The 57,671-nt window shown below is 43.3% G+C and carries 42 protein-coding genes, 1 tRNA gene and 1 pseudogene (1 of these 44 running past the window's edge); 18 read left to right on the top strand and 26 right to left on the bottom strand.

The genetic code is table 11. The annotated features are described in order from the left end of the window. A protein-coding gene (locus tag IPZ60_RS12025; RefSeq protein WP_194198017.1) for a proline--tRNA ligase crosses the window boundary here: on the top strand, positions 1–948 show its 3' portion. The gene continues 771 nt to the left of window position 1, outside the view; 948 of the gene's 1,719 nt are visible here — the last part of the coding sequence; the start codon falls outside the window, past its left edge; it ends in the stop codon at positions 946–948. An 86-nt stretch (positions 949–1,034) separates the two neighbouring features. Here IPZ60_RS12025 and IPZ60_RS12020 read toward each other — a convergent pair whose 3' ends face one another. The 5 genes from IPZ60_RS12020 to IPZ60_RS12000 form a co-directional block, all read right to left on the bottom strand. Beyond that, positions 1,035–1,436, bottom strand: coding sequence for a lysozyme inhibitor LprI family protein (locus tag IPZ60_RS12020; protein ID WP_194198016.1), 402 nt, complete (start codon positions 1,434–1,436; stop codon positions 1,035–1,037). A gap of 76 nt (positions 1,437–1,512) precedes the next feature. Next, positions 1,513–2,397 (bottom strand): NADPH-dependent 7-cyano-7-deazaguanine reductase QueF, encoded by an 885-nt coding sequence (queF, locus tag IPZ60_RS12015; protein WP_194198015.1) that lies wholly within the window; start codon positions 2,395–2,397, stop codon positions 1,513–1,515. A 253-nt stretch (positions 2,398–2,650) separates the two neighbouring features. Further along, entirely contained in the window at positions 2,651–3,424 is a 774-nt protein-coding gene (locus IPZ60_RS12010) for an ABC transporter permease (RefSeq protein ID WP_194198088.1), read from the bottom strand. 29 nt (positions 3,425–3,453) lie between these two features. Next, entirely contained in the window at positions 3,454–4,416 is a 963-nt protein-coding gene (locus IPZ60_RS12005) for an ABC transporter ATP-binding protein (RefSeq protein WP_194198014.1), read from the bottom strand. Between the two features lie 232 nt (positions 4,417–4,648). Beyond that, a complete protein-coding gene (locus tag IPZ60_RS12000; RefSeq protein ID WP_194198013.1) occupies positions 4,649–5,314 on the bottom strand; it encodes a cytochrome c5 family protein in 666 nt (221 codons plus the stop codon). 413 nt (positions 5,315–5,727) lie between these two features. On the opposite strand from IPZ60_RS12000, the gene IPZ60_RS11995 reads away from it, so the two are divergent. Next, positions 5,728–5,804, top strand: a tRNA-Arg gene (locus tag IPZ60_RS11995). 135 nt (positions 5,805–5,939) lie between these two features. Here IPZ60_RS11995 and IPZ60_RS11990 read toward each other — a convergent pair. After that, the gene (locus tag IPZ60_RS11990; RefSeq protein ID WP_194198012.1) at positions 5,940–6,308 is read right to left on the bottom strand and encodes a hypothetical protein; all 369 of its coding nucleotides are present in this window, start codon (positions 6,306–6,308) and stop codon (positions 5,940–5,942) included. A gap of 35 nt (positions 6,309–6,343) precedes the next feature. On the opposite strand from IPZ60_RS11990, the gene IPZ60_RS11985 reads away from it, so the two are divergent. Further along, a complete protein-coding gene (locus tag IPZ60_RS11985) occupies positions 6,344–7,144 on the top strand; it encodes an NAD-dependent deacylase (RefSeq protein ID WP_194198011.1) in 801 nt (266 codons plus the stop codon). A gap of 160 nt (positions 7,145–7,304) precedes the next feature. Here the strand turns inward: IPZ60_RS11985 and IPZ60_RS11980 are convergent, their stop codons facing one another. The 4 genes from IPZ60_RS11980 to IPZ60_RS11965 all read right to left on the bottom strand — a co-directional run bounded on the left by IPZ60_RS11980 (position 7,305) and on the right by IPZ60_RS11965 (position 11,158). Continuing rightward, a complete protein-coding gene (locus IPZ60_RS11980; RefSeq protein ID WP_194198010.1) occupies positions 7,305–8,303 on the bottom strand; it encodes an adenosine deaminase in 999 nt (332 codons plus the stop codon). A 192-nt stretch (positions 8,304–8,495) separates the two neighbouring features. Further along, positions 8,496–9,020, bottom strand: a complete 525-nt coding sequence (locus IPZ60_RS11975; RefSeq protein ID WP_194198009.1) for a TPM domain-containing protein — start codon at positions 9,018–9,020, stop codon at positions 8,496–8,498. Between the two features lie 92 nt (positions 9,021–9,112). Beyond that, the gene (locus tag IPZ60_RS11970) at positions 9,113–10,276 is read right to left on the bottom strand and encodes a YgcG family protein (RefSeq protein WP_194198008.1); all 1,164 of its coding nucleotides are present in this window, start codon (positions 10,274–10,276) and stop codon (positions 9,113–9,115) included. Between the two features lie 249 nt (positions 10,277–10,525). After that, entirely contained in the window at positions 10,526–11,158 is a 633-nt protein-coding gene (locus IPZ60_RS11965; protein WP_194198007.1) for a LemA family protein, read from the bottom strand. Between the two features lie 1,075 nt (positions 11,159–12,233). Here IPZ60_RS11965 and IPZ60_RS11960 point away from each other — a divergent pair. Next, complete coding sequence (locus tag IPZ60_RS11960; protein ID WP_194198006.1) at positions 12,234–13,793, top strand: sodium:alanine symporter family protein; 1,560 nt, start codon at positions 12,234–12,236, stop codon at positions 13,791–13,793. A 508-nt stretch (positions 13,794–14,301) separates the two neighbouring features. Here the strand turns inward: IPZ60_RS11960 and IPZ60_RS11955 are convergent. The 3 genes from IPZ60_RS11955 to IPZ60_RS11945 all read right to left on the bottom strand — a co-directional run bounded on the left by IPZ60_RS11955 (position 14,302) and on the right by IPZ60_RS11945 (position 15,906). Further along, a complete protein-coding gene (locus IPZ60_RS11955) occupies positions 14,302–14,925 on the bottom strand; it encodes a fasciclin domain-containing protein (RefSeq protein ID WP_194198005.1) in 624 nt (207 codons plus the stop codon). 183 nt (positions 14,926–15,108) lie between these two features. Further along, complete coding sequence (locus IPZ60_RS14370) at positions 15,109–15,177, bottom strand: fasciclin domain-containing protein (RefSeq protein ID WP_369074417.1); 69 nt, start codon at positions 15,175–15,177, stop codon at positions 15,109–15,111. Positions 15,178–15,345: 168 nt separating this feature from the next. Then, on the bottom strand, positions 15,346–15,906 hold the full coding sequence (locus tag IPZ60_RS11945) for a fasciclin domain-containing protein (protein ID WP_194198004.1): 561 nt from the start codon (positions 15,904–15,906) through the stop codon (positions 15,346–15,348). 670 nt (positions 15,907–16,576) lie between these two features. Between IPZ60_RS11945 and metH the strand changes: the two genes are divergently transcribed. Continuing rightward, positions 16,577–20,371 carry a methionine synthase gene (gene metH, locus IPZ60_RS11940; RefSeq protein ID WP_194198003.1) on the top strand — a complete coding sequence of 1,265 codons (3,795 nt, stop codon included), beginning with the start codon at positions 16,577–16,579 and terminating at the stop codon, positions 20,369–20,371. 109 nt (positions 20,372–20,480) lie between these two features. On the opposite strand, the gene IPZ60_RS11935 is transcribed toward metH, so the two are convergent. The 8 genes from IPZ60_RS11935 to IPZ60_RS11900 form a co-directional block, all read right to left on the bottom strand. Beyond that, positions 20,481–22,058: an HNH endonuclease signature motif containing protein gene (locus IPZ60_RS11935; RefSeq protein WP_194198002.1), complete on the bottom strand. Its 1,578-nt coding sequence runs from the start codon at positions 22,056–22,058 to the stop codon at positions 20,481–20,483. Positions 22,059–22,085: 27 nt separating this feature from the next. Continuing rightward, positions 22,086–22,241 (bottom strand): DUF2256 domain-containing protein, encoded by a 156-nt coding sequence (locus tag IPZ60_RS11930; protein ID WP_194198001.1) that lies wholly within the window; start codon positions 22,239–22,241, stop codon positions 22,086–22,088. 44 nt (positions 22,242–22,285) lie between these two features. Further along, a complete protein-coding gene (locus IPZ60_RS11925) occupies positions 22,286–22,456 on the bottom strand; it encodes a DUF2256 domain-containing protein (protein ID WP_010196547.1) in 171 nt (56 codons plus the stop codon). A 299-nt stretch (positions 22,457–22,755) separates the two neighbouring features. After that, positions 22,756–28,914: a DNA repair ATPase gene (locus tag IPZ60_RS11920; protein ID WP_194198000.1), complete on the bottom strand. Its 6,159-nt coding sequence runs from the start codon at positions 28,912–28,914 to the stop codon at positions 22,756–22,758. A gap of 285 nt (positions 28,915–29,199) precedes the next feature. Further along, a complete protein-coding gene (locus IPZ60_RS11915) occupies positions 29,200–31,275 on the bottom strand; it encodes a flotillin family protein (protein ID WP_194197999.1) in 2,076 nt (691 codons plus the stop codon). A 472-nt stretch (positions 31,276–31,747) separates the two neighbouring features. Beyond that, positions 31,748–32,398: a DUF1449 domain-containing protein gene (locus IPZ60_RS11910; protein ID WP_194197998.1), complete on the bottom strand. Its 651-nt coding sequence runs from the start codon at positions 32,396–32,398 to the stop codon at positions 31,748–31,750. Positions 32,399–32,596: 198 nt separating this feature from the next. Further along, positions 32,597–33,589, bottom strand: coding sequence for a PD40 domain-containing protein (locus IPZ60_RS11905; RefSeq protein WP_194197997.1), 993 nt, complete (start codon positions 33,587–33,589; stop codon positions 32,597–32,599). A 257-nt stretch (positions 33,590–33,846) separates the two neighbouring features. Then, positions 33,847–34,332: an META domain-containing protein gene (locus IPZ60_RS11900; RefSeq protein WP_194197996.1), complete on the bottom strand. Its 486-nt coding sequence runs from the start codon at positions 34,330–34,332 to the stop codon at positions 33,847–33,849. A gap of 457 nt (positions 34,333–34,789) precedes the next feature. On the opposite strand from IPZ60_RS11900, the gene map reads away from it, so the two are divergent. Further along, positions 34,790–35,581, top strand: coding sequence for a type I methionyl aminopeptidase (map, locus tag IPZ60_RS11895; protein WP_370463039.1), 792 nt, complete (start codon positions 34,790–34,792; stop codon positions 35,579–35,581). A 309-nt stretch (positions 35,582–35,890) separates the two neighbouring features. Then, positions 35,891–38,635: a [protein-PII] uridylyltransferase gene (glnD, locus tag IPZ60_RS11890; protein ID WP_194197994.1), complete on the top strand. Its 2,745-nt coding sequence runs from the start codon at positions 35,891–35,893 to the stop codon at positions 38,633–38,635. Positions 38,636–38,749: 114 nt separating this feature from the next. Here the strand turns inward: glnD and IPZ60_RS11885 are convergent, their stop codons facing one another. After that, positions 38,750–39,421, bottom strand: coding sequence for a hypothetical protein (locus IPZ60_RS11885; protein WP_194197993.1), 672 nt, complete (start codon positions 39,419–39,421; stop codon positions 38,750–38,752). Positions 39,422–39,679: 258 nt separating this feature from the next. Between IPZ60_RS11885 and dapC the strand changes: the two genes are divergently transcribed. From dapC to IPZ60_RS11845, 8 genes are all read left to right on the top strand, one after another. Next, complete coding sequence (gene dapC / locus IPZ60_RS11880; protein ID WP_194197992.1) at positions 39,680–40,915, top strand: succinyldiaminopimelate transaminase; 1,236 nt, start codon at positions 39,680–39,682, stop codon at positions 40,913–40,915. 207 nt (positions 40,916–41,122) lie between these two features. Continuing rightward, positions 41,123–43,063, top strand: coding sequence for a DUF294 nucleotidyltransferase-like domain-containing protein (locus tag IPZ60_RS11875; RefSeq protein ID WP_194197991.1), 1,941 nt, complete (start codon positions 41,123–41,125; stop codon positions 43,061–43,063). A gap of 16 nt (positions 43,064–43,079) precedes the next feature. Next, on the top strand, positions 43,080–43,685 hold the full coding sequence (locus IPZ60_RS11870; protein WP_194197990.1) for a 3'-5' exonuclease: 606 nt from the start codon (positions 43,080–43,082) through the stop codon (positions 43,683–43,685). Between the two features lie 108 nt (positions 43,686–43,793). Further along, entirely contained in the window at positions 43,794–45,809 is a 2,016-nt protein-coding gene (locus IPZ60_RS11865) for a D-alanyl-D-alanine carboxypeptidase/D-alanyl-D-alanine-endopeptidase (protein WP_194197989.1), read from the top strand. Positions 45,810–45,895: 86 nt separating this feature from the next. Then, positions 45,896–46,411, top strand: a complete 516-nt coding sequence (locus tag IPZ60_RS11860; protein ID WP_194197988.1) for an ABZJ_00895 family protein — start codon at positions 45,896–45,898, stop codon at positions 46,409–46,411. A 138-nt stretch (positions 46,412–46,549) separates the two neighbouring features. Beyond that, complete coding sequence (locus tag IPZ60_RS11855) at positions 46,550–47,098, top strand: DUF421 domain-containing protein (RefSeq protein ID WP_194197987.1); 549 nt, start codon at positions 46,550–46,552, stop codon at positions 47,096–47,098. A gap of 159 nt (positions 47,099–47,257) precedes the next feature. Further along, positions 47,258–47,746 (top strand): 23S rRNA (pseudouridine(1915)-N(3))-methyltransferase RlmH, encoded by a 489-nt coding sequence (rlmH, locus tag IPZ60_RS11850; protein ID WP_194197986.1) that lies wholly within the window; start codon positions 47,258–47,260, stop codon positions 47,744–47,746. A gap of 105 nt (positions 47,747–47,851) precedes the next feature. Next, positions 47,852–48,754: a class III extradiol ring-cleavage dioxygenase gene (locus tag IPZ60_RS11845; protein ID WP_194197985.1), complete on the top strand. Its 903-nt coding sequence runs from the start codon at positions 47,852–47,854 to the stop codon at positions 48,752–48,754. A 30-nt stretch (positions 48,755–48,784) separates the two neighbouring features. Here the strand turns inward: IPZ60_RS11845 and IPZ60_RS11840 are convergent, their stop codons facing one another. Beyond that, on the bottom strand, positions 48,785–50,278 hold the full coding sequence (locus IPZ60_RS11840; protein WP_194197984.1) for an amidase: 1,494 nt from the start codon (positions 50,276–50,278) through the stop codon (positions 48,785–48,787). A gap of 314 nt (positions 50,279–50,592) precedes the next feature. Beyond that, positions 50,593–54,015, bottom strand: a complete 3,423-nt coding sequence (locus IPZ60_RS14330; RefSeq protein WP_194197983.1) for a DNA translocase FtsK — start codon at positions 54,013–54,015, stop codon at positions 50,593–50,595. A 605-nt stretch (positions 54,016–54,620) separates the two neighbouring features. Here IPZ60_RS14330 and trxB point away from each other — a divergent pair. From trxB to IPZ60_RS11820, 3 genes are read left to right on the top strand one after another with little or no spacing between them, the layout of a single operon-like run. After that, positions 54,621–55,643, top strand: coding sequence for a thioredoxin-disulfide reductase (gene trxB / locus IPZ60_RS11830; RefSeq protein WP_194197982.1), 1,023 nt, complete (start codon positions 54,621–54,623; stop codon positions 55,641–55,643). Beyond that, positions 55,644–56,450, top strand: a complete 807-nt coding sequence (aat, locus tag IPZ60_RS11825) for a leucyl/phenylalanyl-tRNA--protein transferase (RefSeq protein ID WP_194197981.1) — start codon at positions 55,644–55,646, stop codon at positions 56,448–56,450. It begins immediately after the preceding gene. Between the two features lie 51 nt (positions 56,451–56,501). Further along, positions 56,502–56,891: a MerR family transcriptional regulator gene (locus tag IPZ60_RS11820; RefSeq protein ID WP_194197980.1), complete on the top strand. Its 390-nt coding sequence runs from the start codon at positions 56,502–56,504 to the stop codon at positions 56,889–56,891. A 66-nt stretch (positions 56,892–56,957) separates the two neighbouring features. Here IPZ60_RS11820 and rimI read toward each other — a convergent pair whose 3' ends face one another. Further along, complete coding sequence (rimI, locus tag IPZ60_RS11815; protein WP_194197979.1) at positions 56,958–57,428, bottom strand: ribosomal protein S18-alanine N-acetyltransferase; 471 nt, start codon at positions 57,426–57,428, stop codon at positions 56,958–56,960. A 157-nt stretch (positions 57,429–57,585) separates the two neighbouring features. Continuing rightward, positions 57,586–57,671: pseudogene (locus IPZ60_RS11810) on the bottom strand (elongation factor Tu); the annotation flags it as partial.

The raw sequence follows: 57,671 nt of genomic DNA, 5'->3' as shown, positions 1-57,671 counted from the left end.
GATATGACCAGCTGTAAAATGGTAGCTGAGCATCTAGATGTGCCGTTAGAGAATACAGTCAAAACCCTAATCGTCCACGGTCATACCGAAGACGATGAGCCACAACTGATTGCTATCGTGTTGCGCGGTGATCATCAGCTCAATACCATCAAAGCTGAAAAAATTGAAGAGGCCAATGTGCCACTGACATTAGCTTCTGATGAAGAGCTAAAAGCAGCTGGTTTGCACAAAGGCTATATCGGTGTTGACCTAGATATGCCTGTCTTTGTCGATCGTTCAGCTGCTACGTTGTCAGACTTTGTGTGCGGTGCTAATGAAGTCAATAAGCATACTATCGGTATGAACTGGGCTCGTGATGCTCGTATCACACGTATCGTCGATGTACGTAATGTACAAGAAGGCGATCCATCTCCTGATGGTAAGGGCACGCTGAAAATCAAACGTGGTATCGAAGTCGGTCACATCTTCCAGTTGGGTGATAAATACTCGCAAGCCATGAATTGCCGCGTTTCTGGTGAAGATGGCAAACCCGTCACGCTAATGATGGGTTGCTACGGTATCGGTGTGAGCCGTATCATCGCTGCTGCCATTGAGCAGAACAACGATGAAAACGGTATCATGTGGCCGAAGACGCCAACGGTTAATGATTCAATCGCTCCTTTTGAAGTCGCTATCATACCGATGAAGTCAAAAGAAGAGACCGTCATGCAGACTGCTACAGCACTGTATGAAGAGTTAAAAGCTCAAGGCATTAACGTGTTGCTAGATGATCGTAACGAGCGTCCAGGCGTTAAGTTTGCTGATCTAGAATTGATTGGTATTCCACATCGTATCGTGGTTTCAGACCGTAACTTGGCTGAAGGTAAGTACGAATACGTCAATCGCCGTGAAGCAGAAAAGCAAATGCTAAGCCGTGAAGAAGTCATGGCAAAAGTAAGCGGTAAATAGTTTTAATCTTAAAAACTATGCCATAAAAAGCGCCTATTTCATTTAATGAGATAGGCGCTTTTTCGCGTGTGATTTAGCTAAAAAAACTACTTAATATTATATCTTTTAGCAATCACCTTGCTACGCTTCTGTGTCTCGTTAGCGGTACAAACATCAGAATTAATCATGGCATATACCACGGTATTGTTCATGGGGCCATCATGCTCAAAGTCACACTGCTTGCTGCGGGCTTTTAGCCAGGTAATCTGCTCTTTATCAAGCTGCTGCTTTTGGGTAGGTGATAAGGTGCGATACGCAGTCATGTATATTTTGTTAAGCCTATTTTTTTCAACTTGGACCGCATCCTTACCACAGTCATAAGCCACTTCCATATAGGCATCTTCACAAGTGTACTCACTTTCGGCGGATGCCGCTTGTGCTGATAACATCGTAGACAGAGATAGCACAGCTACGCCCACTACCGTTACAACATGAGTTATCAATTTCATACTGGTATCCTTACCTTAGATGAATAAAGTTGATTAATTATAGGACGTAATCGCAACTCATAACATCGATATTTATTTACTGACGAATTAAACGGCTTGGCTGTGGTAGTAGATTTATATCACTGACACGGCAAGGATTGATATCGATACCGCCTCGGCGCGTGTACCATGCGCGAACCAACAATGTGCTTGGCTCGTAATACCGACTCAAATCAGCAAATATCTGCTCGACACATTGCTCATGGAAGCCATTATGCTGACGGAAGCTTAAAATATAGCGCAATATATTAGCTGTATTAACGGGCTTATCCGTCGTAATCGATACTGCCAGTGTTCCCCAGTCTGGCTGATTGGTCACCGGACAGTTACTACGCAGCAAATTAGAATAAAAAGTATAAGGCTGAGTGCTGTCACTTATCATGCTCTCGCCACTCGTTTCTGCTTCATTATCACTCAGCAGTGATGCATCAGGATGCTCACATAACGCCACTTTCTCATCGCTATTTGCCAAGGCATCATCAATACAGACGCCTTCAGGCTGTGCAATCAATAACCCTGACTGCTCATTGCCTTGCTCATCATCTAAACCAAATAGCTCAACGTTTACTTCTGCTTGTACGCAGGCTGATAAATCTTTGGCAATCAGCGCTTGCACCTCTGCCCAGCTAGCAAATTCGGTAAAATTGATACTGTTTAAATACAGCTTAAGCGATTTTGATTCTACGATAAACGGTGAGCTGGCAGGAATCGCAAAGCGCGCGATGGCTACTTGTGAAATACCTTGCGTATTCAACCAAGACATCTCAAATGCCTGCCACCAATCAACGCCAACCGTTAACTTATCATCTTGCCAGCCAATTACATCGCGTCCCATACTACGGGCGATAGGATATAGCGTCTCTGGGCTATATTCAGTTGGATAGTCCGTGGTTTGCTCACCTAAAATACCGTGGATACTCATAAATTACCTTCTAAGCTATAGAATACGTTCGAATCATAAAGGGGTTATTTTACAGTAATAATACGCTGGTCGATAATGAATTTGGCTTAAGCAAATATCAGCACTCAACTGACCAGATTTTTTGTTAAAGCCACTGTCTCAAAAGACTGTCTTAGGTTACAGACCACCTCAACCTTTAAAAAGGTGCCATAAAAAAGCCCAACAATGTCAGGCTTTGATAGTAAAACGGTTTATTTATTTATAACAATTTTGACTACAAACGTACACGTGAGCCATTACTGAGTAAGCGATAGGCGATAGTATAGAATATTGCACAAAAAACAAAAATAGCGGCCATCGAGTACCAAACATTGACATCAGAATAGCCAAGGATACCGTAACGGAATGAGTTGACCATATAAACAATAGGGTTTAATAATGAGATATTTTGCCAAAATGGTGATAAGTTTTCCATCGAATAAAATACACCACCAAGATAGGTAAGCGGCGTCAATACAAAGCTTGGAATGATAGAAATATCATCAAATGAGCGAGCAAAAACGGCATTGATAAAGCCGCCAAGCGAAAATAAGATAGACGTGCCTAGTACCGTAAATATGGTCACAAATAAATGCTCAATGCCCAAGTCGGTAAAAAACAGTGCGACTATCGAAACGATGACACCAATGGCCAGTCCACGGAAAATACCGCCACTGATATACCCCATCAAAATCGCATGTTTGGATACAGGCGAAACCAATAGTTCCTCGATACTAGAAGTGAATTTAGCACTAAAGAAGCTCGACACCACGTTGGAGTAACTGTTGGTAATAATCGACATCATAATCAAACCAGGCACGATGAACTGCATGTACGGCACCCCGCCCATCTCACCCACACGTGAGCCGATCATTTTACCAAAGATGACAAAATAAAGACTCATGGTGATGACTGGTGGCAGTAATGTCTGTGGCCAAATGCGCAAAATCCGGCGAACTTCTTTTAACAATATAGTGCGAAATGCAATCCACTTTTTGCTCAATGACATGGTTTTATTAGGATCTATCATTTCTTGACTCATAATCCCGCCTCCTTCATGCTGTCTGCACTTTGAATATTTTTATCTACTAAGCGCATAAACAACTCTTCTAATCGATTGGCTTTGTTACGCATGCTTCCCACAGTGATGCCCTGCTCCGATAACTGGGCAAAGACATTATTCATCGACTCACCTTCTGTCAAGGTTACTTCGAGTGTCTGATCATCCGGCTGGGTTATCCCTGTCACACCTGTCAAAACCAGTTGCCTAGTAACTGGCACTTCCAAATCAAAAACGAATGTTTCCACCGATAGCTGTGCCAACAAATCTTTCATTTCCGTGTTAATACGAATCTCACCATGATCCAAGATAGCGATACGCTTACACAGCTGCTCTGCTTCTTCAAGATAGTGAGTGGTCAGAATGATAGTGGTCTTTTCTTCGATATTAATCTGTTGCATAAACTCCCACATAGAGCGGCGCAGCTCAATATCGACCCCAGCCGTTGGCTCATCCAAAATCAATAATTTTGGCTTATGAATCAATGCGCGGGCAATCATCAAACGGCGTTTCATACCACCCGATAGCTCACGCGATTTACTATCACGCTTATCCCATAGACCCAGCGCTGTTAGTAGTCGTTTCGCACGAGGCTTCGCTTCTTTGGCAGGAATACCAAAGTAACCTGCCTGTGTAATCAAAATATCTTCGACTTTTTCGAACATATTAAAATTAAACTCTTGCGGTACGATACCGAGGTACTGTTTCGCGACAGAAGGGTTTTCCAACAAGTCAGTGCCAAAGATATGCACACTGCCTGTAGTCGGCTTAAACAGCGAACTAATGATACCAATCATGGTTGATTTACCTGCACCATTGGGACCCAATAATGCAAAAAAACCACCTTGTGGCACAGTTAAATCGACTCCTTTTAGAGCCGAAAACCCATTATCATAAGTTTTGGATAAGTTTTTTATCGTAAGTGCTGGTACTTCTGACATGAAGACCTCTTTGTTTGTTATAAATGTATGTAAAAATATTTTGAAATGATGAATAGTTAGAATAGATGCTGTAAAGTCATAAAATGAGGCTGCTGCTGACGAATTTCAACTACATTGCAGCTGAAGTTTCATATTGATAATATTTATGATGAAAAAAGCGCCTATCCCATTGAATGAGATAGGCGCTTTATAGATATCTATCGTAAAAGCTTGGCAAAACACTTGGGACAGATTAGCTTGCTGCTTCAACCATATAATCTACGGCATTTTGAACTTCTTCATCAGGGATATCCGCGCCACCTTTGGCAGGCATTGCGTTGAAACCATTGATAGCATGGGTATATAGCGTATCTGTACCTTTTGCTATGCGTGGTCCCCAAGCGCCGGCATCAGCAAAGACAGGAGAGCCTAGCAAGCCCGCTGCATGACAAGTATGACATACAGCATTGTATACAGCTTTACCATCGCGAGGTCCATCACCAGGAGCTGGGCCAGCAACACGTGCCGTAACATCACATACTTCATCATCTTCAAAGCAGACGGTAGCAACAGGATGAATACGAGCAATCAGGTTAGGATATAGCGCAATCAGTTTTTGTACTTGTGGCGTATCTTGTGGAATCGGCTCTTCAACAGCAGCAGGTGCTGCAGCGGCTGTTTCTTCAGCACCTTCACCATCTACAGGTGCGGCTTCATCAGCAGGAGCTGCGCCATCTGTTGCATCTGCAGCGGCTTGTGCATCATCACCTGACTGCTCAGGCGCGTTTTCTACCACTTCCTGTGTGTCTGCTACAGCAGAGACAGTTGCAGGCGTTTCTACAACACTTTCAGCTTGGCTCACCGCGATACTAGCGATTCCTAGAATGGCAGCTGCCGATAACATAACTACTTTTCTCATTCGTCACGTTCTCTTATTACGTATACAAAGGCCTGCACAGCTCAGACATTCTGCCTATCCTCCTTTGACAACCTTTGGTTATCAATAGCAAACAGCCATCCCGCGTGCCAGCACACTTGTAATCGGTGATTATAAATATGAATTCTCCATGACATTATAAGGGAAAAGACAGGTAAATTGCCATGCCTGTTTAATGACTATCTTGTTTTTTCTTAAAAAACATCAATCGCTACCGTCATTTATTGGCTTTATGGTTTTTATTTGTTAGACTAAGCGGTCTTTATTTTTCGACACTTATTCGATACTTAAGAATACAGCTGATTATTCATACCATTCATTGATATGTCTTGTTGGTTAGCGCAGCATTCATCCATTAAGTGCCCTTGAATAGAGTCGTTGGTTCAGCATATTATGCGCTCGTAGCTCAGTTGGATAGAGTATCGGTCTCCGAAGCCGAGGGTCGTGGGTTCGATTCCCGCCGAGCGCACCAATCATTATTTTCCAACATTGCTCCGCCCTTCCTTAGTACTACCCCAAATTGCCCATACTCGTCAAAATTACACTTCAAAATGTTTGCGGCTTTTCTGTGCTCGTATACTTACGAACCCCTCACTTATCGCAAAAATTACTCTGCGTCTTGCAAGTTAGCAGTCAACTGAGCGCGACTAGGTACACGGTGGTAGTTAATCACAGGGACATCTCCCAAACGACGTTGACCAACGTCTATTTTTTTATCAATGGTAATCATCGCAATTTTTTTGTCTTGCTTGCTGAGCAATAAATGATTCGCTTTACGGTTTACTCGATAATCAGGGAAATACTGCTTCAATAGTGCTGAGGTTTTTTGTAGGCTATCATTAATAGGTTTATTCGCCTTTGCACTCGGTTTATGGCTGTGTTTTTCGCCCGCTTTAGCACCACGCGCCTTTGCCAACAGCCATAAGACTGCGATAACGGCAAACAGTATGACAAGCCACCAAATTCCATCTATCATAAGAAAAAATATCCATCATTAGCAAGGGTTGGCTCATGTTAGCAGAATTATCACCAGCGTTAATAGTAGAAGTAGCACTTGCCACCAAGTTATTGAAGTCGAAACAGCGTATTTGCATTTTGACAGGGGCAGGTATTTCTGCAGAAAGCGGTATCCCAACGTTTCGAGACAAACAAACAGGGTTGTGGGAGAACTATGGCGTAGAAGACTTAGCCACGCCAGATGCGTTCCTTCGCGATCCAAAGCTAGTATGGTCATGGTATCAATGGCGCCGGCAAGTGGTCGCCGATAAAAAGCCAAATCCAGCACACGACGCCTTAGCACAGTGGCAGTATCATGCTCAGTCTTCCGATCAACAAGTGACACTTATCACCCAAAATGTCGATGACTTGCACGAACAGGCTGGTAGCACAGTTACCCATTTACATGGCAATCTGTGGTGCAATCGTTGTAGTCAGTGTGAGATGCCCTACCCAAACCAGGTAAGAAACTCGTATAGTAGCGAGAACTCTCTTAGTTTCGATGAAACGCTAATAACCTGCGAGCATTGCGATGGATATATCAGACCAGACATCGTATGGTTTGGTGAAGCATTACCTGTAGAAGAATGGCAGACAGCTGAAAATGCTGTAACGAACTGCGAGGTATTTATAAGTATTGGCACATCAAGCCTCGTCTATCCTGCTGCAGGACTATCGCAGTTAGCCAAACAAAATGGTGCCAAAGTTATCGAGATAAACCCAGACCCGACACCAAATACACTCGTTGATATTACGTTAGCAGAAAAAGCAGGGATCATCCTACCAATATTAATACAAGGGATTACTGCGCTGTAGCCACAATGGTATAACTGATACTGACATTAGATATAAAATACAATTCAGTATTATTTCTCTTGATTGCTTCGTTGACGGCGCTCCAATGCCACAATAAAAAAGGCTTAACGATTCATAAAAACCGTTAAGCCTTAGATACTAGAACCTAATCATAGTTGATTTACTGTAGTGCCAGATCAACTTTCGCTAGATATTCCGCTTTTAACTCATCATCTATAAAAGAAGACCTAAACGAATTCTTTACTAAAGTAACGATGTCGTCTTCTGTTAACGGTAGGTTTTCACAGATATTTATAAAGTTCTGATTGATATAGCCTTTGAAATATGCTGGATCATCAGAATTGACACTGATATTCAGACCGTAATCTAGCAGCTCTTTTATATTGTGTTCTTTATAATTCCCGAAGACTTTTAGTTCGATATTAGAGTTCGGGCAAACGGTCAGCGGCATTTGCTCATCTTTAAGCCTTTGCATGAGTTCTGGGCTTTTTATAGACTGCACGCCATGATCGATTCTATTGATATTCAATAGATCTAATGCTTCATAAATGTAGGAAAAATCTGCCTCTTCACCAGCATGTGCGACCAACTTAAATCCTGCTTCTTCTGCCGTTTTAAAGACACCTTTGAACTTCGAAGGAGGATTGCCTAACTCTGAAGAGTCAAGACCAACGCCAATAATATCGTCTTTGAACGCTATCGCTTCTTCTAGCGTCTTAAAGGCTTCTTCTTGTGATAAATGTCTTAAAAAACACATGATGATGCAAGAAGTAATGCCATACTTTTCTTTGGCATCAGCAAGCGCTTCTTTGATACCGGTGATTACCGCTTCAAAAGGCACGCCTCTTTCGGTATGGGTTTGTGGATCAAAGAATATCTCTGTGTGAATGACATTGTCTTCAACACACTTCAGAATGTATTCCCATGTTAAATCATAGAAGTCATCTTTGGTGATAAGGACGTTTGCACCTGCATAGTAAATATCTAAAAACGTTTGCAGATTAGTAAAGTTATAGGCGTTACGCACGTCTTCTATGTCTTTATACGGAATCTCTATCTGGTTTTTTTTTGCCAATCTAAACATCAGCTCAGGCTCTAATGAGCCTTCGATATGTAAGTGAAGTTCGGCTTTCGGTAGTTTCTGTATTAAATCAATCATAGTGTTCCAGTAGTGACTTTTCATATTAGGATGTTATCGAGAAAGGCTTTTATAAATGCGGTATTTGTATATATGCTTAAGTTATATCTCAATCGCTCTCTTTCTAGAAACGCTATTATATTTCAATTGAGGGTGAAACCATAGAGAAGCGATAGAATCTAAAACAACAGCTATTAGATACGATGATAAACATTACTTTAAAAACACCACAGTATCAGACAATTCGTTACCCGCTGGATCATGCTCAAGATGATAATACTGGCGCATTACTTGCCCCACTTCATCCAATAATTCAGCCAGACTTTCTTCTGTTTTTTGATTGACAATGCCTGACACGGCTTTGTCGCACATCGCGCGCCAGACAGTTGGACTGACGTGAGCACTGATACCACGATCCGCAACGATCTCTAGCTGATGCTCGCAAACATTGACGTAGATTAAAACACCTGTATTTTCTTCAGTATCCCAAACGCGATATTCACTAAACAAATCAATCGCACGTGCCCGGCAGCCAACGTGATAAGCGTCTTGAATAGGCAGATTGTTTTCTACAATCAAAAACACCTCACCACGATGCCCACGCTCTGCTTGTGTTACCTTTTCTGTGAGACGAGCTTTGGCCTCTTCTGTCAGCCACTTACTATGCAAGAGAGGGACAAACAAAACTTGACGCCACCAGCGAGCAAAACTGGGATTTGAAGTGTTGTTTTCTGCCATTATATTATTTCCTCAAGTACGTCATTGCTAATGGAGATTTAGTATCTATTTTTATCAAGAGCTCTAGTTTTATCAAGAGTTCTAGCCAGCGTCTACCATGATCCGCCAGCACCACCGCCGCCAAATCCACCACCGCCGCCGCCAAAGCCGCCGCCACCGAAACCACCACTGCCAAAGCCGCCACCGCTACCTCCAGGTAAGAAGATCATTCCGCCTCTGCGTCTACGTTTACCACCGCCTTTACCGCCTCCACCACCACTAGCAAATATCAAAAACAGCCATATAAATATCGTCATAATAGATGTCATAATGAAGCTGCCACCCAAGGCTAATGATCCCACAAAAAAACCACCAGCGGTTATAGTAGAACCAAACACGCGCCCAAAGATACTGGTAATAACACCACCAAATACCAATGCCATAATAAATAAGAAAGTAGGTGATGGTAGCTCATTTGAGCCTTGTTGAGCAGTGCGCTCTGCAGCTTGCTCATCAGCACGAGCCAACACATCAGGATCAGCAGTCAAGCGTGCCTTTAATGCCCCGACACCTGCCAGTATCCCAGCACCATAATCGTTTTGCTTAAACAACGGCGTGATATCTTCACGAATAATTCGGCTGACCGCAGCGTCTGGTAACACACCTTCTAATCCGTAACCTGTCAAAATATACATGTCACGGTCATTAACAGCGACTACCATCAGTAAGCCATCATCGATATCTTCATTACCTAGCTGCCACTTTTCAGCCACTTCTAATGCATAATCAAATATTGGCACACCATTCGTGGTAGGCACGATCACCACTGCGGCTTGGGCAAAACCTTGCTGATAAATGCTTCTAAGCTGTGCCTCTAATCGCTGTTTTTCTTGCGGGTTTAAGATATTAGCTTGGTCAACCACGGGCGAGTTCAGTATCAGCTTATCAGCATCGACACTCTCTGCACTTGACTGTATTGGTGCTTGAGCGGTTGGCTGCGAGCTTGATGTCGCTTCATCGTTAGCCGCATTAGGATTAATCGCCTCGTTGCCAAGGACGGCATCATTGATAGCGTCATTACCCAACACGGCATCGTTGATGGCTTCATTGGACTCACCTGCTTTAGCAAGTGCCACCAAGTCTTCGACACTACGATCTTGCAAGCTCGACGTGCTATTGGCCGCAGCAACTTCGTTAGGCGCAGCGTGTAGCATAGGCGCACCACTAACGCTGAGTGTGAGCAGTAATACTGATAAGATTGCTTTTGAATGATTCATCTAATCTATACCACCTCAAGTGACATCTGTACTATAGTCAATTCTATATAAATTGGATATGGCGTCAGGCTCGCTCAGTCTACCATCGGTAGTACTTCCACTCGCCTGCTTTGTATCCAAGCTACCTTTGACTAACTATAAATTGATAGGTATTCATACTTATCAATACCTTTAAAATAAATCTGGCTGACTACTCTAAACGTATAGAGCAGCTAATACTGCTCTATCAACAGCTTCATTCAATGCGCTTTATTGAGTACTCGCTGCATCGTCATCACCAAAATCAACAGTCGGCGCCGTTGAAATAGATTCTTCGTTCGCCACGCTAAAATTTGGCTTGGTATCCATACCAAATACTTTGGCGGTGATATTGGTTGGGAACTGGCGCACCGTCGTATTATACGATTGTACTTCTTGAATATAACGGTTACGAGCGACCGTAATGCGATTTTCAGTGCCTTCTAACTGCGCCTGTAAATCTTGGAATAGCGCATCTGATTTTAGCTCAGGATAGCGCTCAGACACAGCCATTAGACGTGATAGCGCACCAGTCATCTGCTCTTGCGCAGCTGCATAACGCTCCATCGCTTCTGGATCATTGAGCACTTCTGGCGTTACCGTAATGCCACCGGCACGTGAGCGAGCTTCTGCCACCTGAGTGAATACCTCTTGCTCTTGCTCAGCATACTGCTGAACCACTTTGACCAAGTTTGGCACCAAGTCAGAGCGGCGTTGGTATTGGTTGACCACTTCTGACCATGATGCCGTCACTTGCTCATCTTTCGCCTGCAGGTTGTTATAGCCACAACCGCTTAGACCAACGGTAGAAGTCGCTAATACGGCTGCCAACATAATGGGTTTTACAATGGATTGACGCTTCATCGTTGTTTCTCCTAATAATGATAAATAACAAAATACTTAGTAACACATTTTTTAATAATTTTTGGGTACCGATTTTGAATGCTTATGCAGCTTTATGTTACTGATATCACTTTATAAAGATTGATAGAGGTATCGCTAGCGTATCAGTCATCATACCTTTACTTATATCTCTCTATTTATGTATCTCTATTTATAAGTGTCATATGATCGTCTATAAAGTATTCTAACAATGATGATGCTATCACAGCACTTTTACAATTCATGATTACCAAAAAACAACCGCCACCTGCTTTCGCCCATTTGCTTTTATTACTGACTATCAAACGATAGTACATCGCAAACACCATTGGAAAGCCAACTATTCTATGAGTTGAACCTCATCTAGCTATAAGCCTTTTTGGGCTATTAGAGAGCCTACTAACCTATAAATCAATCTATATATCCTTGTATCTGAATCTAAGATTTACAAAATGGCGATATATGTGATGTTTTATACTTGACCCTCACTGTATTCAACGCATCAAATATACATATATATGCTTATATAAAAAGAAAATTCTAGTAATTGGTACAAAAATATGGCAAATTGCAGTTACGTAGCCGTACGGTTTGAATACATTTGGTAGTGGACTTATAGTATGATTAGTATTAGTGAATTTCTGATTTCTATATAAATATCAGTTAACTACTAGCTAGATAGTTATAGTAAGTATTTATAAATAGTCACTCGCTAAACTTAATCAGCCATGCCAATAGTGTAGTCAATCGGAACGGCTCATAGCAAATTGAATACTGTCACTACAATAAGTATTTAATTATATAACTGCCTGTTTTATCCGTTGATACTAATATTGTCAATAGCAAGCACTATATAAACGGTCAATATTGCTATTAATATACGCGGATAAACACAGAAAACTACAGTCCATTCTTAGTGGCTAAGCACGTATGAGACTCAAGTAATATACATGAGTCGATGTAGCTAATTTAACTGCTTAACTTAAATAAGTAAGTTAACCAGTTAGCTTACTCCTAGCATACAGAGCCACTTTGAGACAGTACTAGGAATATGAATATGGAAGGTTTAGTTAACTTAGTAAACGGAATTATCTGGAGCCCTGCGCTGATCTATCTGTGCTTAGGCGCGGGTCTATTTTATTCCATCTTAACGCGTTTTGTGCAAGTCCGCCTATTCGGTGAAATGATCAGGTTACTGTTTAAGGGGAAACCTGATAATGATGGTATCTCGTCATTTCAGGCACTAGCCGTTTCTCTAGCCGGTCGTGTAGGTATGGGTAACATTGCTGGTGTTGCTGCTGCCATTGGTTTTGGTGGTCCAGGTGCCGTATTCTGGATGTGGGTTGTGGCCTTCTTAGGTGCTTCAACCGCTTATGTTGAATCTACCTTGGGTCAGATTTATAAAGAGCGTGACGTCGTAACGGGTGAATACCGCGGTGGCCCTGCTTACTACTTCGAGCGTGCGCTTGGTCAAAAGTGGTATGGTATTTTATTCGCCATTGCTTCTATCGTTTCTTGTGGTATCTTCTTACCTGGTGTACAGGCGAACGGCGTTATCAACGCTGTGGCTCAGGTCGCCGGTGAAGGTTCAGTCATGAACTTCATGGGTATCGAAACTGGTACGACTCGTATTATCGCTCTTGGTATTATCTTAGTGGTATTAGGATTCATCATCTTTGGTGGTATCAAACGTATTGCGACCTTTACTGAATACGCTGTACCATTTATGGCAGTTGGTTATATTATTTTAGCCCTGCTTATCATGTTCTCTAACTTCAGCATGATCCCTCACGTATTTGGTTCAATCGTTGGTGATGCATTTACTGCTCAAGCAGGCTTTGGTGCTGCTATCGGTTGGGGTGTGAAACGCGGTATTTACTCAAACGAAGCTGGTCAGGGCACAGGTCCTCACGCTGCCGCAGCTGCTGCAGTTGACCATCCCGCACAGCAGGGTTTGGTACAAGCATTCTCAGTTTATGTTGATACCTTACTTGTTTGTTCTGCGACTGCCTTCATGATTTTGTCTACAGGCATGTACAACATTCAAGGCACACTACCTGATGGCCAGTTCTTGGTTCAAAACGTAGCAGCGACTACTGAAATCAATGCGCCTGCATTTACCCAAATGGCGATGGAATCAGTTTACGGTACTTTTGGTAATACGTTCATTGCCATTGCTGTATTCTTCTTTGCCTTTACGACTATCTTGGCGTACTACTACATCGCCGAAGTCAATATCTCGTACCTTACCCGCTCTATGGGCAAAGGCGCTAGTAAAGCTGGTCAGTTCGTTGTTAAGCTTATCATCATGTTTATGGTTGCTTATGGCGCACTAAACAGCTCTGGATATATCTGGGGACTTGGCGACGTTGGTGTTGGCCTGATGGCTTGGTTGAACATCGTTGGTATCATCGTGATCTTCTTTGTCGCACGCCCTGCTATCGATATCCTACGAGATTACGAAGCACAGCTCAAAGCTGGTGGCGGTACTACTGCCAAACGATTCGTGTTTGATCCTAAGAAATTTGGTATCAAGAATGCGACTTATTGGGAAGAGCGTCATGCAGAAGAGCAACAAAGATTGGCTGCAAATCCACTTAACAAAGAAGCTAAGTAATACGTTTACTAAAACTCTCTAAAGTAGTGGTTCTTTAAGCCTCTAAAAAAAGCCCAAGACAAGTGTCTTGGGCTTTTTTATTTGTGCAGTCTCAATGAATAAATATAAAACCAGCACTGCTAAAATATAGATACAACAGAGTTAATCATAAGACGCGTACCTACTCTCTTATGTACTTATACAGATGTGGTGTACCTCTAACTCTACGCACTCATGAGACATCCACTCTACTACCCTAGCCGCAAGTCTTAATGCGTAAAGAATATTGTCAAAATAGTGATATCAAAAAGTGCTAACGTTGATCTCGCTGAAAAGTTCGATATCTATGCCCTTGTAATCAGCTATCTAGACTCACGGTTGCGTTGAATCAGCTATCAATTTCATACGATAGACTTATACCAATGCTACGATGAACTGATGATAGACAACCTTTAAGCACAAAAAAGCCCAGCTAAAAGCTAGGCCTTTTCGATATCATTGATAAAGTATAAACGAACAGATTGAAAGCTTACTCAGGCATTAATACTGCATCGATAGTGTGTACTACACCATTCGTTGCCATGATGTCTGTACCAGTGATATTAGCAGTGTTACCAGTAGCATCAGTGATGACGTTATCTTCACTAATAGAAATAGTTGCACCATTGGCTGTTTCGATATCAGTACCATAAGGAATATCAGCAGCCAATACTTCTGACGCTAGCACATGGTAAGGAAGTACTTTTTTGAGCAAATCAGTGTTGGCCAATAGCTCTTCTTTAGTTACGCCTAGCTTCTCTAATACAGGAGCAAACGCATCATCAGTTGGTGCAAATACTGTATGCTTGGTTTCTTCCATTAGCATAGTATCAAGACCAGCTGCTTGTAGTGCCGCGGTTAGAATCGTTAGGTTTTCGTTGCCTGCTGCGATTTCAGCGATGGTTTGTGTAGCCATCGTGTCTTCCATGCCATCAGTTTCAGCCATAGGATCGGTTTCACCCATTGCATCAGTTTCAGCCATTGGCTCTGCTACAACTTCTTCAGTAGTCGCTTCTGGTTCTACTGGATCAGTAGTGGCTTCTTTGTCAGCACAAGCAGCGAGTGACATGGCAGCGGTAACAACAGCGATAGATAATAGGTTCTTCTTCAACATAGGTATTTCCTTATCAATGAATGTTCAATTAAGTTATTTGATGAACAAATAAGTTCTCTCAGTTAATGAATATAACAGTTAACAACTTATTTATTGCAAGCGATACCAATTGGTTGGAGTCGATCACATCAAATCTGCTATACCAATAACTACGATTCTAACTGATTAATTTTGAATTAATGCTTACTTAGGTAGCAACACTGTATCAATCACGTGTACGACACCATTATTAACTTGTATATCGCCCACTATGATATTAAAGATACGGATGACTTTAATAAAACGAATGCTTTTAATAAGATGGACGCTTGTAATAAAACAGCCATCTTATGACAGATAAAAGCTGGTATTCATACCAGCTTCATCATATATAGGTATACGGTTATCACATCTTAACTAAAGCTATTTTATAGTCGTACTTTATTTAGGTAATAACACTTTATCGATTACGTGTACAACACCATTGGTAGCAGCAATATCAGTTTTTAGGATGTTAGCTGTACGGCCGTTTTCGTCTTGCAGCTGACCTTTCGCTGTCACCATTAGCGTGTCTTTGCTAAGCATGGCGATGTTGCCTGGCTTCACATCTGCTGCATATACTGGCGCCGCACCATTAATTACATGGTAGCCCAAGATTTTGGTTAGCAATGGCTTGTTGGCAAACAGTTGCGCTTTGGTCATGCCTGTTTCTTGCAACACTTGTGCAAACGCTTCATTGGTTGGTGCAAATATCGTAAAGTTGGCGTTAGGATTAGATAGTGGTTCTGCAATACCAGCTGCTTGTACGGCTTCAACTAGCAATGAGAAGTCAGCATTGCTCTGTGCGACTTGTACCACGTTCATATCTGACATTGCTTGACTGCTAGTAGGCGTTTGCGTCGCTGCATTTGTGCTGTCACTTGGCGTCATGTTATTACATGCACTTAAGCCTGCAACTGAAAGTGCTAATGTACCGATTGCAGCAATTTTAGTAAGTTTCATAATTGTATCCTTGACGGTTAAGTAGTAGTAATTGAATATTTTTAGACGATGATAGTCTTGTCTCATTAACTAACTTGTATTTCGTAGGCGATCATTACATCGATATAAATATTCATATCTGATAAAAGCGATGAACACTCATTAGTAAGTATTGCTTACGAAATCCCAGTTCTTCTGAAATCAAATTAACATCTCAAAAAAGTTTATCAAGATACCTTTACCCTGTTTTTGTAGCGGCGCTGTAAACTCTGTCTTACTTTTAAGAGTAATGTCTGATTTTTGAGAGTAATGTCTAACTTTAATTTACAAAAGCAAAGCTTTATGTAATCGATAAGCGAATAGATATTCATTTGTGCCTATCTGTTTTATGCAATAAACTCTAATATTCGTATCGAATAAACAGACAATATAGTCCATCCTCTATAAAATATTTACAGCGTTAACCTCTCTTGGAGTATCACCTATACCTCTACACTCGGTTGCCTCGTATCTCTTTTAAACTGAATCAACTATATGTTGATGATATTGCCAAAGAGGAATAAGTACTATCCCTCGTGCTGTGTAATTTTCATGCTAAAATAATGCGACTTTTTCGACGCCTTTTATATACATTTATACCCTATTTGTTATTCCCTCCTTTTATAATATTGACGATATAAGCAGCGCTCCTATGACCCAAACAATGACTTCAAACACTGATGCCACTTCTATCTCATCACAATCTGCTGATGACTTTATACTGACGCCACCTGCCGTGTTTCCATACAAAAAGCAGCAGCTAACAGCACGTGCCCGTATCACTGAGCAAATGGCCTCAAGAATTTTGATGTTAGACGGGGCGATGGGTACGCAGATTCAAACCTATAAATTAGAAGAAGCGGATTATCGTGGTGAGCGTTTTGCGGATATAGACCAAGACGTACGCGGTAACAATGACTTGCTAGTGCTATCACAACCACAAATGATTGTAGAGATTCATCACGATCATTTGGCGGCTGGTGCCGATATCATCGAGACCAACAGCTTCAATGGTACGCGCTTGTCAATGGCTGACTATGACATGCAGTATCTGGTGCCCGAATTAAATAAAGAAGCGGCTAGACTGGCGCGCGAAGCTGCCGATGCCTTTACTGCAAAAACCCCAGATAAGCCACGTTTCGTTGCGGGTGTGGTTGGCCCTACCTCACGTACTTGCTCGCTATCACCTGATGTCAATGATCCTGCGTTTCGTAACATTACCTTTGATGAGCTGGTACTTAACTACCGTGAAGCGACATTGGCCTTAATTGAAGGCGGTGTCGATCTTATATTGATTGAGACAATCTTTGATACGCTCAATGCCAAAGCAGCAATCTTTGCCATTACTGGCGTGTTTGATGATATTGGTTTTGAATTACCGATTATGATTTCGGGTACGATTACTGATGCCTCAGGTCGTACCTTATCAGGGCAAACGGCTGAAGCGTTTTACAACTCAATTCGCCATGCCAAACCGTTATCGGTTGGCTTCAACTGTGCGCTTGGTGCTGATGCGCTACGCCCACATATTCAAACGCTATCTAATATTGCCAATACCTATGTGTCAGCGCATCCAAACGCGGGCTTGCCCAACGAGTTTGGTGAATATGACGAAACCGCTGATGAAACCACTGCGCTGCTAGAAGGCTTTGCAAAAGCTGGTATCTTAAATATCGTGGGCGGCTGTTGTGGTACGACACCAGAACACATTCGCCAAATCGCGAACATGGTAAAAAACTATGCACCGCGCGTGATTCCTGAAATCGCCCCTGCCTGCCGTTTATCAGGGTTAGAGCCATTTACCATCAATGCTGACAGCTTGTTTGTCAATGTCGGTGAGCGTACCAACGTGACAGGCTCTAAAAAGTTTTTGCGCTTGATCAAGACGGAAGCCTACACCGAAGCGCTCGATGTCGCTCGCGATCAGGTTGAGGGCGGCGCGCAAATCGTCGATATCAACATGGATGAGGGCATGCTCGACTCCAAGCAGGCGATGATTCACTTCGTCAACTTGGTATCAGGCGAGCCGGATATCAGCCGTGTACCGCTCATGATTGACTCCTCTAAATGGGACATCATCGAAGAAGGCCTAAAACGCACGCAGGGCAAATCTGTCGTCAACTCTATCTCGTTAAAAGAAGGTCATGCTGAATTCGTCGAGCGTGCCAAACTGTGTATGCGCTATGGCGCCGCCGTTATCGTCATGGCATTTGATGAAGATGGTCAGGCCGACACTTATGAGCGTAAAATCCAGATTTGTCAGCGCAGCTATGATGTATTGGTTAATGAAGTTGGCTTCCCTTCTGAAGATATTATATTTGACCCGAATATCTTTGCCGTTGCCACTGGTATCACTGAGCACAATAACTACGGTGCTGATTTCATCAATGCCACTAAGTGGATTACGGATAACTTGCCAAACGCCATGGTATCGGGTGGTGTGTCTAACGTGTCGTTTAGTTTCCGTGGCAACCCTATCCGTGAAGCCATCAACTCTGTTTTCTTATTTCATGCGATTACCAATGGCCTGACCATGGGTATCGTCAACCCAGCCATGCTTGAGTTATACGATGATATTCCAAAGGAAGCCCGTGACGCGATCGAAGATGTCATGCTCAACCGCAATCAGGGCGAAACAGGTCAGGACGCAACTGAACGCCTGATGACAGCTGCCGAAAACTATCAAGACGGTGGCAAGAAAAAAGAAAGCACAGTTGATATGAGCTGGCGTGAAGGCACCGTCGAAGCGCGTATTGCTCACGCACTGGTAAAAGGTATTACCACCTTTATCGAAGCCGATACCAAAGAAGCGTGGGAGAAATATCCCAAACCACTAGAAGTCATCGAAGGTCCACTCATGGACGGCATGAATATCGTCGGTGATTTATTCGGTGCTGGTAAAATGTTCCTACCGCAAGTCGTGAAATCTGCCCGCGTGATGAAGCAATCTGTTGCGTGGCTAAACCCATACATCGAAGCCGAAAAAGTCGAAGGCGAAGTCAAAGGTAAAATCCTGATGGCAACTGTCAAAGGCGACGTGCATGATATCGGTAAAAACATCGTCGGCGTGGTTCTTGGCTGTAATGGCTACGACATCGTCGATTTGGGTGTGATGGTCCCTTGTGAAAAAATCCTCGATACCGCCATTGCAGAAAAAGTCGATATCATCGGATTGTCTGGTTTGATTACCCCGAGCCTCGATGAAATGGTCTATGTCGCCAAGCAAATGCAAGAGCGCGGCATGACGCTACCATTGATGATTGGCGGTGCCACCACCTCTAAAGCGCATACCGCCGTCAAGGTTGAGCCGCAGTATCAAAACGATGGTGTCATCTACGTCACTGATGCCTCACGCTCAGTCGGTGTGGTCACCAAGCTGCTATCAAAAGAGCATCGTCAAGCGCTGATCGATGAGACACGTGAAGAGTACGTCAAAGTACGTGAGCGTCTGGCCAAGCGTCAGCCAAAAGCAGCCAAGATCTCTTATGCGAACTCGGTCAAGATTGGCTTTCAGTACGATTGGGAAAACTATGTGCCACCAGTGCCTAATAAGTTAGGCCAAGTGATATTGGATGATTACCCTATCACCAACCTACTGCCATATATCGATTGGACGCCGTTCTTTATCTCTTGGGGACTGGTCGGTAAGTATCCGAAAATATTGCAAGACGATGTGGTCGGCGAAGCCGCTCGTGATTTATTTGAAAATGCCAATGAGCTGATGCAAAAGATGATCGATGAGAAGTCACTCGTGGCCAAAGGGGTGTTTAAGCTTATGCCTGCGCGCCGTACTGGTGCTGATACGGTCACAGTCTATGACGATGCACCTACTGATGGCGGCAAACCAACCTATCAGTTTGAACACTTACGTCAGCAAAGCGACAAAGCCAGTGGCAAGCCAAACTTTAGCTTGGCTGACTTTATCTCAACATCAGAGACGCATACCGATCACTTGGGCGGCTTTACCGTCTCAATCGTCGGTACAGAAACACTCGCTGAAAAGTACAAAGCAGCAGGCGATGACTATAACGCCATCATGGTACAGGCACTGTCTGACCGTTTAGCTGAAGCATTCGCTGAACATCTACATGAGCTCATCCGTAAAGAATACTGGGGTTACCAACCGACTGAGTCACTCACCAATGATGAGATGATTAAAGAAAAATACGTCGGTATCCGCCCTGCACCTGGCTACCCTGCCTGCCCTGAGCACACCGAAAAAGGCAAATTGTTTGATTGGCTCGGTACAGTAGATGCTATCGGTACGACTTTGACCGAAAGCTATGCGATGTGGCCTGCGTCATCGGTCAGCGGATTCTATTACTCACATCCTGATAGCGAGTACTTCAATGTCGGAAAAATCAGCCGTGATCAGTTAGAGAGTTATGCTGAGCGTAAAGGCTGGGATATGAAAACAGCTGAGAAGTGGTTAAATCCGAATTTGTAGCGGTAAGAAAATATAATAATATAATAAAAAGGTATTCCCAATATTGAGAATACCTTTTTATCTTTTCATGCCTATAAACTGTTGTAAAAACTGCGTAACACAACAAATATCACTCGATCAAAAACTCGATCCTAGTTTCACTATTATCATTAGGAACAAGCTCAATCATAAAAGAATCAGTATGAGCAATTCTATGAGCTTCTGCATTAAATTTGATAAACTTTATCTTACGATTTGGCAACTTGAACGTGTTATCGAAAACTTTCAGATATTCTGCATCATGACTTGTATATTCAAGCTCGAGACTTGGGTTATCTACCAACACCTTAACTTCCTCTACACTTACACCACTTAATTGCAATGTTGGGTTCGACTTAATATCCTTTTTTAGATGAACCTTATTTTCAAAAATGGTTTCGTAAACTTCAAGTGTTTGTTCATAATCTTTCTCTGAGATTAAAGTATCTAAACAGATGAAAGCTTCATAGTTTAAATAATCACAAATTTTATAAGACTTATAAATATAATTTAATAACCACTTAATCTGTTTAATATCATCATTGTCTGAAGCATTATTTATTTTAGCTTTAGCAAGAAAAGTATGGGTTTCGGAAGTAAACAAACCAATACTAGCGTTCTCGTTGTCGCAAATCTCATTAATTAGGGTGTGTAAATCTTCTAATTTTTCTAGTGACCTTATATTCTTACCATTCCAGTCATCAAAACAAAAACTCATATTAACATTTTGAACAGTATCATCAATGAGTTGATCGGATATAGCCATGACAATAAATTTAATATTAAAATAATTTTCTAGGCCTCCTATAAAACTTACCGTTTTTAACCCATGAGTAAGATAGCCATGAATTTTTACAACAGTTTTATTTGTATCTGAGTCCTGATATGGGGTTTTTATATATGCATCAACTTTATTTATTCTTTTAATTGACGCTTTTTTGAAATCAATACCAGTGTCGTTTAGCAACTTATTTATAAGATTAGAGTCGCTTGAAAAATCTATATCTCCATCAATCTCGCAATCTAAACCGTGCAAAATTAAGTCTTTATATCTTCTTATATTACTCTCATTTAAAAAGTCTTTAATGCTAATCGTTGGCACATAAGAATCATCCTTCGGTTCTACGCTAAATACTGTTGCTGTATCATCGAACTTGGTCGATAATTTCAACCTGTTATCCAAAACTCCTAAGGTTTGAACAACACTCCCATGAACATTGCTTAAAGCATTACTTATCGATCTTAAGGGCATGACACTCAATAATGACTGTTGAGATTCCTTGATATCTTCATCTGTTCTATATTTCAAGCCAAGATTCTTGCTAGCATATTCTTCAGCCTCAGCTTTCCAACGTTCAAGAATTTCAACAGAATATTTTTTAGGCTCTCGGTCAATCATTCTATGGCAGTTTTTGCATAACCAAATACCATTATCTATCGACTTTCTTTCATCATGACTCATGTCATCATCGAATCTGGCTCCCCCAGCTCCAGAACTTGCTGCCCTAATATGTGCTGCCTCCCCTATAATAGTTCTATTATCAATAGTCTCTAAATTTGCAGCGACAGTATTTTTTCTGCACTGTGGATTTGAGCAAAGGTTAGCTACCCTATCTCTTAATTTCATGATGGTTAATTTTGTAAAATCGTTTTCTTTAGCTCTAGACATTATATGATCCAAAACTTCCAGTAAAAGTTACTGAGTTTTATTCTCAGAGTTTTTCCCCCGCCGACACTTCTCAGAACAATAAATCACCTGTTCCCAATCCTTCTCCCACTTTTTGCGCCAAGTAAACGGACGCTGGCAGACTGGACAGATTTTTTGTGGTAGATTTACCTTTTTATGTGCCATCTTCTGCTCCCTTTTCCCGTACACCTCTAACTGAATACTAACGCCTATTTATCTTCTTTTTGATGATCCAGCCCTTCATACTTTTTAACGCGGCGGCATTGGTCGGAGCAATAGACCATGCTCTCCCAGTTTTTATCAAGCTTCTTAGTCCAGCTAAACTCGCGCTCACAGACAGGGCAGAGTTTTTTGCGGACGTTCTTCTTTTTATGCGCCATAATTCTCTCATTGGTTTGTTTAATCTATAGTCGATTCACTACCATCGGATACGGTATTAGGCTTGATTGACCTACTATTTGTAGCAACTTTATTCGCCGTCATCGTACCTAAAGTAGCTGTTGCCGACTATATTACCACTGTCTCTTACTCATCAGTCCTATTTATAGTGCTATTCATAAGTGCAAGTCATCAGCATTGCTCATAAGCCTTAATAATTAAGCATTAACGCTTAATCGTTAGCCATCAATCATAGCTGTTAACCAGTAGTGACTAATCATCAGCTATTAATCAGTAGTTATTAATCATAATCATCAAAGATTTTATTAAGTCTGTTGAGGCTATTAACGATGAGCTTGCCAGATTGATCGGTACTGGTATCAATCGCCAGCTTCTCATCCATCCGCATCGTCAGCGGTGCAAGCGCCTCTTTTAATGCGTTTGCCATAAGTGCGGTCTGCTGAGTGATGTCAGGCGCATCGCTATCTACGGTTTGATGCTCTTCATTTTTAATCAGGCTCTCAGTCAGACTACTAGACAAGCTATTCGCCATTTTCTGTGCTAGCTCTTCAACGGCATTGACCAGCTGCACCATCAGTGCTTTTTGTACGTCTTGGTTTTCCTTAAGATACTCGCCTTCTGCCTTTTCAGCATTGTGATCATGCTTATATATTTGCATCAGCTGATTCAGACTTTTCTCAAAGCCATTATCGATACTATCGCTGACGACTTTGGCATTACTGAGCACGCTATCGGCAAGGATTTTCTGTGCTTCTAACTGAGCGTTTAATTGGGCATCGAGTTGCGCTTGTTGTCCTGCCTCTCGTAAGCGAGCGATTTGTTCAGGATCATTTTTCGTTAAGTATGTCTCAAACTGGCTACTAATGGCATTGAAGCCACTGGCCAAATCGACCAACTGAGCGACGATACGTGCGCCTGTATCACCATCTTCTCCGCCCATGGCTTTGTTACGCAAGAAGTCGGCTTTGATTTGCGCCCAACGCTCCATTTCTGCTTCGGACAAGACACCACGCATCTCGCCAAGCTTGAGCAGATTGCTCTCTGCACCTTGAGTCAGTAGCTGTGACTCGCCCAGATAGTGATCATCTATCAGCTGATTTAGCTCGCTTTCATTCATGACCGCCGACAGTTTTTCGGTCATCTTATTCATATTACGATAACTACCTTGCAGCTTAAATATCGGCTCAACGCGGTACTTGTCATCTTGCGAGGCAGAAGCAATATACGCTTGGTTGACGTCTAGAATAACCTCTTGAACCCTAAACATATGACGCAAAATCGCGACAATCTCATTAATCTCTGAGGTGCTATACGGATACGTCAAATCACCGCTTTGGGCTTGGGCAAGGTTGGCATTGTCCGCTTTTGCCATTTTGATGAGACGATGGACATCCGCTAGGTCACGGTTGGCTAGTGGCGCAAGAACGGTGTTAGAAGTAAGCGAGTTTTCGATATAACTGAGCGCAAACACTTCTTCCATGCCGCTCATGATATCGCCTAAGTTGTAGATATCGGCACGGTTGGCAAGCATGTCTGGTACTTTGAATGCCTCGCCGCTTTCGGTGTATGGGTTACCTGCCATGACCACGCAGAACTTTTTGCCACGCATGTCATAAGTCTTAGTCTTACCTTGCCAGACGCCATCGATACGGCGTGTGCCATCACCCAATGAGATAAACTTCTGCAAAAATTCCGCATGCGTATGCTGAATATCATCGAGATAGAGCATGACATTATTGCCCATCTCAAAGGCTAAGTTGATTTTATTCAGCTCTTCTCGTGCAGTGGCATTGGGCGCTTTTTCGGGATCTAAAGACGTCACATCATGACCGAGTGATGGACAGTTAATCTTCATAAAGATAAGGCCGAGACGGTTTGCCACGTACTCCATCAAGGTGGTTTTACCATACCCTGGTGGCGATATCATCATGAGAATACCCATCAAATCGGTACGCTTATCTTCACCGACCGTACCCATCTGTTTGGCAAGATTGTCACCGATAAGTGGCAGATAGCTCTCATTAATCAGACGGTTACGCACGAATGAAGACAATGGACGCGGCATAAATTCGTCCAGTCGCAACGTCTCTTTTGAGTCATGCAATATCTCTGAGCGCATGGCCAGATAACGTCTATAGGCAGGGATAACTTGGGTATCATGATGATGCAAACGATTTAAGAAATCATCGACGGCAAAGGTTAAGGTCTGCTGATGGATACGTATATGCTCACCCAGCAAATTATTGACTTGTATCTCAAGCGATACCTTACCCGTGCTACGCTCAAAGCTCTGTACTTGATTAAGCGGATTATTAATACTGGTCAATGATGTAGTCGATGAAACTGGCGACGAGGTGATTGAAGAAAATGACAAGGCCGATGGCGTGGTACTTGCGCCTTGATTGCCTACTCCTTTAGCACTTAGCCCTTTATTAAAAGCCCCTTTATTAAAAGTAGCACCTGAATCAATCAATCGTTGCACCAAAGCTTCACGCTGAGCATCATTTAATTGGGTAAGCAAGACGGCAATGGCTTCTGGCACATAATGACGGCCGCTCTCTAGCTGTTGCTTGCGTAGCGCTTCTTTTTCTTTACTCTCAGCAAGCTGCTCTTCACTGAGTGCCTCACCTGCTTCATTGGTGCCATCAGTCGCTACGTTAACCGACTCTGTCCCACCATAAGTCTTATCAAGTAGTGCATGAAACCATGTGGCTAGTAGCTCATAGGCTGATTTGGGTTGGAATCCAAGCTTACTGATAGAAGACTGTAGTTGATCAAAACTGGCGGTATTTTGCGTGCTACCTGACGCGCTATTCAATGTTTGGCTTAGTTGATCACACAACTGCTGCGCTTGTTGACTGGTTTGCCATTTTATTGTGTTATGTGCGCCTGCATTCGATTCAGCCGACTGCCCCATGACGCTCACCAAATATTCACAAGCAAGCTGAACGTAGCTTGGTTTGAAGATGTTAGCGCCTTTATCAACGCTACCCTCTTTATCAACGCTAGCACTGTCATCATTATGAGCGGCGACGAAGTGACGCATCACTTGGCTCATGTCCTCGACCAATAGAGACTTCGCAGTATCGCTGCCCAATGCACGGCGCAATTGCTCGGCGGTCGCGGCTCTATCTGTCCAGTTATTTGCGCGTGTCAGCACTGATTCATTCAGCCATTTGTCATAACCAAATTGACGTAAACTGTCTAAACCAAGCGCTTGCACGATCTTTAACTGCCAATAGAATAATTGCGCCAATGCTCGTACTTGCGGGGTATAAATCAGTAGCCCTGCCTCACGCAATGTCGGCAGTATTTGCATCAATAATAGCGTGGCATCATGGTCATGAATGCCTTTGTCATAACCAAGCTGATAGCGAGGGGTGGCGTAAGCTTTGACCAGTTTGGACAATGGGCTGTCATTATCAATATCGCCATTAACATCTAGGGTAATGACAGTCGCCTCGTATGCTTGATATAGGCGCGCTTCAGTCAAACGCTCCTGGCTGTTTTTGGCACTTTCGATAATGCTATAGGCCAAGTACTCGGCGCGGTACACCTTGTCAGACTCGGAGGCGATATTCATATCCCAATACGGGCGCAAGGCGTTTAGCTCAGCATCATTAAGCACTTCATAATAATCTGTACCCGTTAGATGCAAATTCAGCACGCGCTTGCCATCTGACTGCTGACGACTCAATAAGGTCAAATCTAATGGCTGAGTATTAACCGAAAAACGGTGCTTACCCAGTTTGATGATTTGACCACCATCTTCAAACAAGTCCGACTTGTCTTTTAGACTCTTATAGCTCTCGATTTGAATGGCTTTTAGACGGGCATCGATGTCATCGGCTTTAACACTAAAGCCCATCGCTTGCAGCTCTTTTGCGATGTTACGGACTTTTTGCACCAGACCATCAGCCGCAAAATACGTATTTAACGCTTCTTCTTCTGTAAAGCCCGTGACACCTGTGCTTTGCGTGCGTTTTTTAATACTCTCAAGCATCCGCAGCGCACCATCACCTAAGTTTTGCGCTTTGCGATTACGAGCATCAAGCAGTTGCTGCTTATGGTTTTCAAAAGTTTCGTAAATCTCTTCACGTTTACTAATAATATCGGCTAAAAACTGATCGCCACTATTGGTCTCTGGATCAGCAAACTGACTCTCCAACTCTTCTAGCTGTACCAATAACTTTGCCATTTGCTCGTCTGATTTCTCAGGCGTATTGGCAATGGATAATGCATTGGCAATGGACTGACCAAACAGCTTAAACTGAGCACCAAATTGCGCAACGGCCTCAGCAGAGCCTAGATTTTTGCGTTTATGATTGAGCTTGGCTTTGCTCTGATTTAGGCTGGCATAAATGGTCGATATGTCATCGATGATTTGCGTACGCACTGTGGCATCGGCCACATCTAATGTGCCTAGCAACTCGGTTAATAGATCTAACCCTTGCGCTGTCTCATCGATTTTTTCTAGTACGGGTTTTAGCTCAGCATTGGTTTCTGCGGTGTTTAAGCGCTCACTGACATCGACCAATATGCCTTCGTAGCTTGATAGCGCCTCTTCACCACTTAAAAACAGCACCGTTTTTTCGGCAAGCTCGCTCTCTGCTTCTTCTAATTGCTTTTGCAGCGCTTGTAACTTATCGGCATCTAGATAGCGCAAATCCTCCAAGCTGACCAAACGGCCTTTTTGGCGTCTTAATGCTGACAACTGATCGACATAATCACTGGCAGACTCAAAGCTAGTAACCCGTATCTGCCGCAAAATCTCACTTTGCTGCGTATCAGCATCGGCTAGCGCAGTTTGAGTTTGTTTCTGGATACTTTGTACTTTGGCGAACTCGTCAATAACCAGCTCAGCCGTGGCCGTCACTTCTTTAATACTACTGGCGACTTCGCTCAGCTCAGGTTCAGACAACCAGTAATAGCTGTCAAAGAGTCGGCTGGTATTATTGGTAAGCTCTTCATAGAGCTTTTGAGAGACGCTTTGATTGTCAATCAGGCGGGTAATGCTATACAGGTCTGAGATACCACGTACCAGTTCTTTATTGCCAATTTTTCCATAGAAACTCGTACTCTCTGGCAGCTCACTGACATACTCGTGTGAGGCATAAGGCGTGTGCCATATTTGCATTGGGTGAATACGAGACGGCTCACTTTGGTCGCTAAACAACACCAAGCGACCATTCTCAGCCAAGGCCATACCGTTGCAATAGATAGGGTTTGCCAATTGCTTTTTGATCAAATTATAAGGAAACAGCCCCGTGATACCCAAGTCTCTATCATAAAATAAGAATAAAACGTCTTCACCATTTGGCGATATGATTTTGCGTTTGAATTTTAAGTCTTTGGCGTCCACGTTATTGGCATCAAACAGCTTATATTCGCCCGTCTGTAGATAATAACCACCCGGAAATATGATGCCGTGGTCTTCTGGCAGCTGCACACACGATTGTCCAATCGCATCCAAACGTAATACCGCTTCGGTCAAGGTGTTATAAACAAAATAACGGTAGTCCTCTTCACGATAGGGCAATATTTTGAGCAGTATTAGACTGCCCACTTTGGCATACGCAATCTCAGCATCCGTCAGCGACTGGGTACGGTCATTGACCGGTTCGCTATAAATACCCTGACCGGATTGCGTATTGTCCTCAATCTTGATGGTCAAATCACCACCGACGGTTTCCACAAATATCGTGTCTAAGATATTCATATGCGGATATTTACCATTCACCATTTGATCGCGTGTGGTATCAATCCAGTCAAAGTCATAAGCAGGCGGTAGTTCAATGTCACGCTCGCCTCGATTGTCCACATAAGCGACTTGCGCTGACTCTGGTGTGCCTTGGCTAAAATCTAACGCAAAACGGAATACTCTAATATCAGTGATTCGCTCGCCAATCTGAAACGCCAACAGCAACTTGCTGTCTTTCACCGTTATTTGAATCAGGCGCGTTTGTTTGTAATATCGATACAGCTCATTGAAGTCTTGGACAAAAGCGTCTTGAGCCAAAAAAGTGCCTTTTAGGTCAACCTCCTCGAGCTGATACTCTTCTTCATTACTAACTGGCTCGTTCAGACGATATAACGACAATACGTCTTTAATATTGCTCGCGCGTTTGAGCCCCATAAAAACGTTGTAGCCAAACAGTAAATAATCGCCAACCTGCACCATGTCTTGTGCCACACAGTTGTACTCGGTACGAATACGCGTGCGGGCGATGACTTGCATTTGAGTGCTGCCGAACTCTTCGAGACGCGCATTATTTAGTGTCTGCGTCTGCTGCTCTAAACGGCCGCCTTGTTCCGTCAGACGTTTTTTGATGAGCTCATAAGCATTGCCTGAAGCAACGGCCTGATCGGTTTGGTTGGCTTGGTTAGCGTTAGGATCACTTTTACTATCTGAATTGGTTTGGTTTTGCGTGTCCGCCATCGTTGCTCGTCCGTTTCTGTTTTTACTAAATAAGAGAATTTTGGGCAATAAGGAATAATTGAAGGTAAAGAAGCACTTGGCTAATCTAAAAAAACGAGTGGTCACTGCTATTTTTTTAGATTAGCCAACTCATTATTAATATTAAGTTGGCTACTGCTCTATTAAGATGTGTAGAGCAAGTTGACTAAAACTATCTGCCGCCTAAGCGACAGATAATTTGTTGATATTAATGTTGCTTGCTAATGCTGGATATATAAATATCAGTCAATTTGACCTGATATAGCATTAAACCGCTTTATCATCATTTTTTTGGTTTGATTTCATGGCTTGACTGGCCATGACACCGTTGATAATACCGCTCAATGTGTCTGACTTACCCGCTAGGCCATCAATGGCTTTACCGATAGACAGTGACTTGGCGAAGTTATCAAAGAAATGCGCTTCGCCGCCAACAATATCGATTTTGGCTTTCTGTAACGCAACTGCCAATACTTCAGCATTTTCTTTCGCAATCTCTTTACCAGCATCAATCGATGCCAATGCTTCTTGCAATGCTGTTTCAAGGCTCATGCGGAACTCTTCATGCTCGCGTGCTTCCTTGCTCATGCTACCCATCGCATTGAATTTCTCGACCAGACCATCTGCTTCGGCTTGGAAATGTGCGCGAGTAACTTCAGCTTTTGCCAATCCAACTTCGCGTTCTGCTTTGGCATTTGACTCACCGCGTGCTGCGATAATTTCAGCATCTGCCATACCTTTTTCACGTTCAGCCTTGGCAGTAGATTGACCACGAGCAGCAATAATCTCTGCATCGACCATACCAATGTCACGCTCAGCTTTCGCCTTAGATTCACCGCGAGCCGCGATCACCTCAGCATCTGCCATACCTTTTTCACGCTCTGACTGAGCTTCAGCTTGTCCAGTCGCTTTTATAATATTGGCTCTAGCAATGCCTTCTTTTTCCATAGAGACCGACTTGGCTTCTTGGATAGCAGCTTCAGCAAAGCCATGTGCAGACTCTTCGGCTTTAATACCTTCAGCCATTCTGATTTTGGCTTCTGACTCTTTGGCAGAGGCTTCAAGATTAGCGGCAGCCAATGTGGTGATTTCGACGGCTTTATGCTTGGCAGATAGCTCTTCGGCTTCGGCTTTTTTCACCTGACGTACTTTGATTTCTTCAGCATCCGCTTCAGCAGCTAGCACGCGTGTTTGCTTAGAGCGCTGCGCTTCACTAACTTCGCGAACTTCTTTGATACGCTCTTCTTCTTGCGCCACTGTTTTGTCGACCGCAATACGCTCGCGGATAACATTGGCGATTTCTTTTTTCTCAAGTTCAATCGCACGTTCAGCCTCGATGCGTTGCAAGTCAACTTCACGCTCACGAGAGACTATTTCTAAGTCACGGGCACGCGTAACCTTCTCTTCTTCGATGACAACTGCACGCAGACGATTTTGACCTGCTACTTCAATTTCACGTTGCTGATTCTCTCGCTGAATCGCTAAGTCCTGCTCAACCATGATGACGGCTGTTTCTGACTTCTTACGCTCTTCTTCTTCAATCTTACGAGTTTCAGCCGTTTCACGGGCAATCACTGACGATATTTCACGCTTTTGCTTGGCTTCAGCATCGGCTTGTTGACGCTCAAGCTCTAGCATCGCCTCTCTGGTTTCAACGTTCTTTTTCTTAACCGCTAGCTCTTCGTCACGCTCAAGCTCATTGGTAATAACGTTTTGAAAAGCCGTTAGTTGAGTAATCTTTTTGATACCTTCAGCATCTAGGATATTACTTGAATCCAATGACACTTTTGGTGTTTGCTCTAGATAATCGATCGCGACATCTTCTAAGACATAGCCGTTTAGATCGTTACCGATTTCTTGAACGATACTGTCACGAAACTCGCTGCGGTTTTCAAACAATTTAACGAAATCTATTTGCTTACCAACTGTTTTTAAGGCTTCTGAGAACTTAGCATTAAACAGCTCGTTGACAGCGACTTTATCTGACGCACGCTCTACCCCAACCGATTTGGCGACTTTTAGCACATCCTCTTCGGTTTCATTGACGCGTAAATAAAATGCCACGGTGATATCAGCACGCATGTTGTCTGCGCAAATCAAACCTTCTTTACCGCGTCTGTCTACTTCTAAGGTGATGAGCGAGATTCTCATCAACTCTTTTTTGTTAATGACCGGCCAAACAAAACCACCATCAAAACGTACGGCAATTTTACTCACACCGTTAATAATAAGTGCTTTGCCCTGCTCGACCTTAAAGTAAAAGGCCTTGAGCATCAGTAGTGCGACCATCATAAAAACAAACGCCAGCACTACAACCACGCCGACGATAATGAGTGTGTCCATATCCATTCCTTTAATTAAAACATTCCATAATCAATTCTATATAAATCAGATACGCTATCAGGCCTGTTAAATTTACTGTTTATAGCACCTTTTATAGCACCTTTTATAGCACGTGCGCTTTATAGCCCTGTCACGCACTATTCGTATATCTGCATTATTCTGAACCGACTATCACCAAATTTAAAACCTTTTAAATCATTGCTAAAAATATTATGCCTAAACCAGAGACTCTTCTAAAACCTCTGACTAAATCGCTATTCATTCTGTGAATTTATTCTGTGCTAATAGCGATAATGATGTGCTAAAAATAACGATGGCGAATCATCGTGACTAAATTACTTACTAGTGGCTAAATTATTTATATAGTCGATTCAATTTAAAAGTAGTACAAGGCAACCGAGTGTAGATGTATATCAAATACTTCAAGCGAGGTTAACGCAGTAACACTTTTATAGTGGAGTGACTATAGTGGTTATTTATCTTTTACAGGGGTTACGCGATAGGTATTGGCTGCCTCTAAATACTCCACCAACATCACTCGATCGCCTTGTTTCAGCGAGCCATCATTGATGTCTGAGCGAATTTTGAGTATCAATCCTGCACCACCATCATTCAATTCCACTTCGCCATGTTTGTCCGTGACACTAAGGGTACGTACAACCGCGATTTTGCCGATATTGCTAGCAGCATTGCGTCTAGGTATTTTGGCTATTTTGTTGCGGATGGGAGCGATGATGATACCTGTCAGCCACATGGAGATGACCAATACAAAGATTAGCGCACCAGTACCGAATAGGTAATATAAGATGCCCGAGTCAAAATTTTGATGTAAAAAACTGGTATAGAAGTAACTTAATAGCCAACCAATTAAGCTGATTAGGCTAAGGATAACGATAAGCGGCACGCCATACAGACCGAATTTGAGCAGCAGACCCGACACAAAACCTGATGAGGTCAAATTACTACCCTCGCCACTTGCATCGCCAATATCTACCGTATCCATATCTGCCATACCAAGTAGAGAAACCATCCAATACAAGGTCACAAACATCACCAATCCTGTAAAGACTATCGTCGGGTACAAGCTGATTTTGGTAATGAATATCAAAAACGACTCTTGCATTACGTACTTTCTCCTTTTGCTCACCTAATCCAGTATTTCTATATACAGCATGTTTATATACAGTATTTTGATACGTAGAATCTGGGTGAGCCGTTATAAAATTTATGTGATGTTCATGAAAACTTAAGTCATAGAATCAACTTATGTTTCTTTATTAATTATATAGACATCTCACCCTATAATACATAGATTTCGCCATTAGCGTCCCCAAATCGGTGAACGCACCATCCCGCCAGCGTCACTATTAATACTGTAGCTTGTGTTGCCAGATAACGAGTGGATGACGAGGCTGCCTATATTTCTAGTGCCTTGGCTACTCACTTGCGAGCTGCGCATTGGATAAACTGCATACTGTCCAGACGGTGATAACCGTGCAGGCTCATCGAGTCCTGTCTCTGCGAGATCGATGGTTTGACGGGTAGCCAATGTCATAACCGCAGCCTTGCGACCGTTGAGATACGCTAACTGCTGACCGTCTGCACTGAGCTGAGGACTCGCGACATAGCCACTAGTCGACATAGGCATCGCATTGCCAGTGGCAAAGTCATAGCGATAGATACTTGGGCGTCCAGCACGAACTTTATCACTGGTATAGACAAAGCTTTTGCCATCAGACGCATAGCTTGGCTGTACCTCAGTGCTTGATAGTGTAGTCAACTGTTTGGTATTACCATCGTTTAGACGCATTTCATAAATATCTGCATTACCGCCGACAGTTGAACTATAGAGGAGTTTTTGACCATCAGGTGAGAATGACGCTGACATATTACTGCCTTCAGCATTCACAATGAGACTTTGGGTTTTATTTTTTCGGTCATAGATATAAATTTTTGGGTTCTGACGTGGTGCTTGTTTACTATAGGCAAGCCATTGACCATCCGCAGACCATGCAGGCGCATAAATATAGCCATTTATCTGATCAATTAACTGACGATCGCTACCATCAGGACGGATGCTATACAGTGTCGATATTTTTGCGGCACCTGCACCCTGCTCATCCACATAGGCTATGTGCCCTTGACGATCCATCACAGGCATACGCGCAGTTAGTGGATTATTCTCGACAGACGTATTGGCTGGTTTGCTAGGCAGCGTCTGACAGCCAGCTAAAGCGCTGAAAGCTACTATAGCGACCGTGCTGCTTATCATACGTACACTGATCGTTGGTTTTAACAAATAGGTTTTTAGCATAAGGTAAAGTCCAATAGGTACGCTATGAAGGATACGTCGCAAAATGTTGGTTAGACGCAGCGTGGCTCAGATGCAGTGTTGGTCAAATACAACCTGTTACACTAGTGTAACGTAAATTGGACTTTAGTTTTGAACAAAAAAAGCCCCACTATAAAGTGAGGCTTGATCAAAGTACTACTTTGCTTTGAAATCTTACATTGCAACACAGCTTGCAGAGGGGCTCAATCGCTTAAAGATTGGATTAGTTATAAACAGCTTTACTTAGCAATGGCTTTGAAATGTGCGATTTGACTGTCACTCTTAATGGTCAAAATAGGGACATTGTTGGCATTTTTATTGAGGCTATACTTACCTTGTACGGTTGCCAAAGCCGCTGTGTCAAAGCTGGCTTGTGGCTCAGGACACGCCATCATAGTACTGATGCCGTTTTTGATTTGTACATCGCCATTAACAACGCTATAGCCCGCACTCATATTATTGCAGGTGTTCATAAATGCTACGTAATCGCTGCCGTTGTTATTCATAAAATTTAGCGTTAACGGTTTGGCAGGATCAAAGAACAGTTTGTTAATTTTATCACCGTTGGTGAGCTTAGCATCGACCAACTGCCAGTTATATGCCTGTAGAGCAGCGGAAGTTACTGGTTGAGTGACAGGTGCCGCAATATTTGTGGTTTGACAACCAGCAGCAAGCGTACCTATAGCAAGTGTTGCAGCCATCATTATTTTAGTTGTGTTCTTCATATAAACTCCTATATCGATTCGATTCAAAACTTTAAGTACGAGTAAACGTGACATCTCGTGTTTTACATCAATGAGTTTTATTATTAATAATTATCAAACTTGTCAATCTGCATAGCGCATTCTATTGTGCATAATTAATACCTGATTGTCATCATAGCTTCAGTATAGTCATTCCACTATAGAAATATTATTGCGTCAACCTCGTTTGAAGTATTTGATATACACCTACACTCGCTTGTAAACCATGCTGATAGCGCCTGATATGTAGGTAACTGTTAGCTAATCCGAACACGATACTCATCAGTACAAAAATCTTGAAATTTTTGAGAACAGGACTATTAATACCAGTGTACGGATAATATAGCGCCAGACTTGCTCGCCACTCTCTCAAAACAGTCGCGCCTGCATTTATGCTATAATCCACCACATTAATTCCATAACTATAAGTACGATTATGATGACTAAAAAATCCTTGATCCAATCTCCAGAAGCCATAGAAAAAATGCGTGTCGCCGGTAAACTGGCCAGTGATTTGCTGGTTATGTTAGACGAACACGTTAAAGTGGGTGTCAGCACCGAAGCATTGAACCGTCTTGCTCATGATTATATCGTTAATGTACAAGACGCTATCCCTGCACCACTCAACTATAATGGCTTCCCTAAATCAATCTGCACCTCGGTCAATCACGTGGTTTGTCACGGTATCCCAAGCGAAAACAAACTGCTAAAAGATGGCGACATTATCAACATTGATGTGACAGTCATCAAAGATGGCTATTACGGCGATACGTCAAAAATGTGGATTGTCGGCAACGGCTCTATTATGGCCAAGCGTATCTGTAAAGTGGCACAAGATGCACTCTATGCAGGTATGAGTGTTGTCAAAAATGGCGCACGTCTCGGTGATGTAGGTGCTGCGATTCAAGAAGTGGTCGAGCCGGAGCGTTTCAGTATCGTACGTGAGTTCTGTGGGCATGGTATCAGTAACGAATTCCATCATGAGCCACAAGTCATGCATTATGGCAAAAAAGGCACAGGCTTTGAGCTAAAAACTGGCATGACGTTCACTATTGAGCCAATGATTAATGAAGGCAAGTGGCAGACCAAAATCTTGCCAGATGAATGGACGGCGATTACCAAAGACCGTAAACTGTCTGCCCAATGGGAGCATACGATGGTCGTGACAGACAATGGTTGTGAGGTGTTTACCGCCCGCCCTGAAGAAGATTTAAGCTTTTTGACTCAGTAATATAATAAAAGATCGCCTAGGCGGTCTTTTTTTTGGACTATAATCAAGGTGAATTGAGTATTATGCTTATTGATCTTTTATCTTTATACTTTTCATACCCATACAGTTTTAGTACATCCTGATTTTTGTAGTACGCTACATATAGTCGGTTCAATATAATTTGAAAGGAAGCCGAGTGAAAGTACTACAGCTAGTAAACTAAGCGAGACTGACACCGTATCAAATTATATAAGATTGACTATAGCACCCTAGTTGTCATAGGCTTTAAGCTTAACGAGCTATCTTTAAACTCTTAATTGGATAACACTCATGTTTAATTGTGATATCACCTCTATTGACCTAACGCCATTACCGTTGCTGTCGCATGATATAGCGACCAACACATCACTATCAGATAGCGATAACGCCGAAAAACCACTACTTGGTATTCCTAAGTGGTTGACTCAAATTAATGAAGACATCAGTCGTGCACTTGAGCGTGGTGTTAATATTCGTCAGTTAGTGACCGTTCGTGCCTGCGCGATAGATGAGTTACTGATTGCTTTGTTTAAGTGGTTTGAGCTAGATAAAACCGACTTGGCATTCTTTGCCACGGGTGGTTATGGTCGAGGTGAGCTGTCACTTTATTCAGATATCGACATACTACTACTCTCCCCTGATGAGATTAACGCTGAGACTAGCGGTAAAATCGATCGCTTGGTCGCAATGTTATGGGATATAGGACTGGAGCCTGCGCTCTCGGTACGCACCGTCAATGATGCGCTCGAAGCTGCGCTTGATCATACGATTGCTAGCGCACAGCTAGAAGCTCGGTTACTGATTGGCAATGAAGCACTGCAAGAGATGCCCGTTAAAATTGTCAATGAACAGTGGTCGCCTCGTAGGTTCTTTGAGGTAAAAATTGAAGAGACCAAGGCGCGCCATTTACAGCACAATGCTACCGAATACAATCTTGAACCAAACATCAAAACTGCCCCTGGTGGCTTACGCGATATTCATATTATCGGTTGGGTGACCAAGCGTTACTTCCGAGTGGGCAAGTTGTATGACTTGGTACAGCAGAACTTTTTGACTGAAAAAGAATTTGATGAACTGAGTTTTGCAGAAGGTTATTTATGGCAAATACGTCATTATTTACATGTATTGACGGGTCGTAACGAAAACAAGCTGCTGTTTGACTATCAGCGTGAAATTGCTCAATTAATGGGTTATGACACCCAGCCAGATGATGAACCTAATGCCGCTGTTGAACGCTTTATGCGGGACTATTATCGCTGTGCCATGCAGATATCGACTCTGTCTGAAATGCTCACCAATCATTATTACGAAACGATTATAGAGCCAAAGCTATCAGATGATGAGCGCCCTAAAAAACATCCGATCAATGCGCGCTTTAACCAAGTTGGCGATCAAATCTCTATGGCGCATCATCGGGTATTTGCCCAGCATCCAGAAGCCATCCTCGAGATGTTTTTATTGATGGGTCAGCACAATGTCAAAAACGTCCGTACGCATACCCTGCGCGCACTAAAAATCGCAGCACGTGGTATCGATCAGGTCTATCGTGATAACCCTGCTCACCAAGCACTGTTTTTGGCAAATTTAAAAGAACAGAATTATCTGTTTCACCGTCTACGTACCATGAACCGCTATGGCGTATTAGGGAATTATATCCCTGCTTTTGCCCAAGTGACTGGGCTCATGCAATACGATTTATTCCATCGTTATACGGTTGATGCGCATACGTTGTTTTTGATTCGGATTTTGCACCGCTTTACTGATTCGCGTTTTTATGAAGACTTTCCACTGGTCAGCTCTATCTTTCAGCGTATCGAACGCAAAGAGATATTAGTACTGGCAGCGATGTTCCATGATATTGCTAAAGGTCGCGGCGGCAATCATAGTGAACTTGGTCAAACCGAATCTATTGAGTTTTGCTTAGCGCATGGCATGAGTTTGGCGGATGCCAACTTGGTCGGCTGGCTGACTCGTTATCATCTATTGATGTCGATGACCGCTCAGAAAAAAGATATCTCAGATCCTGAGGTTGTCACGTTATTCTCAGATCTCGTTGGTAATGTCACCCATCTCAACCATCTATATGTGCTCACCGTGGCAGATATGAACGCCACCAATCCACAGTTGTGGAATAGCTGGCGCGCCACACTCATGAAACAGCTGTACTCACAAACTCGTCGTATTTTGCGCGCTGACATTGATGCTCCAACCAACCGCCAAGATATGATTAGTGCGACACGCACGCAAGCTTTAAATATGCTGGCCAATGTGAATAATCAGCACATGAATCGCGAAGAAGTACTGAGACTATGGGATGACTTGGGCGACGAGTACTTCTTACGAGAAATCGCTGAGGATATTTTGTGGCATACCGAAGCTATCTTGAATCATCCACCGATTGGTCTTGCCTCCAACGCTGATAGTCCGCCATTGGTCGTACTGCGTGAGCATAGAGAGCTGGCACTGGATGCCGTGCAAGTCTTTGTTTATACCCAAGATCAGATGAATCTATTTGCCGTCACTATGGCAGTGTTCGATCAAATGAATCTAGATGTTTTAGATGCACGTATTATTACTGCCACGCGTGATTTTGCTTTGGATTCTTATGTGCTGCTCGATCCTACTGGCACTTTATTAATCGATGAAGAGAGTCAGCAAGAGCTTAAGCAGCGGTTAATCAGTGCCTTTAAAGATCCAACAGTGCTAAAGATTACAAACAAGCGCATTCCGCGTCAGCTTAGAAACTTTGAGGTGACTACGGTTATTAAGTTTGAGTTTAATGAGGCCTCAGATCAGCACGTGATGAGCTTAGAGACACTCGATCAGCCAGGTTTACTCGCACGAGTTGGACAAGTATTCTTGCAAGAGAAGATTGAGGTTCATGCGGCTCGCATTACCACCTTGGGTGAGCGTGCAGAAGATATGTTTTATATCAGTGATCAGAACGATGAGCCACTATCTGCTGACAGACTAGAAGCCTTAAAATTAGCATTGATTGCCAGTCTTAGTGTGCAGAAAGACTGCCCGCTTTATTAAATAAAATGTGATGCAGTAGGTACGTCAAAAAAGTACCATAGAAAAGCAGAAAGCATGCCATTGATAGAATTATCGATGGCATGCTTTTTTTATATCTAATAGCGAAGCGGTTGTTTATAAAGTGCTTTTGTATATCATCTCACTAGCGTGCTCATTGAGTTCATCATCAGCGAGGTCTGGCGGCAGAATATCTGCCTCGAGGTTCTTTTGCGTCAATATTAAACGCCCAGCATCGACCTCTATTTTTAGCAAACAATGCAAGCTTGCTAAATGAAAGCTTTTGTCAAAGTACTCATACATTTCTCTGAGGGAAAGAGGGGCATGAGCATGCACATCTGGATAAAGACTGTCTTTTGCCAGAATAATCATCTCGTTCATAGCTTCTTCACGTAGCAACTCATCTTTGTCAATTTTGCGTTGTAAAGTATTCGCCATTTGACCTTTGGCTGCCAACATGACCACAAATATAATTGTCTGTAAGGTAAACAGAGCAACATATTGCCATAAAGGTAGCATGATACCCAGCAATTTGCTGAGCAACATCAGCAGCATCGCTACAATGACATAGCTGACCAATTGCCATAAGAACCACATCATCAAGCTGTTTTCACCGTACCAAAACATTTTTCTTTCTTTACGGTTAATCAGTTGCTGACGCGATTGCCACCAGCTGTGCTCACGTTGCTTAAGTCGCTCGTACAATTTAGCACGCGGCAAGCTACCATTAGATTTTTCATCATTGATATCTTTAGCGTCAAGACTATCGGGCTTTGCAACACTAGGCATATCAAATTATCCTTACCATGAACTATCATTGAGACTGATAGAGATTTTTGTATTGTTATAAGTTATCAATTGATAAGATTTTCTGAGCATTTTTTAGCACGTTACCTCTGTGTCTGTTTTATCACTTATGCTTCAATAGCTTGGCAGTCTGAGCATGAAAAGAAGAAAAAGACAAAAAACAAGAGAAGTGCTACACTGCTTAAATGTAAATTTTCTTTATAACTTTATTATTAATTGTCTATTATAGTTACCCTACCTATGAATCACAACTTAACGTATCTGCATCCTTACCCTTTCGCAAAAATGGCTACCCTACTGGCCGATAGCACTCCAGCCCATAACTACAGTGAAATCAAACTGGGTATTGGTGAACCAAAGCATGAGCCACCCGCTTTTGTACTGGACGTACTACGCGAAAATTTGGACAAAATAAGCCGTTATCCAACGACCAATGGCCTGTTTGAGCTACGCCAAACCATTGCACACTGGTTAGAGAAGCGGTTTTTCTTAAATCATGTCGATGCTAATACACAAGTATTGCCAGTGATGGGAACACGCGAGGCTATTTTTAGTTTGGTACAAGCGGTTGTCGATCACAAAGTCATCGATACTAGCAATCATTCACTGTCTGTATCTGGTCAACCTCCTACCGTGGTCATGCCCAACCCGTTTTATCAAATATATGAGGGTGCGGCCATATTGGCACAGGCGACGCCTTACTTTGTCCCTTGCACACTAGATAATGACTTCAAAGGTGATTATCGCGCAGTACCAAAAGAAGTTTGGGCACGCACGCAGCTTTTGTTTGTCTGTAGTCCGAACAATCCGACAGGTTCCGTCATGACGATGGATGATTGGGAATATCTCATTCGCCTATCTGATCAGTACGGTTTTATCATTGCTAGTGACGAATGCTATAGCGAGCTGTATTTTGATACAGCGCCGATTGGACTATTACAAGCCTGCGCGACACTCGGTCGTCATAAATTTAAAAACTGTATCGTCTTTCACTCTTTATCTAAACGCTCAAATCTGCCTGGTTTACGCTCAGGATTTGTGGCGGGTGATGCCAATATTTTGCAGGCGTATCTGCAATATCGTACCTATCAAGGCTGTGCTATGCCGATACCGCATCAGCTTGCCTCTATCGCTGCTTGGCAAGATGAAAAGCATGTGGCGCATAATCGCGCACTGTATCAAGAAAAATTTGCCTTATGGATGTCTGAGCTTGGCGACCTATTAGAGTTACGGATGCCTGAGGCTGGATTTTACTTTTGGATAAAAGCGCCTAAGCAATTCAATGGTGATGACGAGCTGTTTGTCAAAGCACTATATGAGCAGGCCAATATTCATGCCTTAGCAGGTCGCTATCTATCACGTGAGGTGAATGGTAAAAACCCTGGGCAAGGTTATGTACGTATTGCTTTGGTCGCTAGTGTCGATGAGAGCCGTGAAGCAATAAGCCGTATTCGAAAACTGCTTATTGATGCATAGAGTACATAGGGTGCATAATCAGTCGCTTTACACGCATTAATTTTCAAAAAAACATCAACCTCTAATAGCCACAATATAAATGTGGTTATTGGAGGTTTTTTGCTGTAATAGTGCTATAGTAAAGTATCTTTTACCTAGGGCGTGTCCTCACTCTGAACAATAAACTTTGAATGGTGACACTCCCAATATGCCATCAAGGATGATGCCATGGCCCATCTTGATTTTACCCAGCCGCCCTTTGATGTATTAAGTATGGCTGAACGTCAAAGTATGAGAAAAAACACCCAAATCCGCTATCTTGCCAAAAGCGAAAGCCTGCTAGCAGAAGAGCTGCAATGTCTGTATGTGGTCATCAAAGGACAGATCGAGCAGTCACTTGATGGCGAGTTTGTCGGCTCTTATCTAGGCAGTAACCATTCTGATCATCTCAATAATAACGACTGGTTCGATAGTCGTCGTCTGCCCGAGTCATCGGTAAACGGCATTCCTAATACCGAAGCCGTACAGACCTATCAATTTACAGCTGCCGAAGATACTTTACTACTACAAGTCGCTGGTAGCGCAGTCGATAAAATCAGCGCACAAAATCATCTAGTACGCCAAATGCTATCTGACAAACTTCCTGAACGATTAAAAGCCTTACAGCAGCGACGTAATCACAAAGTAACCAATCCTAACGCCTATAACGATCAGCAAGAAGTTCAGCAAATCATGCTGCAACCAGTGATAGATGTCAGTTTATTGCCTGTACATATTGTGGATGCCAGTAACAGCTTATATGACGCCGCTTGCATCATGACTCAAGTAGGGTTAAAACACGTACTGGTGCGACCATCAAACCCTTTAGAAAACACTGAAAACGAACATCATGGCACAGGGCATCTATTGGGGATTTTAACCGATACCGATATTTGCCGCGCGGTGAGTGAGCAGCAGAACCCTGCCACGACTACCTGCCAGCGTTATGCTAACTTTAATCTGCGTACCATCAACGCTACTGATGAAATTGGTGATGCTCTATTAACCATGACTCGCTATCGTATCCATAGATTGCCAGTGATTGATCAGAATGGTGATGTGGCAGGCGTACTCGGACAGAGCGATATGCTCGCTCATATTGGTCATCATTCACAACTCATTAGTATTCAAATCGAGCAGACAAAGGATCTATCAAGCCTAAATACGGCTGTCGAACTTATCGGTCGTTATATTCGTGTGCAACATCAAAATGGTGTCAAAATCGGCAACATCAGTCGCATGGTGCAGACGCTCAACGCACAAGTATTTACCAAACTCTGGCAACTTATCGTGCCTGATGAAGTCATGGCAAATACCTGCCTCATCGTCATGGGGTCAGAGGGTCGCGGTGAGCAAATCATGCGTACTGACCAAGATAATGCGCTCATCATGCGTGATGGTTACACCCATGATAATCTGGCACAGTTTGCTGATACTTTTAATAGCCATTTGGCTACCCTAGGTTATCCTTTGTGCGACGGCAATATCATGATGACCAATCCCATGTGGCGACAGCCGCTAAAAGCTTTTAATGCGCAAATCAGTTTATGGTTTAAAAACACCGATCCGATGCATGGTATTTATTTGTCCGCCATCCTCGATGGTGAATACGTCTGCGGTGATGAGTCATTATTGACTCAGGTACGTCAACATCTAAAAGTGGCGCACCGACAGTCAGACCCTATGTTTGTACGCCAGTTCGCACGCGCCGCGCTACAGTTTGGTGATGTGAATCAGTGGTGGCAGAAATTTGTTCCACTACTAGGTGGTAAGGCAGATTCGCACGATATCGACCTAAAAAAAGCCGGTATCTTTCCACTGGTTCATGGTATTCGCACCTTGGCATTAGAAAATGACATTTTAGAAGTCCCTAGTACCAAAAACCGTCTAAAGGCTTTAGTAAAAACTCAAGTATTAACCCAAGAGCGTGCAGACAACTTGTTAGAGGCTTTGGAATTCTTTATGGCGCAGCGTCTATCAGTTGCTCTGTCTACCGATGACAGACACGCACGGCAAGTAAATCCAACGACGCTGACGGCGCTCGAGCGTGACTTGCTAAAAGAGTGTCTGTCCGTGGTCAAAAGCTTTAAGACACAGCTACGCCAGCACTATCAATTAGAAATAGCATAAACAAATGAGCACGCATATGAGTTGGCTAAAGCAGTTGTCTTGCACTTGGCAAAAGACGCAATTACAGCGTCCAGAGTTAGCCTCGATGTTTACCCAACCGATGGCTGAGCAGTGGGTGGCGATTGACTGTGAGATGACAGGACTCAATCCTAAAAAGCATCATGTACTGTCTGTCGCAGCGATTCATATCAATGGCAATACCATCGATACGGGTAATGGCATGCACTTGGTCTGTAGACCACCGGTGATGCCTGATCGCGATACCATTGTCATTCACGGCTTGCGTACCGCTGATGTCGAGCATGGTATGAGCTATGATGAGATGCTAGCGCTACTGCTACCATTTATAGATAACCGGCCTATTATTGGATTTTGTACGCAACTAGATACTGGGTTTTTGAATCCTTTGGTCAAGCGCTATATGGGTACCACGCTACCCAACGAAATCATCGATGTGCGGCATTTGTACAGTCGTCGCATGAGTGGTCACACCCAAGGCCTCTCTGGCCAATCGCAGCATTTGACCAATATATTAGCGCATTATAATATTCCTGATCTGGGCGCTCACGATGCGTACAACGATGCCATTATGACGGCGATGGCCTTTTTGCACATGCGTTAATATAAATTATAAACAACAAAATCGAGCTTTTAACAAGCCTCTCCATCTACGCGAAAACAGCAACTCATGTTAGTATAGTCGGCTTTTACCACCGACTAAAAGATGCTCATGCGACCTACTTCCAAACGCTCTCGTTCTCCTGCCCTTGTTGCCAAACTTTCACCGATTTTTCAACATCTACGACCGTTTAATCAGGTGAGTAAACGCTTAGTCGTACTGGCATTAGTCGCAACGCCGCTATATGCACAGGCAGCATTGCCAGCAGCTATTCAAGCGGCATTATCACGAGCTGATTTAACGGAAGCTAATATCAGCATTGTCATCACGCCAGTCGGCGATAAAAACGCCAGTCACCTGCCCGCTCCTATTCAGGTCATTGACAGCCAGTCGGATAACTCTTCTGAAAGTACCTCGCAAACAGCGTCAACGACTAATGCGACGTCTAACACCAATAACAGTGGCCAGAGAACAACGCCGAGTGATGCTCGCGATGAAAAAAGTCATTTAGTGCAGCCAAACACATTGGTTACGATTGAAAAGCGCACGATTAAAAAGCGTGAGCAAGCACTGCATGCTTATACGGATGACCCTTATACTTACCAAAGTTTAGAAAGTATCCCAACCGTACTGGGTGACTCATCAAAGCCAACGGTCATTGACGATCATAATAATCATGAAAGTGGTAATGGTAATGCCGATGGCAGCACGGGCACACCGTCTATAAAGATGTCATTCTCACCACTGTTGAGCCATCAACCTGATATCGCTCGTACGCCTGCCAGTACCATGAAACTCGTTCCCAGTTTTATTGCTTTAGATACCTTGGGGGCGGGCTTTGTCTGGCATACACGTGTCTACCATACTGGCCTTATCATCGGTGATCGTCTACACGGTGACTTGGTTATCCAAGGCAGTGGCGACCCAAAAATGACTCACGAGCGTCTGGCACAACTGCTCTATAAGATACAGTCAGCCGGTATTCATCACATCGATGGAGATATCATCATCGACAGCGCTGTCTTTAAAAATATCACTAAAGACCCCGCCGCCTTTGACAACTCACCACTGCGTCCTTATAACGCCAGTCCCGATGGTTTTTTGGTTAACTTCAGTACTATCGGTATCAAAAGCTACCCATTAGATAACGGTCAAGCCAGCCTGACTTATACGCCGCAATTAGCAAACTATCAATTACCTACTACCATCAATACCCGCTCAGCGAGCTGTGGACAGGCAAGCTATAGCCTCTCGCCGCAGTGGCAAGCAAAACAACTGCTATTGAATGCCGACTTGCCAAACAGCTGTGGCGAGCATGTTTTTTATGTTGCGTATCCTGATGCCAAAGACTTTGCTGCACGCATCATCGCCGAAAAATGGCAAGCACTAGGCAATACACTCATTGGTGATGTCATCACACAAGAAGTGCCTTATGCTAGGACAAAGTCTCTAAAATCAACACGAGGTCTCACAGCCTTGTCTATGTCACCTCTGCCTATTGTCAGCTATCCCTCTTTGAACCTTACTCAGCAAATTTATGATATTAACCACTTCTCCAATAATGTGATGGCGGAACAAGTGGCTCTATCGATAGGGGCTTATGGCAATGCCAATGGCGTTAAACCTCATGACGAAACGCCTGTAAATACATACAATAACGCAAGTAGCCTATACCAATTTGGCAAACCTACTACTACCGACTATCCAGCGGCACTACAGAGCATCAATCAATGGTGGCAAACCAATCTCAGCACGCCACCGCCTCACCTGACCAACGGCTCAGGACTCTGCCGCGAATGCACCATCAGCGCGGCCAATCTAAGCGAACTATTAACATACGCTTATGATAGTCCAAGCTTCGATGCTTACGTCAATTCATTAGGTGTGGCAGGTGTCAGTGGCACCATCACCGCGCATGGAGAACGTTTGCCAGAGTCTGCAGCCATTGGCCGCGCATGGATAAAAACGGGTACTCTAAATAATGTGACCTCGATGTCAGGTTATGTCAAAGGGTTGTCAGGACAGGATTATGTCGTCGTGGGACTTATCAATAGTGAGCAGGCTCTGAACGCTTATACTGCCAGACCAGTACTGGATGCGATGCTCGATTGGACAGCTGAGCATTGATTACTTTTATCAAAAATACTTTGTAATGAATAGTTGATAATATATTAACTCCAACCTTATGTTTTTACCTTTATAAAGGTCAGATTATGCCACGCAAGATAACCAATCTCAGCAAGCCTATCCCTCAGTCGGGTCGTGATGGGCTAACGAAAAATCATGGATTGGCTCAACCCAAACTGTCGCAGTATATTGGTTTTTTTGCGATTGGTTATACGCTTGCCAGCGCAGTCTTTATGATGATTCAGACCCAGCTTACCTTGAGCTCACAACTGGTCACGGTGCTGTCTATCATTATTGGTGCTTATATCGCCGTCAGTAAATTCGTCAAGCACCAACAGCGAGCATTGGATAGAAGTGAGATTAATCGCATTATGCTGAGCGGAGTTGCTGTTATCTGGCTGGTGACTGCGCTTTACTTCGTAGCCATATGGTTTTGGTTATTTGATACAGTGAGCCGTGAAGTCTTAATCGATATGGCAATGCAAAAACCTTTACCACTGCTCTCAGCACTCGTTATGATATTGGTACTCACATTGGTCAGTGCTCGAATCAGTCTTTGGGTACTCAACAGCCTACTTGACCCCAAACGCAAAACTCGATAGACAACTGGCAAGCACAGAAAAACTATAAGCAGCAAAAACCGTCTCATTTATCGAGCTGTATCGCCTATAAACCCTATTGCGTTAACGCTAATGAGTAAAATTTTGAACAATGACCTACTTTGAATAGGAGCGAGCATTATGGAAATGTTATTTTTTGACAACATAGACAAGCTTGGACGTATCGTCTTAACGACCGTTATGATTTACGTGTTCATCGTGCTGATTACCAAAATCTCTGGCAAGCGCTCCACATCACAGCTCAACAACTTCGACTGGGTCGTCACCGTGATGATCGGCTCATTAGGTGCCAGTACTATTTTGCTCAAAGACATTCCTTTTGTCGAAGGGGCTTCATCGATTTTAGTACTTTATGTGTTGCAGTTTTTGGTCACCAAATATGCGTCTATTTCAACGCCCTTTAGTAGTTTTATTTTGTCTGAGCCGCGTATTGTCTTTTATCAAGGGCAGTTTTTGCACGATGCTATGCGAGATGAAAGACTGACCCGTCAAGAAATCGAATGTGCGATGCGCTCTGAAGGCATAAACAGTTTTGATGATATTGAAGCCATTGTCTTTGAGTCTGATGCCCAGCTCACTATTATTCCAAAGCCAAGCACGACTGATGCGAGCAAGGATAACCCAAACACAGAAGCAACTGTCTCAGATACTATTGCACCGCTAATGTAAAATATATAGTCGGTGAACTACTAAACCGCTACGGCGTTACCCTCCTTAGATGTACTACTTGTACAATCTGCAGTCGGCTGCCTTGTACCCATTTTAGAGTTCTTTAACTATAGAGCATCACATTTTTTCGTTTTATCAATTATTGAAATGGTAACTACTATGAAGGTAAGAATTTTAACCGTCGGTAATAAAATGCCTAAATGGGTACAGACGGGTTTTGATGAATATTTTAAACGTATCCAACCTATGCTCAGCACAGAGATTGTAGAGCTGGCTGCTGCAAAACGTGCAAAAAACCCTTCAGATGCCAATTTGGCACAGTACCGTGAGCAAGAAGGTCAGGCGATATTAGCTGCTCATAACACGTCAGGTCGTGAGCAATTATGGGTACTGGATGTCAAAGGTAAGATGATTTCGACAGAAGGACTGGCTGAAAAACTGGCTGATGGTATGCAGCAAGGCGATGATATCGCTCTCGTCATCGGTGGTGCAGATGGTGTCTCGCCAGAAGTATTAGCCAAAGCCGATGTAAAACTGTCACTATCAGCGCTGACATTACCACACCCGTTGGTACGTGTGGTGCTCATGGAACAGTTGTATCGGGCGATGAGTATTAATAATAATCATCCTTATCATCGTGGAAACTAAGGCGTGTCGAACCTTCAAAAATGATTACGATTTTTTGATTAAACCACTCAAAACATCAATCGTAGAACAGATTGAAAAACTGGTGCATGCCCTAATACATAGAACATGAAATATCCAAAAACTGCGACACCTGACGCCTCTCATCCAAGCCATCAACACGATGAGTCCCATCCTAATGCGCCAACGCCTATCACTGCGGCTGGTGTTTGGGCAGATGCACCTGAGGTAGCACCCAATGCTACCAAGTTTGCAAAGCTACCAGCGGTGTTTATCTCACATGGAGCGCCCACGCTTGCTATCGAGCAATCGTCTACGACCAGCGCGCTAGCACGTATCGGTCAAAACTTACCAAAGCCACGTGCTATCCTTATTATGTCCGCGCATTGGCAGTCATCCAAACTTGAAATCAGCAGCAATCCACAACCGAAGACGTGGCATGATTTTTCAGGGTTTTCGCCTGAGTTGTACGAGCTACAATATCCAGCAGCTGGTCATCCTGTGCTTGCGGAATCACTCGCACAGCAGCTCACCGCACGCGGTATTACTTGTAGCGTCAACCCTGTACGTGCGTCTGACCATGGGGTGTGGGCACCTCTCAGACACCTGTACCCAGAGGCAGACATACCTATCGTACAACTATCTTTACCGCGGCACTATGACAGTGTCGCTTGTTATCAATTGGGTGCACAGCTAGCACGACTGCGTAATGAGCAAATACTTATTATTGGCTCAGGTAACATTACACATAACCTGAGCGCCATGCGCTGGCAATCTGACAGTATCGATCAAGCCGCCAAAGACTTTAAGCTATGGCTACTACAGCAGCTTAAGACAGATATACCCACTGCTCTAGACTGGCAGCAATACCCTAATTATAAAAACATTCATCCGAGTGATGAGCACTTGCTACCGCTGTTCTTTGCACTAGGTACTGGTCAGCGCGTCTCAGTCGTTCATCAAAGCATGGCACATCATAGTTTGGGTATGGATATTTATCGCTTTGATTAACATGTACTAGGCCGTGTCCTCATCATAGCGCTACTGTTGAAAAGCAGCTTTCGTAAATAATCCAGCACGCTCAAACTCACCTGCCACACTAAACAGCGTGGCTTCATCGTTCATACGCCCAATCAACTGCATACCAATCGGCAAGCCTTTTTTGCTCATGCCCAGTGGCAATGACATAGCAGGTAGGCCTGTAACATTGCCTAATAATGTAAAGGCCATTTTGCCTAATATCGGTTGGCTAAGCTTTTCAATCATGCCAGAGCGAAAAGCATACTTACCCATATCAAAACCTTTATTGAGAAACTCTGCACTACGCATCAGCATTTCATCCGTGCGGCTGGGTGGCAATATCCCATGCTTAACCGCAGGGGTGGGTACGGTCGGGCACAAAATCATATCGTAGGTTTCAAGCAACAAGCCAGTCTGATATTGGCTATGATGCCAGCCATGTTTGGCATGAGCCAGATCAACCGCCGATAGCGAGCAACCTAGCAGTGCCATATTATAAGTTTGCGGCTCTAGATTCTGGATATGCTCGATACCAAAATCACGCTCGAGATTGTCAATGGTAAATGCGGTATGAGCACAAACCACCACCATAAAATCATGCCAAAATTGTTCAATATCAATATTAGGTTCGGCAGGTACTACTCGGTGACCCATGGCTTCTAGTTGTTTGGCAGCTTGCTCGAGGACCGCCAGTACTTCCTTGTCCACCACAGTATTGGCAATCAACGGCTTCTGATGCAAAGCAATGGTTAATTGTCTTGGCGCTCGCATGGCTGCTTGTAAAAAAGTACCGTTTGGTGGTGCGATGACATACGGAGCACCGATTTCCACACCGCTTGTTGCATCGAGCATAGCAGCACTATCACGCACGCTACGCGTAATCACATGATCAGCGACTGCTCCCTCCCACCCTTCTCCAAATGATGGGCCCATTGGGTTACGACCACGGCTAGGTTTGAGTCCAAACGCGCCGCACCACGCAGCGGGAAAACGTATCGAACCACCGCCATCACCTGCGCCTGCCATCGGTACGATACCACTTGCCACGGCTGCTGCACTGCCGCCAGAGGAACCACCAGAGCTATAACACTTCTTAAATGGATTGTGAGTTGCGCCATGAGCTTTGGGTTCAGTCGTGATAATCAAACCAAATTCAGGCGTATTCGTTTTGCCAAAGGTATTGACGCCAGTGGCTTTCATCCGTTTGACGATTTCGCTGTCTTTTTCTGAGATGATATGGACGCTACGACTGCCCATCGTGATGGGTTCATCAGCGAAACTAAACGATAAATCTTTTAATAGATAAGGCACGCCATTGAATACGCCAGAGGGCAATCCTGCCTGTGCCGCACGATATGCACGTTCATCAAAACGGTGGATAATGGCATTCAATTTAGGATTTAATTTGTTTGCCTGACTGACCGCTGCATCTAACAATTCCTTGGCGCTGACCTCACCTGCATTAACCAATGACGCTAATGCGAGACCATCGTACTGGGTATACTCTTTAAACATAGCCGACCTTCCTTGGAGAGTAATTGGAGTGAGAATTTTTAGAATTAACAAATATTTATCGATAAATAACTGTCAGTTTAGTATAAAAAACCACTACTTATGACCGATAAACGAACTCATTAGTACTTAGGTACTGAATTAACTATTATTTATGCATAAATCTAAACTTGAATAATTAGAGCCTGTTTAATGACAATATTTCAGTATTATATGCCTAAGCACTTAATTCCTCACTAAAAAAATCATTATGCTTACTCAATAAAAAAAGCGAGCCACTTTCGTGACTCGCCTTCTTATATCATAAAATCTAAACGCTACATTAACAGCTCACGCTTGCCACTTTTACCCATCGAGCTGACCAGTCCGGCTTCCTCCATCGAGTCGACAATACGTGCTGCACGGTTATAGCCAATGCTAAATTTACGTTGGATACTAGAAGCAGAGACTTTACGTGTTTCCATGATAAAGGCAACTGCATCGTTGTATAAGTCATCATCCTCACCAGAGGCATTGCCTGAGCTACCACCACCGCCTGAGCTAGATAACTCAAAATTCCCTGCCATATTATCAATATAGTCAGGTGCACCGCGCTCACGCCAAGCGTCACACACACGGTTGACTTCTTCATCGCTGACATACGCACCATGCACACGATCAGGCTCAATTTGCCCAGGCCCTAAGAACAACATGTCACCATTACCCAGCATGTCCTCAGCGCCGCCACTATCCAAAATCGTCCGCGAATCGACTTTTGAGTTAACACGCAATGCTGCACGTACTGGGATGTTGGCTTTAATCAGACCTGTAATGACATCCACCGATGGACGCTGAGTGGCTAACATTAAGTGAATACCGGCTGCCCGCGATTTTTGTGCCAAACGCGTGATGAGTTCTTCAGCTTGTTTTCCGACCTGCATAATCATATCGGCAAACTCATCCGCAACGATGACAATCATTGGCAACGTTTTGAGCTTAGGCGCTTGGCTAATACTCACGCTATCATTCGGTCGCCATAATGGATCAAGCATAGGATTTCCTGACTGTTCGGCAGCTCGCACTTTTTTATTGAATTCATCAAGCTTACGAACTTTCAGTAAGCTCATTAGTTGATAGCGGCGTTCCATCTCTGCCACACACCATGACAAGGCACTCGCGGCTTCCGTCATATCTGTCACAACAGGCGTTAACAGATGCGGAATATCATTGTAGTTGGCAAGCTCAAGCTGCTTGGGATCAATCAAGATAAGGCGCAGCTCATTAGGCGTATATTTGAGTAGCATCGACAGTAGCATTGAGTTAACCAGAACCGATTTACCAGAACCTGTCGTACCAGCGACCAACATATGCGGCGCACGTGCAAGGTCAGTAATGATAGGTTTACCGCCAATATCTTTACCCATCGCCATGCTAATTTGCGCTTTTGGGTCTTTAAACTTTTCAGTATTTAGCAGCTCTATCAAACGTACCATTTCACGCTTTGGATTTGGTACTTCAATACCAATATAAGGCTTACCCGGTATCACCTCAACCACACGCAGAGATGCCATAGACAGTGAGCGTGCTAAGTCACGCGAAATGCCTGTTACCTTGCTAGCCTTTACCCCTGCTGCCAGCTCAACCTCAAAACGTGTTACGACTGGCCCCGGAATCGCATTGACGACCGATGCTTTCACATTGAACTCTTGTAGCTTGATTTCTAACAATTCTGATAGCTCAACCAGTTTTTCTTCGGTATAACTCGGTTGGCGATTTGGGTCTGGATTGTCCAAAATTGACATCTCAGGAATCGGCGTCAAACTACTACGATAAGCCGCCGTTTGCATTGAGCGTGACTTGGTACTAAACGCTGCATCATCGCTAATATGCGGCATAACAGGCGCGATAGTATCAGCACTCACATCTGGCATCATATCGGTAATATGATTGCTAGAATCTCCTTCAGGTATGTCAAAACTCACATTGGCTTTAGGGGCAACAACTGGCTCAGATACAGCCGCTGGTGGTGCTTTTGGATTGGCAGGCGGTGTATTGGTCGGCGTCATATCGGCCATTTCTGATATTGGCTGAATAGCTTCTGCTGCCAGTTGAGTAGCTGACTTTGCAATCGCAGCCGACGACGCAGCATTGTTCAATATTTCAGTTTGATTACTAGTTGGTTTATCGACAGATGGACTCGTATCACTAGCAGCTGAAGCAACAGGTATATTCGAAGGCTTATTATCCGAAAGCTTGCTATTAGGAGACTGTGTATTAATAGCATCACCACTGGTCAAATCTGGTGCAGGCTCTACGAGTGCTTCTCGTACTGGCTGCTCCGCGACACTGCCAGACTTAAGCGTTTCTATAGACTCTTCAGTAGTAGGTACTGAAATATCTGCATGCTCTGCTAGCCAAGCATCTGCCAATGTATCAATATTATCCACGGGTACATCAAGCCCAGAATTTGCCGTATCTTGGTAAGCTGTCTCACTATACACCAACTCATCAGTTGGCGACTGAGTAACGTTTGTTGCTTGACTCACCGTTGACTGAGTATCGGATATCTCTGCGGTCGATACGGTCGGAGCAGATGGCACAGCTGATTCAAGCGACTCAGTATGAGTATGACTAAATTCAGTATGATTAGGTACTGGTGCAGTAGCATCTGAACCATGACCGTTCATAGTATTGGTGTTGTAAGCCATCTGCTCACTGGCCAATAAATCATCAACGGTATTTGCATCATTCCAAGCAAAGCTCGGCTCTACTTTACGGATAGGCGTCATTACAGAGCTTGACGTCGGCGATGTATTCGCATGATTGACGGTATTATCAATTGTACCGCTAGGTGTCGCTGGTGCCGCCTGTAAATGCTGGCTATTTTCAGTGTTAGACATAGCACTTGAATTAGACATAGCGGCTTGTGTCGCTGCTGCCATCGAGGCTTTTACGCTATCAGCAAGCCCTGACGTCGACAAAAAATCTGACAAAACATTGCTGAAACGACCACTATTATCTACTGCTTTTACACTATCTTCAGAGTGTAGTTCAAGTGGTAACTGCTCCTGTTCTAAGATTTCTTTAGCTGTCTTATTCGTTGCTATACTTTCGTTATTTTGCTCTGAGGTAATGCCTTCTTGAACAGAAATATTATCAGGCGCCATGCCTTTGTGTTTGACCCCTGAACCTAGCCATGACAACGCTGTCACTTTTTGATAAATCGCAAGCCAATGAATATTAAAGGCAAAAGTCGCTGTGATAATAACGAAAGCCGTTAAGAAGAGCACACTCCCCCACTGCGATAAAAGTTGAGCCAATCGAGACTGTAGCTCCAACCCTATAATACCGCCAGCAACTCCTTCTAGCCTTGTCGCCGCAGGATCAGTTACGTGCTGAACCAACGCAACCAATTGTGCAAATAAAGCACTGGCACTTAATAATAAAAACACATAAGCAATCAAACGCATCAGCCAAAATGTTGGCTTGTTGTCCCACCAGATAAGGATAGACTCATAAACCAAAAATGCTAACAGCCACCATGCACCAAAACCGAAGAAGCTATAGAGCAAGTCCGATAACCAAGCACCCGATGCACCACCCACATTATTAATCGTGGTCATATCACTACTGATATGCGACCAGCTAGGGTCGTTACCTGTATACGTCATCAAGATGACAAAGAGATAAACGGCCAATATTAACCCAAGGAGGGTAAATATTCCCTTTTTTAAATACTCAATAAGCGGTGCTGATATCACGTAAGATCTGCCTTGTTATTAATACTAAATGGTCGTCAACGCATGACTAAGCTTAATCATGCTGACATAAAGTGCTGACATAGAGATACTGATATAGAGGTGCGGATATAAATATCTCTGGCAAAGTGTTCAGAACGCATTGTCTGTCATAAAGATGCGTCATAACAGCATTCTGTTTGCTTTCCAATACACTTGGCATAACTTCTTATAATAACAAATACATAGGTATAGTGGCGACAGTCTTCTAAAGAAAGAGTGCAAGAAAGTTAGCTAATATGCGATTTAGATAAAAAACCCTACTTTTAGCAATATGGCTCACAGAATAAGGCTAACAATCTTATATAGACCTTATAAAATAACCGTCATTTATGGCAATAATACTTCAAGATTTAAGTGCTTTAATTCTAATGATATCCATGTTGATTTTAGCAAACTTGCACTTTGCACGCCTTACCCTTATGTTATTATCACACAGCAATGAGAAAAACCATATTAGTCGTCATTTTGAAAAATTTTATTAGGGCGTGTCCTCGTTTTGAAAATGGGAATATGCCCTATATTAATCACTCCTATTTTTAACTTTTATATTTAGCAAGGAATTACCCATGGCAACTGAAAATACAGCGCCACGTCACGAAAAACTCATCATCCTAGGCTCAGGTCCTGCTGGTTATTCTGCTGCCGTTTATGCGGCACGCGCCAACCTAAAGCCTGTCATGGTTACAGGCATGGAAGTGGGCGGACAGCTAACCACCACTACCGAAGTCGATAACTGGCCAGGCGATGCTCATGACTTAACCGGCCCTGCATTGATGGAACGCATGAAAGCCCACGCAGAACGCTTCGGTACTGAACTGGTCTATGACCATATCAACGAAGTAAACCTGAATGTACGCCCTTTTCAATTAACGGGTAATAACGGTAACTACACTTGCGATGCCCTAATTATCTCAACAGGTGCCTCTGCCCAGTATCTGGGGCTAGAGTCAGAAACCAAATTCAGAGGCCTTGGCGTTTCAGCTTGTGCTACTTGTGACGGTTTCTTCTATAAAAACCAAAAAGTCGCCGTCATCGGTGGTGGTAATACGGCTGTCGAAGAAGCTTTATACCTATCGAACATCGCTTCTGAAGTAACCCTAGTCCATCGCCGTGATAGCTTACGCTCTGAAAAAATCCTACAAGACAAATTGTTCGAAAAAGCCAGAAATGGCAACGTCAAAATTGAGTGGGATCACAGTGTTGAAGAAGTGGTTGGTGATGACATGGGCGTCAATGGCGTTGTTATCAAATCAACTATTGATGGCAGCACCAAGCAGCTAGATGTATTTGGCATGTTTGTGGCCATCGGTCATAAGCCTAATACGGACTTGTTCAAAGGTCAGTTAGACATGAAAGATGGCTATCTTACTGTCCAAAGCGGCTTAGTAGGTAACGCTACGCAAACCAGTATCGAAGGGGTGTTTGCAGCAGGCGATGTCGCCGATCATGTCTATCGTCAAGCAATCACATCTGCTGGCACTGGCTGTATGGCAGCACTTGATGCTGAAAAATACTTGGATGCATTGGGAGCGACCGTTGCTCGTGATCATACTTACGATTCAACACTAACTGCAGATAAAGAAGCCTAAATGGGCAACTCTACTCAACAGAACGATAAACACATCACGCCTGAGACCTTAAAAAGTCTTGGGCGTTATGACTTTCCTGATCCTATTTCTATTGACCCTGACGGCATTGGCATCGTCGCTATGGGTGGCGATTTGGCACCAGAAACCCTCATTTCTGCTTATGCACAAGGACTGTTCCCTTGGTTTAATGAAGATGAGCCGATCGCTTGGTGGTGCCCTGAACCACGATGTGTAATAGTCCCAATAGACTATCAGCCAAGCAAGTCACTACGCAAACAAGCGAATCGCGCCCGTTGGCAACTGACACTCAATCAAGCATTTGATAATGTCATACATGCCTGTAGCTTACCGCGCAGCGACGGCCTTAATGACAATCAGCTTGAAGGAGAGCATACTTGGATTCATGATGAAATGATTGAGGCCTACACCAAACTACATGCGCAAGGGTTTGCACATAGTGTGGAAGTTTGGGATGATAAAGGGCAATTGGTCGGCGGGCTTTATGGATTAAAAATAGGCAATATCTATTTTGGCGAGTCGATGTTTCACTGTGCTTCCAATGCATCAAAGTTAGCTTTTTGGGGTCTAATGCGCTTATGTGAACAAAGCCATGTAGCGCTAGTTGACTGTCAATTACCAAACGATCATCTTATGAGCTTAGGCTCAACCACTTTACCACGCGTAGAGTTTCTCACTCAGTTAGATTCATTAATAGCTGGTAATGCCGTCACATGGCATGGTGACTCGCACAAACCGTTGCCAGTATCGCAACTCGATAATGAAGAACCTTGGCAGCTCAATTTATAATGAGCATTATGGCTATTAATAAGCACTTAACTATAGACCTATGAGACCATTATGGCATCTGATAAATCATTCTTGTTAATTGGAGAATTAGCAAAAAAAGCCAATACTACTAAGGATACCGTGCGACATTATGACCAATTGGGTTTGCTAAAATCGCGTAAGCGTCAAGCAGGGTCACGACTGTATACTGAGTTTCATCCAGAATGTGTAGAGCGCATTGAGCTAATCAAGAGTGCACAAACGGTAGGCTTTACTCTCAATGAAATGAAAGATGGCTTCAATGATTTTTATGCTGGGAAAATTAGCCTCGACGAACAATTGAGCTTTAATCAAAAAAAGCTGGATCAAGTTCAAAAACAGCAAGCCAATACTAGCATCATGATTGAGCTCTTGAGCGAACGAATTAAAGAGCTTAAAGCTATGCAAGCAAACAGCGACTAAAATCATCGTATAAAAGCTGATCAACAAACATCTTAAAACAATAAAGCCAATTCATCCCATATGTCACTACCGATAAACATGCTGCATAATTAAAGCATCTACTGCCGGCTGATGTGGTAGCTGATAGTAGCCTTTGCGTTTATGAATTACTACAAACTCTTGTCTTGCATATAGAGCTATCGCAGGAGCGTTATCTGCACGCACTTCTAATAACAGATTGTCCACCTGATTGTCTTTTAATACTGTATTTAATCTAGCAAAAAGCTGCGACGCAATACCTTGGCGTTGATAGTCAGGGCGTGTGCCAATACGCAGGATTTCTGCTTGTTCAAACACCACTTGGTATAAGCAGTAACCAACCACTTCATCAGTCTCAGTACTCATAACAACCATTAAATCTATACTATCTTGTTCAAGAAAATCGTTCAGAGCCTGTTCAGTCCATGGCTCTTGTAACTGGACAATAGCCTCAATAGTCGCAACTGCTTGGATAATCGCTGCTTCTGTTTTAGATTCTAGTATCTTTATATTAATCATCTGCGCTCTTCTGTCTCTTTTCTTAAAATACACGTTATATTATCGTCAATTATAGGTATATCACCACAGTTTTCTTTGGTTATAACCACCCATAAAAAAAGCCGTTCTCAATAAAGAGAACGGCTTTTGACTAACGCGTTAAATACTAGGGTCAGTATTAAACGTCTACGTTAGCAACAACACCAGCGCCTACAGTACGGCCGCCTTCACGAATAGCGAAGCGAAGACCTTTGTCCATAGCGA

It is taken from the genome of Psychrobacter sp. NG25 (assembly GCF_015234355.1).
Lineage (GTDB): Bacteria > Pseudomonadota > Gammaproteobacteria > Pseudomonadales > Moraxellaceae > Psychrobacter.
This window is presented reverse-complemented; position numbering and strand designations above follow the sequence as displayed.

Excerpts from the sequence above, each read along its gene's own strand:
- IPZ60_RS12020 (WP_194198016.1), bottom strand. The coding sequence starts at position 1,436 with ATGAAATTGATAACTCATGTTGTAACGGTAGTGGGCGTAGCTGTGCTA.
- queF (WP_194198015.1), bottom strand. The coding sequence starts at position 2,397 with ATGAGTATCCACGGTATTTTAGGTGAGCAAACCACGGACTATCCAACT.
- IPZ60_RS12010 (WP_194198088.1), bottom strand. The coding sequence starts at position 3,424 with ATGTCATTGAGCAAAAAGTGGATTGCATTTCGCACTATATTGTTAAAA.
- IPZ60_RS12005 (WP_194198014.1), bottom strand. The coding sequence starts at position 4,416 with ATGTCAGAAGTACCAGCACTTACGATAAAAAACTTATCCAAAACTTAT.
- IPZ60_RS12000 (WP_194198013.1), bottom strand. The coding sequence starts at position 5,314 with ATGAGAAAAGTAGTTATGTTATCGGCAGCTGCCATTCTAGGAATCGCT.
- IPZ60_RS11990 (WP_194198012.1), bottom strand. The coding sequence starts at position 6,308 with ATGATAGATGGAATTTGGTGGCTTGTCATACTGTTTGCCGTTATCGCA.
- IPZ60_RS11985 (WP_194198011.1), top strand. The coding sequence starts at position 6,344 with ATGTTAGCAGAATTATCACCAGCGTTAATAGTAGAAGTAGCACTTGCC.
- IPZ60_RS11980 (WP_194198010.1), bottom strand. The coding sequence starts at position 8,303 with ATGATTGATTTAATACAGAAACTACCGAAAGCCGAACTTCACTTACAT.
- IPZ60_RS11975 (WP_194198009.1), bottom strand. The coding sequence starts at position 9,020 with ATGGCAGAAAACAACACTTCAAATCCCAGTTTTGCTCGCTGGTGGCGT.
- IPZ60_RS11970 (WP_194198008.1), bottom strand. The coding sequence starts at position 10,276 with ATGAATCATTCAAAAGCAATCTTATCAGTATTACTGCTCACACTCAGC.
- IPZ60_RS11965 (WP_194198007.1), bottom strand. The coding sequence starts at position 11,158 with ATGAAGCGTCAATCCATTGTAAAACCCATTATGTTGGCAGCCGTATTA.
- IPZ60_RS11960 (WP_194198006.1), top strand. The coding sequence starts at position 12,234 with ATGGAAGGTTTAGTTAACTTAGTAAACGGAATTATCTGGAGCCCTGCG.
- IPZ60_RS11955 (WP_194198005.1), bottom strand. The coding sequence starts at position 14,925 with ATGTTGAAGAAGAACCTATTATCTATCGCTGTTGTTACCGCTGCCATG.
- IPZ60_RS11945 (WP_194198004.1), bottom strand. The coding sequence starts at position 15,906 with ATGAAACTTACTAAAATTGCTGCAATCGGTACATTAGCACTTTCAGTT.
- metH (WP_194198003.1), top strand. The coding sequence starts at position 16,577 with ATGACCCAAACAATGACTTCAAACACTGATGCCACTTCTATCTCATCA.
- IPZ60_RS11935 (WP_194198002.1), bottom strand. The coding sequence starts at position 22,058 with ATGTCTAGAGCTAAAGAAAACGATTTTACAAAATTAACCATCATGAAA.
- IPZ60_RS11930 (WP_194198001.1), bottom strand. The coding sequence starts at position 22,241 with ATGGCACATAAAAAGGTAAATCTACCACAAAAAATCTGTCCAGTCTGC.
- IPZ60_RS11925 (WP_010196547.1), bottom strand. The coding sequence starts at position 22,456 with ATGGCGCATAAAAAGAAGAACGTCCGCAAAAAACTCTGCCCTGTCTGT.
- IPZ60_RS11920 (WP_194198000.1), bottom strand. The coding sequence starts at position 28,914 with ATGGCGGACACGCAAAACCAAACCAATTCAGATAGTAAAAGTGATCCT.
- IPZ60_RS11915 (WP_194197999.1), bottom strand. The coding sequence starts at position 31,275 with ATGGACACACTCATTATCGTCGGCGTGGTTGTAGTGCTGGCGTTTGTT.
- IPZ60_RS11910 (WP_194197998.1), bottom strand. The coding sequence starts at position 32,398 with ATGCAAGAGTCGTTTTTGATATTCATTACCAAAATCAGCTTGTACCCG.
- IPZ60_RS11905 (WP_194197997.1), bottom strand. The coding sequence starts at position 33,589 with ATGCTAAAAACCTATTTGTTAAAACCAACGATCAGTGTACGTATGATA.
- IPZ60_RS11900 (WP_194197996.1), bottom strand. The coding sequence starts at position 34,332 with ATGAAGAACACAACTAAAATAATGATGGCTGCAACACTTGCTATAGGT.
- map (WP_370463039.1), top strand. The coding sequence starts at position 34,790 with ATGACTAAAAAATCCTTGATCCAATCTCCAGAAGCCATAGAAAAAATG.
- glnD (WP_194197994.1), top strand. The coding sequence starts at position 35,891 with ATGTTTAATTGTGATATCACCTCTATTGACCTAACGCCATTACCGTTG.
- IPZ60_RS11885 (WP_194197993.1), bottom strand. The coding sequence starts at position 39,421 with ATGCCTAGTGTTGCAAAGCCCGATAGTCTTGACGCTAAAGATATCAAT.
- dapC (WP_194197992.1), top strand. The coding sequence starts at position 39,680 with ATGAATCACAACTTAACGTATCTGCATCCTTACCCTTTCGCAAAAATG.
- IPZ60_RS11875 (WP_194197991.1), top strand. The coding sequence starts at position 41,123 with ATGGCCCATCTTGATTTTACCCAGCCGCCCTTTGATGTATTAAGTATG.
- IPZ60_RS11870 (WP_194197990.1), top strand. The coding sequence starts at position 43,080 with ATGAGTTGGCTAAAGCAGTTGTCTTGCACTTGGCAAAAGACGCAATTA.
- IPZ60_RS11865 (WP_194197989.1), top strand. The coding sequence starts at position 43,794 with ATGCGACCTACTTCCAAACGCTCTCGTTCTCCTGCCCTTGTTGCCAAA.
- IPZ60_RS11860 (WP_194197988.1), top strand. The coding sequence starts at position 45,896 with ATGCCACGCAAGATAACCAATCTCAGCAAGCCTATCCCTCAGTCGGGT.
- IPZ60_RS11855 (WP_194197987.1), top strand. The coding sequence starts at position 46,550 with ATGGAAATGTTATTTTTTGACAACATAGACAAGCTTGGACGTATCGTC.
- rlmH (WP_194197986.1), top strand. The coding sequence starts at position 47,258 with ATGAAGGTAAGAATTTTAACCGTCGGTAATAAAATGCCTAAATGGGTA.
- IPZ60_RS11845 (WP_194197985.1), top strand. The coding sequence starts at position 47,852 with ATGAAATATCCAAAAACTGCGACACCTGACGCCTCTCATCCAAGCCAT.
- IPZ60_RS11840 (WP_194197984.1), bottom strand. The coding sequence starts at position 50,278 with ATGTTTAAAGAGTATACCCAGTACGATGGTCTCGCATTAGCGTCATTG.
- trxB (WP_194197982.1), top strand. The coding sequence starts at position 54,621 with ATGGCAACTGAAAATACAGCGCCACGTCACGAAAAACTCATCATCCTA.
- aat (WP_194197981.1), top strand. The coding sequence starts at position 55,644 with ATGGGCAACTCTACTCAACAGAACGATAAACACATCACGCCTGAGACC.
- IPZ60_RS11820 (WP_194197980.1), top strand. The coding sequence starts at position 56,502 with ATGGCATCTGATAAATCATTCTTGTTAATTGGAGAATTAGCAAAAAAA.
- rimI (WP_194197979.1), bottom strand. The coding sequence starts at position 57,428 with ATGATTAATATAAAGATACTAGAATCTAAAACAGAAGCAGCGATTATC.